Origin of the sequence: Siccibacter turicensis LMG 23730 (assembly GCF_000463155.2) — a bacterium.
Classification (GTDB): domain Bacteria; phylum Pseudomonadota; class Gammaproteobacteria; order Enterobacterales; family Enterobacteriaceae; genus Siccibacter; species Siccibacter turicensis.
Genome location: NZ_AWFZ01000042.1, coordinates 76,281 through 132,307, shown reverse-complemented (window position 1 = coordinate 132,307; position 56,027 = coordinate 76,281). Strand labels below are relative to the sequence as shown.

Sequence of the window (56,027 nt, the reverse complement as noted above, 5' to 3'; positions counted from 1 at the left end):
GCTGGTGCTGGCGGTGTTTGTTGGCAATCTGGTTATCAAACCCGCCACGACGCCGTTGATTCGACGGCTGGGGTTTAAACGCCTGCTGGTGGGGAACGGCATTCTGAACGTGATCGCGCTGGCGGCCTGCGCCTGGCTGACGCCCGGCACCCCGGTATGGATGGTGTTCCTGGTACTGGCGCTCGGCGGCGTGTTCCGCTCGGTGCAGTTTACCGGCATCAGCACCCTGGCCTTCGCCGACGTACCGGCCGCGCAGATGAGCTATGCCAATACGCTGTTCAGCACTGCGACACAGCTGGCCATCGGGCTGGGGATTACGCTCGGTACCCTCGGCATTCGGCTCGGCGAGGTGCTCAGCGGCTGGCTGGCGCTGGGGGAGATTCCCGGCATCAGCTTTCGCATCGCGTTTCTGTTTATCGCCGCGATAAGCCTGGTAGGCCTGATTGATACCCTGCGGCTGAGCCAGACGGCGGGCCAGAGCGTATCGCGCCGGCCTGGCGTCTGAAATGCAAAAGGCCCGCACGAGGCGGGCCTTTCAGGAACAGCACTTACTCAGGCAAGAATTTCGCGTACGAACGCTTCGATCTCTTTGTCCTGGTTATTTTCAAAGAAGCACTGCTGGAAACGCTCGCCCGATACCGCGGTTTTCACCAGTTCCGGATCGATGGCGCGCAGGGTATCCAGATAGTTGTCTTTCACCACCGCGGCTTTCACCTGGTTCAGGATGCCGGCGTTGCGGACCTGCGGCTCTTTACGCTCCGGCGGGTAGCCTTCGCCTTTGCGGCCGGTGAAGGCTTTTTCGAAGATGAAGCGCACGTTCAGCTCGGCACCCCAACCAAAACCTTTCGCGAACGGCAGTGCCAATGCGTTGCCGTTGTTAATCTGGGCGAACAGGAAGGCATCCGCCGGGTCGATGCAGTAGCCACAGTTTACGCCGGGGTGGATGTTCAGCGACATCAGCGCACCCTGCCCGGTACCGCACCCGGCAACCACGAAATCTACCGCGCGGGAGTTGAGCAGAATGCTGGCCATGATGCCCAGGTGAATGTAAGTCAGGTGGTGATCCTGCTCGTCTTTCATCCCCACGTTGAACACCGGGAACTCTTTTTCATCGGCGACGGCTTTCAGTTCGTTGAAAATGATGGCGTTTTTAGCGGCCTGGCTGTTTTCCATCATCAGTGCAATTTTCATCTGTCTCTCTCCGACATAGCGTGCGGGTTTCCCCGAGGTGGATAACGTACTGTGGATCAACCTTACTACTTAGCAAACGTTCTTTCAAATTTAGTAAAAAGCAGTTTTAAAAAGTTGAGATGGGCTCACAGTTTTCACCCGGTCGGCCAACGGGCAAAAAAAATCCCGCCGCTGAGCAGGCCAGCGGCAGGATTGGGTATTACGCGGTCAGTACCGCTGTATGTCAGGCGTCAACCGCATACGCCGGGGTCAGGGCCACCGCCGCTTCAAACGCCGGCACCAGCACATCGGCGGCGCGGAATACCGAGACAATCTCCGTCAGGCGGGTGGCCTGACGCGCCAGATCTTCGGCTGAACTTACTGATTTTTGCACCAGCGCTACGTTCGCCTGCGTTACCGTATCGAGTTCTCTCACAGCCACCCCCACCTGATTAATTCCGTCACTTTGTTCACCTGTCGCATTGGCAATCTCTTGCATAATGTCGTTTACCTGGCCTATTGCATGAAGGATGTTGTCCATTGCTTCCCCCGCTTTTTTAACCTGATCCGAACCGGTGGCCACATTGTTCACCGACTCATCAAGCAGGACTTCAATCTCTTTGGCGGCCTGAGCGCTACGGCTCGCCAGGCTGCGAACTTCGCTTGCCACGACTGCGAATCCACGTCCCTGCTCACCGGCACGCGCCGCTTCAACCGCCGCATTCAGCGCCAGAATATTGGTCTGGAACGCGATACTGTTGATGGTGGTCGTGATGTCGACGATCCGACGCGAGCTGTTGGAGATGAGATCCATGGTATTCATCACCCGGCGTACCGACTCGCCGCCCGTTTCAGCAATGCGCGTGGCGTTGTGCGCCAGGGTGCTGGCATGGCTGGTGCTTTCCGCATTGCGCTGCACCGCGCTGCCAAGCTGCTCCATACTGGCGCTGGTCTCTTCCAGCGCGGCGGCCTGCTGCCCGGCGCGGCTGGAGAGGTCATTGTTCACCCCGGCCAGTTCGCCAGCGTTTTGATGCAGGGCACGTGCGCTGGAACGGATCCCGACCACGGCGCGCGCCCAGTTCTCCTGCATCTGCTGTATGTGTGGCACAATCAGGCCCACACAGTTACGCCCCAAATCGGGCAGTGAGGTTTGCAGATTGCCCTTCGCCAGCACCTGCATATGTTCGCGTATTACGTTTACCGGTTTTACCAGACAGAAATAGAGGTAGCGTTCGGTAAGGACGGTAATTGCAACGCTGGCGAAGACCGAGCCGATGAGCATCGTTTGTAGCGAATCCACCCACGCTTGCTGGTCCGCATTTAGCGCGCCAGACTGTTCGAGATGGTGCAAAAATCCTAACGTCAACCCTGATACGCCAAGCCAGGCAAGCGTAGACAGAGCCAGTATCACTACCACCATGACGCGGATTTTGATATTGCGAATAAAGTTCATATGGTTTCCTGGTGTTTACTTTGCGTCCCTGCATGCGTTTTTTTGCACCGCCTCCGTTCTTTCCGCGTCAGGTTGAGTGACGCTAAGAAATTGTGCCTTAAGTCTGTTTTCGGCCTCATTAAGTAAAACTTAATACAAGGCGCACTAATTTTAGCTGCACTTAACATTTGTTCCATCCCGGAGGCATAAAAGATAAAAATTCGTTGTTATTCCGCGGATTGATTGTCAAACGCTCTGGCATGATGCTAAGACCTGAGAAAGCTGCGAGTCATATCATGTTGAAATTTCTGGCCCCTGCTCTGCTACTTCTGCTGAGCGGTTGCACTATTACCAAAACGCCAACCATCGTTGATGCCAATCAGACGACCGGGACGGTGCGCCTTGGCTATAACCTGGCGCCGCTGCAAAAAGGTAAAGTCGACAGCTATTCGGCTAACTCAACCGCAACGCGCCAGTGTCAGCAGTGGGGTTTCGCCACCGCGCTGGCCTATGGCAATCCGATTACCACTTGCAGCGTGGTCAGCGGTACGCAGTGCCTGGCGAAGAGCGTGGTGCTGGAGTATCAGTGCCGCGGTATCGCCATTAACACCACCACGGCTGCCGCGCCCTGGTATTGATTGCGGGTTCGCGGCCTGTGGCGGACGCGAGTCATCCGCCAGCCAGCGGCTGACCGGCAGGGTTAACTCCCCTGCGGACCTGAGGGAACGTATTCAGCCTTTCATGGCGTAAACGCGGTGTAACTGTGAAATCTATGAGCGAGAAACGCGAGCGACAGCAGCTTTACCGAAGCGAGAGCATTAAGCTTCTGTATAACAATGCCATTCCCGGCATCATTATTACGTTTATTGCCGCCACCACGCTGACGTTCACCTTTATTGATAACGGTCATCGTACCTGGAAGCTGATGTGGTGGGGTGTCCTCTGCGCCGTGCTGGCGCTCCGTCTGGTGGACTCCTGGTCATGGCGACGCTGCCGTGAAAAGCACCGACGCGTGCAGGCATTTCACCTGCGCTTCTCGTGCGGTTGTTTGATCACAGCCGCCTTGTGGAGCAGCTATTTCTGCCTGTTTGAACGCTTTTTTACCCTCGAAGAGTTCACCTCCACCGTGGTGATCCTCTCGGCCATGGTAGGCGGTGCGGCCAACGTGCTCTCAGGAAGCGTGATGCTGGCGTCGTACTATACGCTTATCGTGCTGATGCCGTGGTCGCTGATGCTGCTCGACTCACCGCTCGACTATAAGCGCAGCATCGGTTTTCTCGGGCTGTTCTTCACCGCCACCATGATTTTCTCCGCGATTCGCTCGGCAAAATACATCCGGCAGGCCATCGCGCTTAAGTACAAAAATCAGCGGCTGGTGGATCGGATGGAGGACACCATCCGCGAGCGCACGCAAAAAATCTATGAAATCTCCTATAAAGATGCGCTTACCGGCCTGTCGAACCGCGTGGCGTTTCAGAACGAAGCCGATGACATGGTCTATCGCTACAAGCGCGGCGAGATCCCGGGTTTCAGCCTGTTTTTTATCGATCTTGACGGTTTTAAATCGATCAACGATGCGCTCGGCCACGACGTTGGCGATCGGGTGCTGCTCTCCTTCAGCAACCGGCTGGCGGCCTTCCAGGACAGCGGGACGCTGATCTGCCGCTGGGGCGGGGATGAGTTTATCTACTGCACGCCGCAAACCGATCACGCCGCGCTGCGTAACCTCGCGGCCCAGATGGTGAAGAGCTTCAACCAGCCGTTCTATCTGCGTGAGCAGGAGATTACCCTCAGCGCCACCATCGGCATCGCCATCTGCCCGGAACACAGCACCAACCTGACCAGGCTGATTCAGATCGCTGATATTGCGATGTACGCCCAGAAGGGCAAGCAGCCGGAGCGCGTGCTGTTTTATAACCACCAGCTTGAAGAGAACCTGCGCAGCAAAGTGCTGCTTCAAGAGGCGTTGAATAACGCCCTTGCCCGCCACGAGCTGCGGCTGGTGTTCCAGCCTATTGTCGATTCCCGAACCCGTGAGATCCGCAGCTTCGAGGCGTTGCTGCGCTGGAAGCGCGGCACCCAGATTATCGACCCCTCGGTGTTTATTCCTATCGCCGAACGCAGCGGGCAGATTGTCAACATCGGCTATTGGGTGCTGGAAGAGGCGTGCAAAACGCTGGCGCACCTGCCGGCCGAGGAGACGGCGATTTCGGTGAACGTCTCGGTTATTCAGTTTCAGGATCAGCAGTTCCTGGCGAAGGTAAACCGCCTGCTTGAGACCTACCATATTAATCCTGCCCGGCTGCATATTGAGGTGACGGAATCGCTGTTCCACTCCGGGCAGAGCGATCTCACCGACAAAATACTCTGGCTCCAGCGTCAGGGAATTAAAATATCCATTGACGACTTCGGCACCGGCTACTCCAGTCTGTCGGTTATCCAGAATTTAAATATCGACTTTGTGAAAATTGACCGCAGCTTTATTCATAAAATCGAGGATAAAGGACTGGCCATCGTCGAAGCGGTAATGAACATGTCGCACTCGCTTAATTTCCGCATCATTGCCGAAGGCGTAGAGAGCGAGGAGCAGGCCCAGCTGCTGCGCCGCTGCGGCATCCACTACATGCAGGGCTTTCTGTTCAGCCAGCCGGTGGAGATGGTTGACGTCTTCCGGCTGTCGGGCAGTCGCCTTCTTCATCCTGCACCCGAAAGCGTTCTGTGACGGTCTGCGCGGCTAATTAAATACGAATCACTGTTATTCAACTCGTTTATTTAATTAGCCGCAATACGAGTTATTTCCATTCGCATTATTAATAATAAATTATTTTATTTAACCTTTTGCAAATATAAATTCGACAACTTATAGTGGCGCGAAACATCGACACGACTTCGGAGTAATAATGCTTAAAGCAGACATGATCGAAAAATTAAATGCGCAGATGAATCTGGAATTATTCTCATCTCTGCTTTATCAGCAAATGAGCGCCTGGTGCAGCTACCACAGCTTTGAAGGCGCCGCGGCCTTTTTACGCCGCCACGCTCAGGAAGAGATGACGCACATGCAGCGCCTGTTCGATTACCTGACCGACACCGGCAGCCTGCCGCGTATCAATGCGATTCCGTCTCCCTTTGCGGAATATGCCTCGCTGGACGCGCTGTTCACCGCAACCTATGAACACGAGCAGCTGATCACCGGTAAGATTAACGAGCTGGCCCACGCCGCGATGGTCTCTCAGGACTACCCGACCTTTAACTTCCTGCAGTGGTATGTGGCCGAGCAGCACGAAGAAGAGAAGCTGTTCAAGTCCGTGCTCGATAAGCTGAGCCTGGTCGGTAAAAGCGGCGAAGCGCTGTACTTTATCGACAAAGAGCTGGCGACCCTCGACGCCCAGCCGTAAGCGCCTCTATGCCACCCCGCACTGCCCCGGCGGTGCGGGTGTGAACTGCTCGCTATCACCCCTGCTTCCCACGTTACCCCGGCTGAGCACGACGCCGTGAATCACTTCTGTAAATACTGCCGCCAGTCCACACAGATTCGCGCTGGTTGAGCCTTCTTTATCTTCCCGGCGTTCGTCTGCACACCGTTATCGCTCTCTACTTTTCCTTATGAAGCCGGTGCCAGCAGCCGTCCGGTGGCATCGCGTTTTTACGGCTTCGTAGCGATCGCCCTGAAAGCGCATCGTCATTGTAAACAATAATGTACACCTCTGTACCTGATGTTTGACGGAATGCGTTTTTTGCCTTACCCTGCGCCGCAGAAATGTTTACTGACCGGCTCGAATCCAGAGGAAAGCGTGAAGAACAGAACGTTGGGGAGTATTTTTATCGTCGCAGGGACCACGATTGGGGCGGGCATGCTGGCAATGCCGCTTGCCGCGGCGGGGGTAGGCTTTGGGGTGATGCTTCTGCTGCTCATCGGGCTGTGGGCGGTAATGTGCTACACCGCGCTGCTGCTGGTGGAGGTCTACCAGCACGAACCGGCGGATATGGGGCTTGCCACGCTGTCGCGCCGTTATCTGGGGCGACCGGGTCAGTGGCTCGCGGGAATGAGTATGCTGTTTCTGATGTACGCCCTCACGGCGGCCTATATCAGCGGCGCCGGTGAGCTGCTCTCGGCCAGCCTGCGCAGCGGGCTGGGGCTGGAGCTGCCCTCCTCCGCCGGCGTACTGCTGTTCACCCTGGTGGGCGGCGGCATCGTCTGCGTCGGCACCCACAGCGTCGATTTCTTCAACCGCATTCTGTTCAGCGCCAAAATCATCCTGCTGATCGTTATGCTGGCGCTGATGATGCCGCACATTCACAGCGCCAACCTGCTGACGATGCCGGTGGAAAAAGGCCTGGCGCTCTCTGCTATTCCGGTTATCTTCACCTCGTTTGGTTTTCACGGCAGCGTGCCGAGCATCGTCAGCTACATGAATGGCGATGTGAAAAAACTGCGCGCTATCTTCATTACCGGCAGCGCCATTCCGCTGCTGGCTTATATCTTCTGGCAGCTTGCCACGCTGGGGGCGATCCCCGCCGACACCTTCGTCGGGCTGATTGCCAGCCACAGCGGCCTGAACGGCCTGCTGCAGGCGGTACGGGACGTGGTGGCCACGCCGCACGTGGAACTGGCGGTGCATCTGTTTGCCGATGTCGCGCTGGCCACCTCGTTTCTCGGGGTGACACTGGGGCTTTTCGATTACCTGAGCGATCTGGCTGGACGCAAGGACAATCTCAGCGGCCGCTTGCAAACCGGTATCCTCACCTTCCTGCCGCCGCTGGTGTTCGCTCTGTTCTATACGCAGGGGTTTGTGATGGCGCTGGGCTATGCGGGCGTCGCGCTGGCCGTCCTGGCCCTGATGCTGCCGTCCATGCTGGTGTGGCAGAGCCGTAAACGTCACCCAAGCGCTGCCTGGCAGGTGGCGGGTGGCCGACCGATGCTGATAGTCATCTTTGCCTGCGGAGTGGGGATTGTGCTGATCCAGGGGCTGATTAGCAGCGGGGTGCTTGGCCAGCCCGGATAACACGCCGGCCTGCGGGCCGGTTTTTTTATACTCACACCGCCCTGCCTCTACGCCTTCTCATGGCCTGTGATTTTTTTACCTGCCGCTGACAAAACTCTAAATTTCGCCCGGTATGGTTTAGCTCCCGTTTTAACTGGTCAGACAAGGCCATGAACAGAAAGTACAAGGAAATTGACGCGCTGTTGGAGGACCTCAACCGCGCTAATGACGCCCACTTCAGCTGGCTGATAAAAATCGTTCGTCTCGCTGCAAACCCCCGCCTCAACACCGATGACCTCACCCGCCCCGATGCGTACACGCACTGCCGAGTAAACCACTGGCTTACCCCAATGCTCGCCCGGAATCGCACCGACCAGCGCTATCTGCTGGATATTCAGGCGAGCCACCGGGAGATGCATGTCCGCTGCGGAGAGCTCGTCGCCGCACTTCATACCGCGTCCGACGCGACGCAGGAGTTTGAGGCGTTCGAGGGTGCCGTGCTGGGCTTTACACACTCCATGAGGAACTATCGAAATTACCTGCTCGCCCGGCGCTCCAGCTATGACCTGCTCACCGGCCTGCCGATGCGGCGCACGCTCTACGAGGCCTTTGAGCATGTCCGTTCGGATAGCCGCCACGCAAAGCGTTATCTGATGCTGATGGATATCGTTCGGTTTAAGCAGGTCAATGACACTTTTGGCCATCTGTTCGGCGATGCCGTGCTGAGCACCTTCGCACAGCGGCTCGAACGCGCGATACGGTCATGCGATTTTGTCTGTCGCTACGGTGGGGAGGAGTTTATCGTGCTGTATTGCGCCGATTCGGATACCGCCGCGACGCAGGCCGCAGAGCGTATCAGGAACACGTTTGCCGACAGCTGTTTTCAGATTGACGGGAAATCTCTGCCGGTGACCGCCACGCTGGGCGTCACCCAGATCTATCAGCAGGACACGCTACGCAGCGCCCTGGCCCGGGCGGACGCCGCGCTTTATTACGGTAAAAATGTCAACCGGAACTGCACGGTGTTCAGTAATCAACAGGGTGAACTGAGAAAAATAGAAGGTGATACGGCGATGAAGTCGGAGTGAGTTTTTCAGGGCGTCAGGGTGTCGCAGCGTGACGCGACGTTCTGGCGTCCTGCGTTTCATTTCCTGGCCGTGACGATGTTAGAACGGCGTGATTTGAGGAAAATTGAGAAATAGTGGGATGTAAAAACCCTAAAAATTTTCACGGGGTGGAAGGGTAAAACAGGATCATGTCAGGAAAGATGTTAGGAAAACGGGGTTTTTGCATTAAAAAACCACCCGAAGGTGGTTTGCACGACACTGCTTATTGCTTTGATTATTCTGTACTTTTCCCATGGTGCCCGGAGTGGGACTTGAACCCACACAGCGCGAACGCCGAGGGATTTTAAATCCCTTGTGTCTACCGATTCCACCATCCGGGCTCGGGAAGAAAAGTGGAGGCGCGTTCCGGAGTCGAACCGGACTAGGCGGATTTGCAATCCGCTACATAACCGCTTTGTTAACGCGCCGAATACTTTTGCCTTTCGAGGCGATACCAGCCTGAGCTGATATCTGAATTTGGAGCGGGAAACGAGACTCGAACTCGCGACCCCGACCTTGGCAAGGTCGTGCTCTACCAACTGAGCTATTCCCGCATTATCAAACTGTTTGTTAATTGTTTGATTTTGCTATCTTACCGCAAACTGTGCTGCCGTTCGATGCGTTGCATTCTACTTACCTGCCGCAGTGAGTCAACGATATTTTTCACCGCCCTCGCTCGTTTGCTGAATTTTACGGCGATGTGATCATTGATCGAGCAAGTCCCCACGCGCCGCATTGAGATACTGCAGCATAGACCAGAGCGTCAGCACGGCGGCGACGAAGAACAGCGCGATACCGGCGTACTCGATGATGTCGTTAGGACGCCACAGCATACCAATCAGCGCCAGCATCTGCGCAGTCGTCTTCACTTTACCAATCCACGAGACCGCCACGCTACTGCGCTTGCCGAGTTCGGCCATCCACTCGCGCAGCGCGGAAATGATAATCTCACGGGCAATCATGGTGGCGGCAGGCAGCGTCACCCACCAGCTGTGGTAGTGCTCGGCCACCAGCACCATGGCAATCGCAACCATCACTTTATCGGCCACCGGGTCGAGAAACGCGCCAAAGCGCGTGCTCTGGTTCCAGCGGCGGGCGAGATAACCATCAAACCAGTCGGTAATGGCCGCGAGACAGAAAATAAAGGCACACACGAACGGTGCCCAGACGAACGGCAGGTAAAATGCCAGCACAAAAAACGGAATCATAACTACACGAAAGATCGTAAGCAGCGTTGGGATATTAAATTGCATAGTGCTGGTAACTGTCTGTGATCGATAAAATTTGCCCAGTATGTTGCTACATAGGCCCTAATGTTTCAACGAATAGAAGATCTTTTCTGCAAGGGCATGTGAGATGCCCGGAACTTTCGCAATCTCTTCCACCGTGGCGTTCTTAAGCGGTTGTAATCCGCCCATATATTTTAACAGCATCTGGCGTCGTTTCGGCCCCACACCCTCGATGGTTTCCAGCGAGCTGGTGTTTTTCACTTTGGCACGTTTCTTACGGTGCCCGGCAATGGCGTGGTCGTGCGATTCGTCGCGAATGTGCTGGATCACGTGCAGCGCCGGGGAGTCCGGCGGCAGGTGAAAGCCCTCACCTTGCGGCTCGAAGAACAGCGTCTCCAGCCCGGCCTTACGGTCGCTGCCTTTGGCTACGCCCAGCAGCAGCGGATGCTGTTTATCCCAGGCGACGTCGAGTTCAGCGAACACCGTTTTCGCCTGCGCCAGCTGCCCTTTACCGCCATCAATCAGGATGACATCGGGGATTTTGCTCTCCTCAATCTCTTTCCCGTAACGACGGCGCAGTACCTGGTTCATGGCGGCGTAGTCATCGCCTGGGGTAATGCCGGTAATATTATAGCGCCGATATTCGGCTCTTACCGGTCCGTTTGCATCAAACACCACGCAGGAGGCTACGGTTTGTTCACCCATGGTGTGACTGATATCGAAACACTCCATGCGCTTCACGGCCGGCAGCTCAAGCTCCTGCGCCAGCGCCGCGAGACGCTGGTGTACGGTAGACTGCTGGGAGAGCCGCGTCACCAGCGCCGTCGCCGCGTTCGTGCGCGCCAGCTTCAGGTAACGCGCCCTGTCGCCGCGCGGACGGGTCTGGACGTGAATCCGCCGCCCCGCCAGCTCCGAGAGGGAATCGGCAAGGATGGTCTGGTCGGAGAGCGTAAAGTCGAGCAGGATCTCGCCGGGGAGCGTGCGCATCTGGCTGCCCTGAAGATAGAACTGACCGACGAAAGTCTCCACCACTTCGGTAAGATCGGTACCGCCCGGCACTTTCGGGAAGTAGCTGCGGCTGCCGAGCACTTTCCCCTGGCGGATAAACAGCACGTGCACGCACGCCATCCCGGCATCGAACGCAACGCCGATAACGTCCAGATCGTCGCCGGTGTTGGAGACGAACTGTTTCTCGGTAACGCGTCGCACCGCCTGGATCTGATCCCGGATGCGTCCGGCCTCTTCAAACTCAAGCTGCTGGCTCGCCTTCTCCATGCGCGTCACGAGCTGGGTCAGCACCTGGTCATCTTTGCCCGCGAGGAACAGCCGCACGTATTCAACCTGCTGGGCATAGTCCTCTTCGCTCACCAGCCCTTCCACGCAGGGCCCGAGGCAGCGGCCAATCTGGTATTGCAGACAGGGCCGCGAGCGGTTGCGATAGACGCTGTTTTCGCACTGGCGTATGGGGAAGATTTTTTGCAGCAGCGCCAGGGTTTCACGGACCGCGTAGCCGTTGGGGAACGGCCCGAAGTATTCGCCTTTGGCGTGCTTGGCACCACGGTGCGTCGCCAGACGCGGATGCGCATCGGCGCTCAGGAAAATGTAGGGGTAGGACTTATCATCGCGCAGCAACACGTTATAGCGTGGCTGATAGAGCTTAATGTAGTTGTGCTCAAGCAGCAGGGCTTCGGTTTCGGTGTGCGTAACGGTGACGTCGATCTGTGCAATCTGCGCCACCAGCGCTTCGGTTTTGCGGCTGGCGAGGTTAGACCGAAAATAGCTGGTCAGGCGCTTCTTAAGATCCTTGGCCTTACCGACATAGATGACCGTGCCAGCGGCGTCATACATTCTGTAGACGCCTGGCTGGCTGGTGACGGTTTGTAAAAACCCTTTGGAATTGAAAACTTCACTCACTGACTTGTTAACGTCTCCGCACTACACAGGCCATGTCGAATTGCGAGGTGCGTCAGTTCCACATCGCCGTGTATGTTTAGTTTGCTGAACATCCGGTAGCGATAGCTGTTTACCGTTTTCGGACTCAGATTAAGCTGCTCAGAGATCTCGTTGACCTTCTGGCCCTTGGTTATCATGAGCATAATCTGCAATTCGCGTTCAGACAAACTGGCAAACGGCGATTGTGTCTTTTCCGGCTCAATTTGACTGAGCGCCATCTGCTGAGCGATGTCGGAAGCGATGTAGCGCTGCCCGGAATGCACGCAGCGGATGGCGTTAACCACATCCTGCGGTGCGGCACCTTTGCTGAGGTAGCCAGCGGCCCCTGCCTGCATCACCTTCGCAGGAAGCGGGTTTTCCGTATGGATGGTTAACATAATGACTTTGATGTCCGAAGATGAGCGGGCGATTTTACGCGTGGCCTCAAGACCACCGATGCCGGGCATGTTCATGTCCATGAGTACAACGTCAACCGGATTGGCTCTGCACCATTTTACGGCGTCTTCACCGCAGCAGGCTTCTCCGATCACTTTTATGCCTTTTATATCTTCAAGAATGCGTCGTATCCCTGCGCGCACCAGTTCGTGGTCATCAACAAGAAGAACGTTGATCAAAGGAACAATCTCCTCAAAAAAGGGATAACGCGGCTGATATTTAATTCGCCACATATTAGCGGGTTTCAGGCTAATTTTAAAATCTACAGCGCTGGTTTTTGTCTCTATTTTTGGAAATCGGATTTTACATCGAATAGAAACAATCGCTTAGCGCTACAGGAGGTCCGGCGTAACCCGCTCGTTTATTGTTCTGGCTTAACAACCGGCCACGCTGTGACGCACAACTGCCGCCACCGTTCCGTAAGTCAAACCATTATTTAACGCCTTTTAAACTTTTTAGATACAGATATTTTGAGCCGTCACCGAAAAAGCGTGCCGGGTATCTTTTTGCGGCGTTGAGCCATCGCGTTGCGCGCTTGATGTAAAACCAGCGGCCCGTTAATTGATTTACCCTGGGCTGTGTTATACTCCGCCGCCATAGATTTCACCCTGCGCGCAAGCAACGCGCAGCACACCTGACTGAGAGGAATTATAAATGAGCACTCCCGACTTTTTCACTGCGGAAAATAACCAGAACCTGGCCGTTGAAGTCGCCTGTCTCAAAACCCTGCTGACCCTGATGCTGCAGGCCATGGGCCAGGCGGACGCCGGACGCGTGATCGTTAAGCTTGAGCGCCAGATTGCCGAGATGGAAGATGCCTCTCAGGCGGCGGTATTTGCCAATACCGTTCAGCAGATTAAACAGGCCTACCGCCAGTAATCTTTTCCCGGCCAGAAAAAATACCGCCTGGCCGGGATTATTTCCCACGTTATTGTTTCTCAGATAATCCCCGTCGCCGCCGCGTAGCAGGCAATCTGCGTTTTATTCGGCGCGTTGAATTTCTTCTGCATATTCTTCTGATGGAAATTAACCGTATTTTCCGAAATGGACAGGATCATGGCTATTTCCGCCGAGGTCTTCCCTTCCGCCGTCCACTGCAATATTTCAAGCTCGCGCTTGCTTAATTTCATTTCCAGCGGCAGTACCGACGGATCCCCCAGTCGCAGCAGGGTAAACATACTTAATTCGCCCAACAGTTGAAGCCGCATTGACAGCTCGTCGGCGTCGGGAATACGTCCTCGCGTACTGGTACGAGAGACCGACAGAAATGATGTGACGCGCTCCGGGCTTATTACGCACTGGGTAAAGCCCTGACGCAGCCCGTGATCCCGCGCGGCATCCCAGAATGTCAGGGTCTCCGGCGTAAACAGCTGGGCGTCCCATACCACATGCCCCCGCTCGTAATTACGCGGTTTTAATACCGGGTCGAGGCGGAAATAGTTCTCAGAGAGATAGTGCTGCCACCACACAGTTGGGTAGGTCGTTTCGACGCTTATTTTGGGGCGCGTAAAAGGAACAGGATGGCGAATACAGAACGAGTAGAAGTCAAATTCCAGCTGCTGCGTTTGCTGGAGTAATACCGCGTATATTTCACTGCTATCCTGAATATGTTGAAACCTGGTCAGCATCTCCCGCCGCCAGCTAAAGAAATCACTATCCCTCATTGTTTGTGGTAATTCTCCGGGTTGGTTTTTATTTGTATTGTTGATATATCAAAATACCACATTCATGCGGCTAATTAATTAATAACTATCGGCGCTCTGCCTGAATTCTTGAGAACAATATGCGCGTTGCCCGTATTCCGCGGCCTGAAAGGGAATTCAACCAACATGAAAATTTTTCCGCTGCCGGCGTGGCAGCGGAAGTTGCCATTACTGCATCAGGAATTTCTCGAGGAACTGCCGGGTGCGTGGATGCTGCGGATTGGCAAACAGCGCCTTCGCCGGCCCCTGCTCAACGATGCGCCCCTCGTCCATGAAGATGGCGCGGTCGGCAACGTCTCGGGCAAAGCTCATCTCATGGGTGACAATCACCATGGTGCGCCGCTCCTGGGCGAGCTGACGAATGGCGTTGAGCACTTCTCCTACCAGTTCCGGGTCAAGGGCGGAGGTCGGCTCATCAAACAGGATCACATCCGGCCGCATCGCCAGCGCGCGGGCGATGGCCACACGCTGCTGCTGACCGCCAGACAGGCGCTTCGGGTAGCTGGTTTCTCTGCCGCTCAGCCCCACCTTCGCCAGCAGCTCCCGCGCCAGCGCGCTGGCCTCTTCCTTGCTCTCGCCCTTCACGATAACCGGCCCTTCGATAATATTTTCCAGCACGGTGCGGTGTGGGAACAGGTTAAAGCTCTGGAACACAAAGCCCACGTGCTGGCGCAGCTCGCGGATCTGCGCTTTTTGCTGGCTGAACGAGCGGGCGGCATCGATGGTGATATCGCCGACGCGCACCGTGCCGCCGTCGGGCTGCTCAAGCAGGTTGATGCTGCGCAGCAGCGTGGTTTTCCCGGAGCCGCTGGGGCCAATGATCGCCACCACTTCGCCCTGCTCTACCTCCAGGTCGATACCGTGCAGCACCGGCTGGCCGTGGAATTTTTTTAGCAGCTGTTTAACTTCAATCGCACTCATTTGGGATCGCGCTCCTGCCGGTTAAGCTGGTTTTCGAAATAGTTTTGCAGCGCGGAGAGCACCGTCGCCATCACCCAGTAAATCAGCGACGCCGCCAGATACATGGTGAACACCTCCAGGGTACGGGAGGTGATTAGCTGCGCCTGACGGAACAGCTCCGGTACCTGAATGGTGGCGGCAAGCGAGGTGTCCTTCACCAGGCTGATAAAGCTGTTGCTGAGCGGCGGCAGCGCCACGCGGGCTGCCTGGGGCAGAATGGCGCGTCGCAGGGTCTGCCAGGGCGTCATACCGATACTGGCTGCGGCTTCCCACTGCCCTTTGTCGATGGAGGAGATTGCCGCACGCAGGGTTTCGGCCGCGTAGGCTGCCGTGTTGAGCGACAGGCCAATCATCGCCGAGGGGATGGGGTCCAGCTCTATGCCAAACTGCGGTAGCCCGTAGTAGATCATGAACAGCTGGGCGATAAGCGGCGTGCCGCGGAAAATCGAGATATAGAAACGCGCCAGCCAGCGCACCGGCAGCAGCGGCGACATGCGCATCAGGGCCAGCAGGAACCCCAGTATCAGCCCGAAGAACATCCCGCCGATACTGAGTTGCAGGGTGAAGACTGCCCCTTTGAGTAAGTAAGGTGCCGAATCGAGCACCAGTTGGATACTTTCTTGCATTATCGGATTTTCACTCAGCTAGCGTCAGACATGGGGATGATAGGCGAACAGCGCAGGCGCCCCGCCGGTATGAACAAACAGAATTGGGCCCTCATCCCTGAAGCGCTTCTGGCTGATGCCGTCGATAAGCCCGGCCATGGCCTTGCCGGTGTAAACCGGGTCGAGCAGAATGCCTTCCAGCCGCGCCAGCAGCTTCACCGCCTCCATGCCTTCGTCATTCGGCACGCCGTAGCCCGGCGTGTAGTACTCATCCCACAGCACAATGTCCGCATGGGCCGTCACCTCCAGCTCGCGGGCTACCGCCTGCTGAAGCGCCACCACTTTCGGCTGCTGGGCGGCAACGCTGCGCGATACCGTGACGCCAATTAGCTCCACGTCAGGCATCAGCTGCTCAAGACCAACCGCCAGCCCGGCGTGGGTTCCGGCGCTGCCGGAGGCCACCACCACCGACGAGAGCGCCACAGCGCCCTCGCACTGCTGGGCAATCTCCAGCGCGCTCTCCACGTAGCCCATCGCCCCCAGCGCGTTTGAGCCCCCTACCGGGATCACATACGGACGAAAGCCCTGGGCTTCGACGCGGGTTGCCAGTGCCTGAAGCTGCGAGTCCGGATTGTCGAGGGCGTCGCACATCTCAATGCGGGCATCAAACAGGTCAAGCAGCAGACGGTTGCCGTTGGTGAGATAGTTTTCCGCGCGGGTACCGATAGGGTTTTCCAGCAGCGCAATACACTGCAAGCCCAGCTTCGCGGCCACCGCCGCGGTCTGGCGTACGTGGTTGGACTGAATGGCGCCGGCGGTAATCAGGGTGTCCGCCCCTTCCTGCAACGCCTGGGCGGCGAGGAACTCCAGCTTGCGCAGCTTGTTGCCGCCCATCGCCAGCGGCGTCACATCGTCGCGTTTGATGAAGATGTCGCGACCCAGATGATCGGAGAGGCGCGGCAGGTATTCCAGCGGCGTCGGCGCGCCAATGAGTTCGAGACGCGCGAAGCGGGTCAGATTGTGCAGGGACATGCAGCCTCCGGGTTTACGTTACGCAATGATGTCATTATGCACGACGCGTGCAGGGTTTCCGCGCCGGGAAATAAAAAAAGGCGCTGATATCAGCACCTTTTTTTGTCAGGGCGTCGCTTACTTCGTGACGTCGGCCCCGAACCACTTCTCAGAAATTTTGCTCAGCGTACCGTCTTTCTGCATCTCGGCAATGGCAGCATCAATCGCTTTCAGCAGGTCTTCGTTGTCTTTGCGTACCGCAACACCGGCTTCCTGACGGGAGAACGGCTTGCCCGCTGCGGCCAGGGTGTCTTTGGTTTTGTTCACCAGATCCAGCGCCGCCAGACGGTCAACGAGGATGGCGTCGATACGGCCTACGCGCAGATCCTGGTATTTGGTCGGATCATCGTCATAGGTACGGATGTCCACGCCCTGCACGTTGGCGCGCAGCCACTCTTCATAGTTGGTGCCGAGGCCGACACCGACTTTCTTGCCTTTCAGGTCGGCAGCGGTCTTGATGGTGTTAGCGTTCTCTTTCTTCACCAGCGCCTGAATACCGGACACGGTATACGGGGTGGAGAAGTCATACTTTTTCTTACGCTCGTCGGAGATGGTGACCTGGTTTATCACCACGTCGATACGCTTAGAGTCAAGCGACGCCAGCATGCCGTCCCACTTGGTCGGCTTCAGCGCGGCTTTTACGCCAAGATGCTGGGCCAGCGCCTCGGCAAACTCCACTTCGAAGCCGGTCAGCTTGCCATCATCACCCTGAAAACTAAACGGCGGATAGGTGCCTTCCAGCCCCACCAACAGCGTTCCGCGCTCTTTCACTTTATTGAGCAGGTTCTCTTGCGCCATGGCATTAACACTAACTCCGGCGACCAGCGCCACCGCCATCACGCCCATCAGCGCCTGGCGACCCAGTTTTGCTAGCTTCATAATTACCCCGAATAGTAAAATTTTGATTGTAGTGTAATGAGTTAATGCCAGATGGCAAAAACCGCTGCGCTACAACTTATGCTTTTTTAATATATATCAGAAGTCGCTTTGTGCTCGTCTTTGTGCACTACGGCCAGGGTTTGCTGCTGAATAAACTGCGCGTATTTGCGCAGGGCAATACGGTAGTTGTTGGTGCTGGTCAGCGGAAGCCAGGGTTCCAGCCGCTCATCAAGCAGGCCGCCCTTCAGCTGCGACAGGGGAATATTGTGTTCGCCAAGGTGATTACCGAGGCGGCGCAGGCGCACCACGTATTCGCGGATGGTGCCGTGGCTCATCTCGGTTTGTTCGAAGAGATACTGTTTGAAGCCGATAATATCAAAGTAGTCGCTCTGCTCTTTGCAGTGCAGATCGCCACAGAAACGGCACAGCGCGACCCACTCCTTCTGTTCGAGTTGCCAGGTGGCTTCGTCGATCAGGGTGTCGAGCTGGGCAATCGCCAGTTTGTTGACGATCGCCCCGCGGTGTACCAGCGTAATGCGATCGAGCAGCTTATGGCAGTGTGCGCAATGGGTTTGCGTGTGCTTAAAGTCCTTCAGGTAGCGGCTTAGCGGCCGTCTTTTTTGTTGCAGCACAGTCATGATAACTCCTGGTTGTCAATGCGATGTGCGGCATTCTTCAGGCGGCGAGAAAAGCTCGCCTCCCTATAACTTACCCAGCTTGGTACGAAGCCGTTTAATGGCCTGGCTGTGCAACTGACTGACCCTCGACTCCCCTACTTCCAGAACAGCCCCAATCTCTTTGAGATTGAGCTCTTCCTGATAGTAGAGCGTCAACACCAGCTGTTCGCGCTCCGGCAGTGCCTCAATGGCATCCATCACGCGCTGGCGTAAATTGCTTTCCAGCAATTGTTGCAGCGGGTTTTCTTGTTGATGCTCGTCCGTTACCAGTTCGATGCTATCGCCGTGCTCTTCGCGCCACTCGTCATACGAGAAAAGCTGACTGTTGTTCGTGTCGAGCAACATCTGGCGATACTCTTCGATAGCGATCCCTAAGCGCTGCGCCACTTCGGTTTCCGAGGCGTTGCGACCCAGTTCCTGCTCCAGTTGGCTTAGCGCCATGGCCACTTCGCGGGCGTTACGTCGGACGCTGCGCGGCACCCAATCGCGGCTGCGCAACTCGTCCAGCATCGCTCCACGAATACGCTGTACTGCGTAAGTCGTAAATGCCGTTCCTTGCAGAGCATCGTAGCGTTCAACTGCATTCAATAACCCGATGCCGCCCGCCTGTAGCAGATCGTCCAGTTCCACGCTCGCCGGCAATCGCACCTGTAGGCGCAATGCTTCGTGACGCACCAGTGGTACATAACGCTGCCACAGCGAGTGTTTATCCATTACACCTTCAGCGGTATACAGTGAATTCACGATAAACAGCCCTGCGTTAGTTGAGTTATCGGCTTGATTATCCGTTTCTGGAGGGCTTTTAATTGGATGAATAGTGGGTAAAAGAGGGGGTTATTTTGGATGTTAAGCTAAATTTCGTTAAAAAAGCGTCAGATAGCGAAACGGGCACGCAGTAATCACTGCCTTACCGCGCGCGGAAACGAACCGGGTCGCTGCCGCGCGCTATTTTAACCGGCGGGTCTGATGACCCGCAGGCAATATCAGACCGCGACGTACTTATATTTTTCGAGCACTTTATCGAGCAGCGCCGGATTAATATTGGCCTTCAACCGGAACAGCCCCGCGCTTTCGGCGACGTGTTCGGTATCCAGAAACTCCAGCACAACATGATAATCGGCACGATCCCAGAAATCATGAATATAAATAAGCGTGTCGGCGATATTTTCCTGTCGGGCAAGGGTGTGCTTAATGGCATTCAGCGTACAGGCCACGCGGAAACGGCCATCGACCAGAATAAAGTCAAAGGCGGTGTCATAGCGCATGATGGCTTCGCTGTAGTCGGTGAACTTCTCCTGGTGGGTATTATCCACCGGGTAGCCCCAGGCTTTGGTCGGCCCGATATCCACATACTCCACTTTACACAGCGGGCCTGCCTCTTTGTGCAGCGTGTCGACCCAGAACTTATCGCTCTCCACGCCGTACACTTCGACGTTATTGCGCGTGGCAAGCTTGGTCGAGCCGCCGCTGCCGAACTCGAAGTACTTCACCGCTTTTTTCAGATGGCGCTCAAACAGCTCGGTTTCACGCAGCGACATGCGCGGCATCTCCGGGATGATCGCTTTGTTCGCCGGCTCTGCGGAAGTGGTGCTCGCCTGCCCCTGCATGCTGCCCAGGTAGTCGTCGGCGCGTTCCACGGAACCCGCTTTAAACACGCTGTAGGCCACGTCTTTCAGGCCGTAAGCGGCATGCATGATAAACGCCAGTCGCTCGCGCTGCTGATCGTCGAGCTCAGGGAGACGCTGCGCCGCGGGAATAAACAGCGCGGTTGCCGCCACCGCTTTTGACGACGCCAGCTCACCGTACTGCGCGCTGGTCAGCGGTTCACCCTGCTCGGTATGGGTGAACGCATGGAACGCCAGCCCGAACCCGCTGAGCGCCCGCTTAATCTCCTCGAAGGACATCTGGTTTTCGTGGGTGTCGTCAAAGCTCACGCGCACTTCCAGGGCCAGGCAGCCAGAGAGAATGCGCTGACCGTGGGCCAGCACTGCGCGCAGATCGAACCGGTTGTCCAGCACGAACCACTCCAGCGTATCGAGGCCATGGATCTCATCGAGGCGCGAGCTCTGGGCCTGCACTTCGGTGATGATCTGCGCCCCGGTACCGTTCAGCGGCTTCAGGTTTGAGCTCTGGGCATTATCAAGACAGATGTAGACCGGCTGCATCTCGCCGTCGCCGAGGGCGTGCAGCTTGATATGCTGGATAGCTTTCTTACGCAGCGGCAGATGGTCATCCTGCACGGCGCCTACGGTATCCATGAGGATGAACCAGAACGCCTCCAGCCCGGACAGAGTGATGAACTTGTCACCGGTCGCGAAGTTGCCACCGTAGTCCATCATGAAAATCTTGCCGCCGGTTTTGAACTCGAAATCGCTGCTTTCCGCTTTGGTGGCCTGCACCGCACTGCCCGCCGGCATCGCCAGGGTCATCGGCGCTGCTTCACCGTCAAACTGTGGCGCGTGGTCGTTGCTGAGCGTCAGCGCGGCGGGTGCTTTGCCCTCGCAGTAGCGCTGCCACACGGCGCGCATCGCCTCGGAGAAGTGTTTCGCGAAGCGCTGGCCGTCACAGACCGGGGAGGACAGCAGAATATCGCGCAGGTTGCTGCGGATAATCGCCAGGCTCTCCAGGTCGTGCGTCAGCCCGACGGTGATGTCGATATAGTTCTGCCAGTCGCTGGCCACCAGCTCCTGCAGGCCGGCGTTCACCAGGTGCGACGCAGAGTGACGCCCGGCAAAGGTCGGGCCAGGCAGGGTCACTACCGGCACGCCCATCGCCATTGCTTCGCAGGTGGTCAACCCGCCGGAGTACGGCCAGGGGTCGAGGGCGATATCAACATCGTGGTAGCTGGCCAGCAGCGCCTGGTGCGGCGACGCGCCTTCAATACGCACGCGCTCGCGGGCAATACCCAGGCTTTCCAGGGTGCTCAGCACGTGCTCTGTCAGCGAGTCGTTATCGAAGTTGAAGCTTTTCAGGAACAGACGCGAATCCGGCACGCTGTGCAGCAGCGTCGCCCACTGAGCCAGCAGTGGATCGTTGATTTTTGAGGCGTTGTTGAAGCAGCCAAAGGTGATATAGCCGTTGGTTTTGACCGGATTCTCATTCACCGCCGGCAGATAGAACGGCGGATCGTAGCAGATGTAGTCGTCCGGCATGCGGATCAGCTTTTCGGTATAGAGTGCATCGCTCCCTTCCGGGGTTTCCACCCGATCGCTGAGAAGATAGTCCATGGTCTCAAGGCCGGTACTGCTGATGAGCCCGCCCACCCACTTAATCTGCACCGGTGCCGGCGCCAGCTGCAGGGTCTGCATGCGGCTGTTGGCGTTATAGCCGCTGAGATCGAAAAGGATATCAATCTCGTCGTCGCGGATAATTTTATCCAGTTCGAACGGCGAAATATGCTCAATGACCATCCACTTGGCGCACATGCGCTTGATGCGGTGGGTCAGGTGATCTTCTTTATAGTTGGTGCTGTAGGCGTAGAACTCGATCTGCGACTCGGGAATATTGCCGAGGCCCATGGTGATCATCTGCCCTACCGGGTGCGAGCGCAGCCCGTCGGAAATCAGCCCGATGCGCAGGCGTTTATCGGCGGTCTTGTTCTTCGCCACCGCGCGCGCCACGCGTTTCGGCTTAAACGCCTGCTGCCACTCTTTGCACATCGCCAGAATGTCTTCCGCGCTGCGCGCCGGATCGTAGTGCGCACCGACGATGCGGTTGAAGTACGGCGTGGGGTTATCTTTGCTTACTGCGCAGCTTTTTACGTAGGCGGCATCCATTGCCGCGAACTGGCTGAGATCCTGTCCGACCATGCCAAGGTTGTTCCAGAACAGCCAGTTGTCCGGCGCCTCGTCGGTCAGCTCTTTGTAGATAGCCTGGGCCTGCTCATATTTTTTCTGTTTTTGCAGCACCGTGGCATACAGCGAACGCAGCGGGCGAGAATCGTTTTTACCGATACGGGTTACCGCCTCGGTAAGGTACACCTCTGCTTCTGGCAGGCGATCGCTGCGATAAAGCAGGTCGGATTTCGCGTAAATGGCTTCGATATAGTCCGGGGCGATTTTCAGCGCTTTATCCACGCATTCGTCAGCCTGGAAAAACTGCCCGAGCCGCTGATTAGCTTTGGTGGCAATCACCCACAGCAGCGGGTTACCGGCGTCTTTTGCCAGCAGCTCGTCAACCAGCGCGAGGGTATTTTCGGGTTGGGTAGAAAGCCAGTCGAGTGCGAGATGAATCTTTTTATTAACGGCGGGATCGGCCGCTTTCTGTGCGTGTGGGGCAGATTTAGCGAGTGACTTTTTCATGTGCGCGCTTTATTCCAGGTTAAAGACCAGACTCCTCAGAAACGATCTTCTGAAACGCCAGGCAGATATCGACCCAGTATAAAAAACGCAAAAAAAAATAACGGGTATAATACCCGCTATTTTTTATGCTAATTACTGTGATTGCTGATGCGATATTAACGCAGCAGGGACAGTACGGTCTGCGGAACCTGGTTAGCCTGGGACAGTACAGAAGTACCAGCCTGCTGCAGGATCTGCGCGCGGCTCATGTTGGACACTTCGGTCGCGTAGTCGGCGTCTTCGATACGGCTCTTCGCAGCGGTCAGGTTGTTAACGGTGCTGTTCAGGTTGTTAACAGTAGACTCGAAACGGTTCTGGCTGGCACCCAGGCTTGAACGCAGGGAGTCAACGTCAGAGATTGCTTTGTCGATTTCGCCCAGCAGCTTGGTGTTAACAGTTGCAACGGTAGCAGTAGTACCGGTAGCAGCAGTGTAGGTAGCCAGGATGCCGTTAGCAGAAGCACCGGTAGAAGCTTCAGAAATACCAGTCAGGCCAGCGGTGCTGAACAGAGTGGTAGAATCGATTTTCTTCAGGGAGATGCCGATGGTTTCGTCGTCGTTCGCGCCAACCTGGATGTTCAGGGTCTGAGCGGTAGCCAGTACTTTCACGCCGTTGAAGCTGGTCTGAGCAGCAACACGGTTGATTTCTTTGATACGGTCAACAACTTCGTTGTTGATGGAAACCAGGTCGTCACCGGAGTTGGTGCCGTTGTTCGCCTGAACAGTCAGCTCACGGATACGCTGTAAGTTGGTGTTGATTTCGTTCAGTGCGCCTTCAGTAGTCTGAGCAACAGAGATACCGTCGTTAGCGTTACGTGCAGCCTGAGTCAGGCCTTTAACCTGGGCAGTCATACGGTTGGCGATAGCCTGGCCAGCAGCGTCATCTTTCGCGCTGTTGATGCGCAGACCAGAGGACAGACGCTCGATTGCAGTACCCAGTGCAGACTGAGATTTGTTCAGGTTGTTCTGAGTAGTCAGGGACAACAGGTTAGTATTGATAACTGCCATGATTTTATTTCCTTCAAATAATGGGTTTTAGATTCGGTGCCTAACACTCACGGCGTCTCTCACCGTCAACAAGGTTATCGACGGGCCTTAAAAAGACTTTAGAATCAATTTTAAAAAATTAGTAACACCATGTATTTAAAGATAATTTAATTACTACAGTGCGTTTGCGATTATTATTTAATTCAAATCCTGCCGCCCTTTTACATTACGCGTGCACGTGGGTCTGAGGGTGACATTTTTTCCTTATTATTAGATCGTACTCGCCGCCAGGCGGCATCTCAGCATTTTTGCTTCTGCCCGCGTTTCATTTCTATGGCGCTAATTGCCCGTCAATCTCCTGGCTGTTCCTGGGATTATTTTTTTCGTCTGGCCGTAAACTTTCGTCATCCGTCGCCGATATAGAGTCCTGAACTACCATCGTATTTAAGGAAAACATGCATGGCTACTATCAGTAATCTCGGGATAGGCTCTGCCGGGCTCGGGGATCTTTACGATCAGTTAGAAACGGCTGAAAGGACTAAGCTGACGACCATCACGACCCAGCAGTCGACGTATAACGCACAGCTTAGCGCCTACGGCAAGCTGCAGAGCGCCATGACAAGTCTGCAGACTGCCACGGCTACGTTAGGTAAAACCGCGACCTGGAACTCGACCGCAGTCAGCAGCACCAACACCGCTTTCAGCGCCACGACAACCTCTGATGCATCCGTTGGCAGCTTTACCGTTAACGTAAGCCAGGTTGCTAAAGCACAGGTGCTGACCACCGGCTCCATTGCCAGCAACACCGAAAAACTCGGCGATATTACCGGGGCGAAGCGCACTATCTCCATCAGCCAGCCGGGCACCGAAAAGCCGCTGGAAGTGGATCTGACCGATGCGGATACCTCGCTGTCCGGTATCGCCAGCGCGATCAACAAAGCCAACGGCAACGTGACCGCCAGCATCATTAAAGCAAACGATGGCGATTACCGCCTGATGCTGACCTCGAAGACCACCGGCACCGAGAGCGCGATGACGGTCACCGTAACCGGTGATGCCAAACTGCAGAGCGCCATTGGTTACGACTCTGCGACCGGCACCGGCGCCCTGTCCGAGCAGACCGCGGCGAAGAACGCCATCGTAGTGGTGAACGACGTCGAGATCGAACGCCAGAGCAACACCATCTCTGATGCGCTGCCGGGTGTCACCTTCACCGTTAAAGCGCAGAGTAAAGCCGACGAATCGCTGGACATCACCCGCGCTACCGACGCCAACAAGAAAGCGATCACCGACTGGGTGAGCGCCTATAACTCCCTGCAGGCCACCATCAGTTCCCTGACCAAGTACGTGGCGGTAGATAAAGGCACCGACGCCCAGTCCAGCAGCAACGGCGCGCTGGTCGGCGACGGCAACGTGCGCGGTATTCAATCGCAGCTGCGTGGCATGCTGACGGATATCCAGGCCGGTTCGGTACAGATCATGGCGCAGTTGGGTATTTCCCAGGACCCTAACAAGGGTAGCGAAGGGACGCTGGGCACGCTGAAGATCGACTCCGACAAACTGAACAAGCAGCTGTCAGAAAACCCGGCGGCGGTGCAGGCCTACTTTATCGGCGACGGCAAGACCACCGGTCTGGCAACCAAAATGAATAACACCCTTACCGATATGCTGAGCACCAGCGCGGGTAAAACCGGTGTCATTCAGAACGCCAAAGACGGTATCAACAAGACGCTGAAAACCTTGAGCCAACGCTACGACGCCATGGAAGCCTCTATTGATGCAACTATGGCGCGCTACAAAACGCAGTTCACCAATCTGGATGTGATGATGACCAAGATGACCAACACAGCCAATTACCTGACGCAGCAGTTCACCAAAAGCAGTAGTTAAGGACTAGATATGTACAACAACTCTGGTGTTCAGTCCTATCAGAAGATAGGGGTGGAAAGTGCGGTAATGAGTGCGAGCCCACACCAGTTAATCGTGATGTTGTTCGACGGGGCACACAGTGCCCTTGTTCGCGCGCGCCTGTTTCTGGAAGCAGGACAAATGGCGGAGAAAGGCGAAGCCCTGTCAAAAGCCATCAACATTATTGATAACGGGTTAAAAGCCGGGCTCGATATGGAAGCCGGTGGGGAGCTGTCGCAGAATCTTGCCTCGCTGTATGAATACATGGTGCGACGGTTGTTACAGGCCAATTTGCGCAATGATGTGGATGCCATCAGCGAAGTGGAAGGCCTGCTTGTTAATATTGCTGATGCGTGGAAACAGATCGGCGCAGGTTCACCCACTTTCCAGGATTCGCTCTGATGAATGACCTCCTCTCATCCCTGAACAACTGGCAGGCACTCTACGCACTCAGTAACAGCATGCTCAACCTGGCTCACTCCGGGGAATGGGATGAGCTTATTGAACAGGAAGTCAAATACGTCACCCTTGTGGAAACCATTGCCAGACACCCCGTGTCCCCCGGCAATATTGTTCATCAGGAACAGGCGCGTCAGCTGCTGACGAAGGTATTGGCCAACGAAGCCGAGCTGCGTACGCTGTTGCAACAGCGTATGGATGAGCTGCGTGAGCTTATCGATCAGACCGGCCGACAGAAATCGGTCTCTACCACCTATGGCAAGCTGTCGGGCAATATTCTCTATCCCCACGATTTCAACTAATACACTCCCACTGATGATGTTTTACGCCATACTCCAGAAGTCACACTGACTGACTTCTGGAGCAAGGACGATGCAAAACCCCACCCTGTTGCAATGCTTTCACTGGTACTACCCCGACGGCGGAAAGCTATGGCCGGAAGTCGCGGCGCGCGCTGATACCTTCAGCGAATACGGCATCAACATGGTCTGGCTCCCGCCCGCCTGCAAAGGCGCCTCAGGCGGTTACTCGGTCGGCTACGACACCTACGATCTGTTTGATCTGGGCGAGTTCGATCAAAAAGGCTCGGTCGCCACCAAATACGGGGATAAAGCCCAGCTGCTCCACGCGATCGCCCGTCTGCAGGAAAACGGCATCGCCGTGCTGCTCGACGTGGTGGTCAACCATAAGATGGGCGCCGATGAGAAAGAGCCGCTGCGGGTCAATCGCGTCAACCCCGACGACCGCAACCACATCGACCCGGAGGTCATCGAGTGCGAGGCCTGGACGCGCTACACCTTCCCCGGCCGCGCCGGTAAATACTCTCGCTTCGTCTGGGACTATCACTGCTTTAGCGGCGTCGACCATATCGAGAACCCTGACGAAGAAGGGATCTTCAAAATCGTCAACGACTACACGCGCGACGGCTGGAACGACGAGGTGGATGGCGAGAACGGCAACTACGATTTCCTGATGGGCAGCAACATCGACTTTCGCAACCATGCCGTGACCGAGGAGATCAAATACTGGGCGCGCTGGGTGATGGAACAAACGGGCTGCGACGGCTTTCGTCTCGATGCGGTGAAGCACATTCCCACCTGGTTCTACCGGCAGTGGATCGACCATGTGCAGGACGTGGCGACGAAGCCGCTGTTTATCGTGGCGGAGTACTGGTCCTACGAAGTGGATAAGCTGATGCAGTACATCGAGGACGTCGACGGGAAAACCATGCTGTTCGACGCCCCGCTGCTGAAAAACTTCCATACCGCGTCGCTGCAGGGCCGGGACTACGACATGCGCGACATCTTTACCGGCACGCTGGTGGAGGCCGACCCGTTTCATGCCGTGACCCTGGTGGCGAATCACGACACCCAGCCGCTGCAGGCGCTGGAAGCCCCGGTGGAAACCTGGTTCAAACCGCTGGCCTATGCGCTTATCCTGCTGCGCGAGAACGGCGTGCCGTCGGTGTTCTACCCGGATATGTACGGCGCGAGCTATGAGGATACCGGCAGCGACGGGGAAACCTACCCCATTGAGATGGCGGTGATTCATCAGCTGGACCAGATGCTGATCGCCCGCCAGCGTTACGCCCACGGTGTGCAGACGCTGTGGTTCGATCACCCGAACTGCATCGCCTTCAGCCGCAGCGGCACGGAAGAGAGTCCCGGCTGCGTGGTGGTGTTGTCCAACGGCGAGGACGGCGAGAAGACAATGACGCTGGGGGAAAACTACGCGGCGAAAACCTGGCGCGACTTTCTCGGCAACCGCCCGGAGGTCATTACTACCGATGAGACCGGCGCCGCCACCTTCACCTGCAACGGCGGCAGCGTCAGCGTGTGGACGATCGCGGAAGACGACTAGCTCTGGTCGAGCCGGCGTGCGGTTTAGCGGCTCACTGCTTCGGGCTAACCCGCGCGCCTGTATCGATGGCGCTTATCCCCCGATCCGCGCGCAGAACGCGAGTCGGGGCAAGCACTACGGCGCTACGCCGTTAAGCGGATGTGTAGCCAGGTAATCGGCGCACTCCTGGGTGGGGCGATCGACCTTCTCAAGCGTCATACCGTCATACTCAAGCGTGCTGCCGGCGCGCTCCACCTCGTAGATCTCCCGCTTCGCGGTGACGTTATAGAGCGTCCCGGAACGCAGCATCAGTTTGCCCGGTACGGCAATCACCCGCTGCCACTGGCGACAATCCAGGGTATCCCCCTCCGGGGTAATCACCAGCGAACCGATCGCCTCCGGGCTGACCAGCGAACTTTGAGGGCCTTTTGACTGCCAGTTGCCTGCCAGATCCGCCGGGGCCGGGGCTTTCACCACCGCAGAATAGTCATCCACCTGCACGCAGCCGCTCAGGGCGACCAGCGCCGCTACCATTGCCAACGTTTTCATCTTTAATCCTGTCAGGAAGCGAAAAAACCTATTCTGGCATCAAAGCCGCGGCCGTGCCAGCCGGGATAAGGGCGAAGGATTAACGACTTACCGCTGTACCCTCCTCCGGCCCCCTGCTATCGTCATGCTTTTCCCATGGCCGTTACAGGAGGCCTTATGATCGACTTTACCCCGATGACCGACGCGGCGTTTCCCGCATGGCAGCGCTATTTCGTCGCCGAATACGCTCAGGAAATTGTAGAGAACTATCGCCTGAGTGAAGAGAAGGCCCTGCGCCAGGCCGCGCTGGACGTCGAACACAGCTTTCCCGACGGGGCACACACCCGCACGCAGGTGCTGGTGAACCTCATGCACCGTGCAGACGGCGGCGAGCAGCACATTGGCTACCTCTGGTACACGCCCAACGAGGCGATGCGCTCGGTCTATATCTGTGATTTTTACCTGTTTCCCGACTGTCGCGGTCAGGGTTTTGGCAAGGCGGCCATGCGCGCGCTGGAGCAGCGTCTGGCGCAGCAGGGTTTCAGTGAGATCAAACTGCGGGTGGCGGCGCACAACGATCGGGCACGGCGCGTCTATGACGCCTGCGGCTTCGAAGTGACGGGGATCAATATGAATAAAGTGCTGGATGCGACGCACAGCGATGGACTGGAAAACAACGCTTAACCGCCGTGGACGCTGAATGCCAGCTTCCTGAGAAGCTGCCCTTCAGTTGCCTGCCGGACGCCCTGAGCATACGGAACCACCCCCTGCTCTGCACATCCCGCCTGCGGCCCACGCCGTGCTAAACCCTGACGTAGTGACGTCGGTACTGCGTTTTTATGACTAGACCTGCATGCTCATGATGTCCTGGTACGCCGTAATCAGCTTATTACGTACCTGGATACCCATCTGCAGCGAGACGGACGATTTTTGCAGATCGACCATCACATCATTCAGCGCCACACCCGGTTTACCCATCGCGAAGTTTTCCGCCTGAGTACGCGCCGTGGTGGAGGCTTCACTGATTCGGCCCAGTGCGGCCTGTAACTCACCGGCAAAGCTGACGGCGGGCTGTGCTTCCGGCGCCACATTACGGGCTACGCCTGCGGTTGCCTGTAACTGCTGAAGTACGCCTTCAATACCCTGTATTGCCATGGTCATCCCCTGGATATTTTTTTACCGCGATGAGAATAACAGCTTGTCAATGAGATAATGGCGGTAATTAGCTGCAAAAAATCAGGCTATTTGAGCCATAGAAAATCCTGAATCATCAAATAATGGCACGGCCATCATTATGGAACTTTTGTCGTGTTTTCCGACCCGGGAGTCCGTTTTGCTTCAACACACGAAACATTCAGTTAACGCCGAGCCGCGAGGTACGCAATGAACGCCGCTGCTACAGCTCAACCCTCACAAAATAAATCTGTCGAGTGGCTGAACCGCTTACGCGCTAACCCTAAAATCCCGTTAATGGTGGCGGGTGCTGCTGCCGTCGCGATTGTCGTGGCGCTGGTGTTATGGGCAAAGACCCCGGACTACCGCACCCTCTATAGCAACCTGACGGATCAGGACGGGGGCGCTATCGTCACCCAGCTTACCCAGATGAACATCCCCTACCGCTTCTCTGACAACGGCAGCGCCCTGATGGTGCCTGCCGATAAAGTGCATGAGCTGCGTCTGCGCCTTGCCGGCCAGGGACTGCCGAAAGGCGGTGCGGTAGGCTTTGAGCTGCTCGATCAGGAGAAGTTCGGCATTAGCCAGTTCAGCGAGCAGGTTAACTACCAGCGCGCGCTGGAAGGCGAACTGGCCCGCACCATCGAGACCCTCGGCCCGGTGAAAAGCGCGCGTGTGCATCTCGCGATGCCGAAACCGTCGCTGTTCGTGCGCGAGCAGAAAGCGCCGTCCGCTTCCGTGACCCTGAACCTCGAACCTGGCCGCGCGCTGGACGAAGGGCAAATCAGCGCCGTGGTGCACATGGTTTCCAGCGCGGTGGCCGGTCTGCCGCCGGGCAACGTCACCCTGGTCGATCAGGGCGGTCATCTGCTCACTAAATCCGAAACCAACGGGCGTGACCTGAACGACGCGCAGCTGAAATACGCCAGCGATGTGGAAAGCCGCATTCAGCGCCGTATCGAATCTATCCTCGGTCCGATTGTCGGCAACGGCAACGTGCATGCGCAGGTTACCGCGCAGATCGACTTCGCCAGCAAAGAGCAGACCGAAGAGCAGTATCGTCCGAACGGCGACCCGTCGCAGGCGGCCGTACGCTCACGTCAGCTTAATACCAGCGAACAGGTTGGCGGCCCGTACCCGGGCGGCGTGCCAGGCGCCCTCTCCAACCAGCCGGCACCGGCAAATAACGCACCGATCGACGCACCGGCGGCGAATCAGAACAACCAGAACGGACAAAACGGCCAGAACAACCAGAATGGTCAGCAGACCACGACGGCTGCTAACAGCGCGCCGCGTAACTCCTCTAACGATTCGACCACCAACTACGAGCTGGACCGCACCATCCGTCACACCAAACAGAACGTGGGCGATATTCAGCGCCTGTCGGTCGCCGTGGTGGTGAACTACCGTGCGCTGCAGGACGGCAAACCGCTGCCGCTGACCGCCGAACAGCTCAAGCAGATTGAAGACCTGACCCGCGAAGCGATGGGCTATACCGAGAAGCGCGGCGATACCCTGAACGTGGTCAACTCACCGTTCACCGCAACGGATGACAACGGTGGCGAACTGCCGTTCTGGCAGCAGCAGGCCTTCATCGATCAGCTGATGTCTGCCGGTCGCTGGCTGATTGTTCTGCTGGTTGCGTGGCTGATGTGGCGTAAGGGCATCCGTCCGATGATCAAGCGCCGCGAAGAGCAGACGCGTATGGCCATCGAAGCGGAGCGCGAGCGTAAAGAAGTGGAAGAGTCCGTCGAGGTCAGCCTCAGCAAAGACGAACAGACCCAGCAGCGCCGCAATAACCAGCGCCTGAGCGCCGAAGTGATGAGTCAACGTATTCGTGACATGTCTGATAACGATCCGCGCGTCGTCGCGCTGGTCATTCGCCAGTGGATGAGTAACGAACTATGAGTAGCACCAGCACCCTGACAGGAACCGATAAAAGCGCCATCCTGCTGATGACCATCGGTGAAGACCGCGCGGCGGAGGTGTTCAAGCACCTCGCCCCGCGCGAAGTGCAGCACCTGAGTGCTGCCATGGCCAACGTACGCCAGATCTCTAACAAACAGCTGACCGAGGTTCTGGCCGAGTTTGAACAGGAAGCAGAACAGTTCGCGGCGCTGAGCATCAACGCCAACGACTACCTGCGTTCGGTGCTGGTAAAAGCGCTGGGCGAAGAGCGTGCCTCCAGCCTGCTGGAAGATATCCTCGAATCGAAAGAGACGACGACCGGCATGGAAACGCTCAACTTTATGGAGCCGCAGAGCGCTGCCGACCTTATCCGCGACGAACACCCGCAGATTATCGCGACCATCCTGGTCCACCTCAAACGTGGTCAGGCCGCCGATATCCTGGCGCTGTTCGACGAGCGTCTGCGTAACGACGTGATGCTGCGTATCGCCACCTTCGGCGGGGTACAGCCGGCCGCACTGGCAGAGCTGACCGAAGTGCTGAACAACCTGCTCGACGGTCAGAACCTCAAGCGCAGCAAAATGGGCGGCGTAAGAACCGCAGCGGAAATCATCAACCTGATGAAGACCCAGCAGGAAGAAGCGGTTATTACCGCGGTGCGCGAATTCGACGGCGAGCTGGCGCAGAAAATTATCGACGAGATGTTCCTGTTCGAAAACCTGGTGGAAGTCGACGACCGCAGCATCCAGCGCCTGCTCCAGGAAGTGGAGTCCGAATCGCTGCTGGTGGCACTGAAAGGCGCCGAAGCGCCGCTGCGCGAGAAGTTCCTGCGCAACATGTCCCAGCGTGCGGCGGATATCCTGCGCGACGACCTGGCCAACCGTGGTCCGGTGCGTCTGTCTCAGGTGGAAAACGAACAGAAAGCCATCCTGCTTATCGTCCGTCGTCTGGCGGAGACCGGCGAGATGGTGATCGGCAGCGGCGAGGATACCTATGTCTAATCAACTGCCGTGGCAGCCGTGGTCACCGGAAGATCTCTCCCCTGCTCCCAGTTTTGAACTGCCGGAGCCGGTGGAAGTCAGCGGTCTGGACGACGGCGAGATCCCCGAGCCGGATCTGCAGCAGACCCTGGCCCTGATGCAGGCCCAGGCCCGTGAACAGGGTTTTGCCGCCGGTCATGAAGATGGCCGGGTGCAGGGCGTTGAGCAGGGCCGCAAAGAGGGCTTTGCCCAGGGGCTGGAGCAGGGTCTGAACGAAGCGCGCCAGCAGCAGGCGCCGGTTCATGCCCGCATGCAGCAGCTGGTCAGCGAGTTTCAGTACACCCTCGATGCGCTGGACAGCGTTATCGCCTCGCGCCTGATGCAGATGGCGCTGGAAGCCGCGCGTCAGGTAATTGGTCATACCCCGAGCGTGGACAACAACGCGCTCATCAAACAGATTCAGCTGCTGCTTCAGCAGGAGCCGCTGTTCAGCGGCAAACCGATTCTGCGCGTCCATCCGGACGATCTGCAGCGCGTGGAAGAGATGCTGGGCGCGACCCTCAGCCTGCACGGCTGGCGTCTGCGCGGTGACCCGACGCTGCATCAGGGCGGCTGCAAAGTCTCCGCCGATGAAGGCGATCTGGATGCGAGCGTGGCGACGCGCTGGCAGGAACTGTGCCGCCTCGCCGCACCGGGAGTGGTGTAATGACCGCCCGTCTGACCCGCTGGCTCAACACGCTCGACAGCTTTGAGTCACGCATGTCGCAGCTCCCTGCCCTGCGCCGCTACGGCAGACTGACGCGTGCCACCGGCCTGGTGCTGGAAGCCACCGGCCTGCAGCTCCCTCTCGGCGCGACCTGCATTATTGAGCGCCAGGACGGCGGCCAGCTTAAAGAAGTGGAAACCGAAGTGGTCGGCTTTAACGGCCACAAGCTGTTTTTGATGCCGCTGGAAGAAGTGGAAGGCATTCTGCCCGGCGCGCGCGTCTATGCCCGCGGCGGTAACGGCGACGGGATGCAGAGCGGTAAACAGCTGCCGCTTGGCCCGGCCCTGCTCGGTCGCGTGCTGGACGGTGCCGGAAAGCCGCTCGATGGCCTGCCTGCCCCGGATACCAAAGATACCGGCGCGCTGGTCAGCGTCCCGGTTAACCCGCTGCAGCGTACCGAAATCACCGACGTGCTCGATGTCGGCGTGCGCCCGATCAACGCCCTGCTGACGGTAGGTCGCGGCCAGCGTATGGGCCTGTTCGCAGGTTCCGGCGTCGGTAAATCGGTGCTGCTCGGCATGATGGCGCGCTACACCAAAGCCGACGTGATTGTAGTCGGGCTTATCGGCGAGCGTGGCCGCGAAGTAAAAGACTTTATTGAGAATATCCTCGGTGCCGACGGGCGCGCCCGCTCGGTGGTGATCGCCGCCCCGGCCGACGTCTCGCCGCTGCTGCGTATGCAGGGTGCGGCCTACGCCACCCGCATCGCCGAAGATTTCCGCGATCGCGGCCAGCACGTGCTGCTGATCATGGACTCCCTGACCCGTTACGCGATGGCGCAGCGTGAGATTGCGTTGGCCATCGGCGAACCGCCGGCCACCAAAGGCTATCCGCCTTCCGTATTCGCCAAGCTGCCTGCGCTGGTGGAACGTGCCGGTAACGGCGTGCATGGCGGCGGTTCGGTGACCGCGTTCTATACCGTATTGACCGAAGGCGACGACCAGCAGGACCCGATTGCCGACTCGGCGCGCGCCATTCTGGATGGTCACATCGTGCTGTCGCGCAGCCTGGCGGAAGCCGGTCACTATCCGGCTATCGATATCGAAGCCTCTATCAGCCGCGTGATGACGGCCATTATTCCGGAGCAGCAGTATGCCCGGGTACGCAACTTTAAACAGCTGCTCTCCAGCTTCCAGCGCAACCGCGATCTGGTCAGCGTGGGAGCCTATGCCAAAGGCAGCGACCCGATGCTCGACCGCGCCATCGCCCTGTGGCCGGAACTGGAAGCGTTTTTACAGCAGGGCATTTTCGAACGTTCAGGCTGGGAAGACTCGGTGCAGGCACTGGATCGCATCTTCCCGTCGGTGTGATGAAGTGGAGGTAACAGGCCATGGCGAAAAATAGCGCACTCAACACGCTGAAGGATATGGCAGAGAAAGAGGTAGACGATGCCGCGCAGCGTCTCGGCGATATGCGCCGCTGCTGCCAGCAGGCTGAAGAGCAGCTCAATATGCTGATCAACTATCAGTCGGAATATCGCGATAACCTGAACAACGACATGAGTCAGGGGATCGGCAGCCAGCGCTGGCAGAACTACCAACAGTTTATTACCACGCTGGAGAAGGCTATCGAACAGCACCGTCTCCAGCTGGCACAGTGGTCGGTCAAAGTGGATCAGGCGCTCGACTTCTGGAAAGAGAAAAAAATACGTCTTCAGGCCTGGCAAACCCTGCAGGATCGGCGCTCATCCGCCGCGCTGCTTGCAGAGAACCGGCTCGATCAGAAAAAAATGGATGAATTTGCCCAGCGGGCATCACTGAGGAAAAGCGAATGATTACGTTGCCCAACATTGTGCTGACAGACGCCGACGCGGCCACCCCAGGCGTGGGCGGCAAAGCAGCAGCCAGCAGCGGCGATTTTCTGGCGCTGTTAAGTCAGGCTCTGCCCGGTGGGATCAAAGGCGCGGACGGTAAAGCGCTGAACCTGGCCGCCCTCACTGCCGATGCGGCGACGGGCAAAACCGCACCGCAGCAAGACCTGGCCGCGCTGGTTGCCGCCGGCGACGACGCAACCGCAGAAAATCCGCTTGCTGCCCTGCTGGCTACGGTAGGTCAGGATGATGATGCCCTCGCCTCGCTGGGTAAGCTTATCGGTACCGTCAAACCGGGTGATGCAAAAGACGACGCCCCGGCACTGGAGAGCGATAAGAAGCTCTCCAGCGAAGATATGGCCGCCCTGAGCGCCCTGTTCGCCATGCTGCCGCAGCAGACGCCGCTGGCGCAGGCCACCACCCTGAGCACCACCGCGGGTGGGCAGAATATTGCCGCCGTGAGCGCCTCTGCGCAGCGCCCCTCTTTGGGCGAGACGCTGAGCAGCCGTACCGCCCCGACCGCGCAGCCCGCTGACGGCAAAGGCAATGCCGCCGCCGCCGTGACGCCGGCCACCACTGCCCAGCAGCTGGCCGACACTCAGGTTGTGCAGCCCGCTGGTCTGAGCGAGAAAGTGCAGGCCGATGCCAGCCCGACTGCCGGCCAGAGCCCCCATAACCTGACGCCGCTGGCGGCCAGCATTGCCAGCGTCAACACCACCACAGCGCAGGTCGCCACCCCGGTGGTGCCGCACATCAACGCCCAGCTCGGTACGCCGGAGTGGCAGAGCTCCGTCAGCCAGCACATCACGCTGTTTACCCGTCAGGGCCAGCAGACGGCCGAGCTGCGTCTTAACCCGGAAAATCTGGGCAGCGTGCACATCAGCCTTAAAATTGATGATAACCAGGCACAGCTCCAGATGGTCTCCCCGCACAGCCACGTGCGTTCCGCGCTGGAAGCCGCACTTCCGGTTCTGCGCACGCAGCTGGCGGAGAACGGCATTCAGCTGGGACAGAGCAGTATCAGCAGTGAAAGCTCGGCTGGCGGCCAGCAGACTGACCAGCAACAGCAGCAGGCAAACCGCGGTGGCGGCTTTACTTTTGCCGGAGCAGATGACGAGGTGCTGAGTGTGCCAGCCTCGCTTCAGTCCGCGGCGCGCGGTAACAATGCGGTAGACATCTTTGCCTAAACGCCAGAGGTAGCGCGAATATACGCGTCTTTTCCGCGCTTTGACCGCTCGCAGACACGGGATAATCAGCCCATGTGCAGTACCGATACAGGAAGCCCGCTCTAGATGACTGACACCGCTATCAACAAAGGCCGCAAACGCTCCATCTGGATGCCACTGCTGGTGCTTATCACTCTCGCAGCCTGCGCTACCGCAGGCTACAGCTACTGGCGGATGCAGCAGCACCCGGCCGGGGCCGCTGCATCCGCCGCCGCCGCGGAGCCGACCCCGCCGCCAGCGCCGGTCTTTTTCGCACTCGATACCTTTACCGTTAACCTCGGTGATGCGGATCGCGTGCTCTATATCGGCATCACGCTGCGCCTGAAAGATGACGCCACGCGTATGCGCATCAGCGAATACCTGCCGGAAGTGCGCAGCCGTCTGCTGCTGCTCTTCTCCCGTCAGGACGCGAGCGCGCTGGCGACCGATGAAGGAAAACAGAAGCTGGTCGAGGCCATTAAATCGACGCTTGAGGCGCCGCTGGTTTCCGGGCAACCGAAACAGGTGGTGACCGACGTGCTGTACACTGCCTTCATTTTGCGGTAATCCCATGGGCGACAGTATTCTTTCTCAGGCCGAAATCGACGCGCTGTTAAACGGCGACAGCGAGCAGAGCGACGCCGCCAAAACCGGTGGCGCAGGCGACAGCGACATTCGTCCCTATGATCCCAATACCCAGCGTCGCGTGGTGCGCGAGCGCCTGCAGGCGCTGGAGATCATCAACGAACGTTTCGCCCGTCAGTTCCGTATGGGGCTGTTCAACCTGCTGCGTAGAAGCCCCGATATTACGGTAGGCGCGATCCGTATCCAGCCTTACCACGAATATGCACGCAACCTGCCGGTGCCGACCAACCTGAACCTTATCCATCTGAAGCCGCTGCGCGGAACCGGTCTGTTCGTGTTCTCGCCAAGCCTGGTGTTTATCGCCGTGGATAACCTGTTTGGTGGCGACGGTCGTTTTCCGACCAAAGTGGAAGGACGCGAGTTCACCCATACCGAGCAGCGCGTTATCAACCGTATGCTGAAGCTGGCGCTCGAAGCGTACAGCGATGCCTGGAAGGCCATTCATCCGCTTGACGTGGAGTATGTGCGTTCCGAGATGCAGGTGAAGTTTACCAACATCACCACCTCGCCTAACGACATCGTGGTTAACACTCCGTTCCACGTTGAAATTGGCAACCTGACCGGCGAGTTCACTATCTGCCTGCCGTTCAGCATGATTGAACCGCTGCGTGAAGTCCTGGTTAACCCGCCGCTGGAGAACTCCCGCCACGAAGACCAGAACTGGCGCGATAACCTGGTTCGCCAGGTGCAGCACTCCGAACTGGAGCTGATCGCCCACTTTGCGGATATACCGCTGCGCCTGTCGCAGATCCTGAAGCTCCAGCCCGGTGACGTACTGCCGGTTGAGAAGCCGGACCGCATCATCGCGCACGTCGATGGCGTCCCGGTACTGACCAGCCAGTATGGCACGGTGAATGGTCAATACGCCCTGCGCGTCGAACACTTGATCAACCCGATTTTGAATTCGCTGAATGAGGAACAGCCCAAATGAGTGACATTAACAATCCGTCCGACGACAACGCAGGCTCAGTGGACGATCTGTGGGCTGACGCGTTAGGTGAACAGAAAGCGGCCGGTAAAAGCAGCGCCGACAATATTTTCCGTCAGATGGACGGTGGCGACGTTGCGGGTTCACTCCAGGATATCGATCTGATTATGGATATCCCGGTCAAGCTGACCGTTGAACTGGGCCGTACCCGTATGACCATCAAAGAGCTGCTGCGTCTGACCCAGGGGTCAGTGGTGGCGCTGGACGGTCTGGCCGGTGAACCGCTGGATATTCTGATCAACGGCTACCTCATCGCCCAGGGCGAAGTGGTGGTAGTGGCAGATAAATACGGCGTGCGCATTACCGATATCATCACCCCTTCTGAGCGCATGCGTCGCCTGAGCCGTTAATTGATGAAAACCCAGGCAAGCGTGACACAGCCGGACAGCACCGCCTCGTCCGGATCGCCACTGATTCAGGTGAGCGGTGCGCTGACCGTCATTATTCTGTTTATTCTTCTCGCGGCCTGGGTCGCTAAACGCGTCGGCTTTGCCCCTAAACGGGGCAGCAGTCGCGATCTGAACATCAGCGCCAGCATCAGCGTCGGTCCCCGGGAACGTATTGTTATCGTTGACGTTCAGGATGCGCGGCTGGTGCTGGGCGTGACCCCAACACAGATCACCGCCCTGCATACGCTGCCCCCGCTGGCCGTCGATGAGACGCAGCCCGCCGAGCCTGCCGGCCCGGAATTCCAGACCCTGTTAAAAAATCTGCTTAAGCGTAACGGGAGATCCTGATGCGTCGCTTGCTTTCCCTCTCGTTGCTCGCGCTGCTGGGCATCGCGCCTGCGGCTTTCGCTCAGCTGCCGGGGCTTATCAGCCAACCGCTGGCGGGCGGCGGTCAGAGCTGGTCGCTGCCGGTGCAGACGCTGGTGTTTATCACCTCGCTGACCTTTATCCCGGCGATTCTGCTGATGATGACCAGCTTTACGCGCATCATTATCGTCTTTGGCCTGCTGCGAAACGCGCTCGGTACGCCTTCTGCGCCGCCGAACCAGGTGATGGTTGGGCTGTCGCTGTTTCTGACCTTCTTCATCATGGCCCCGGTGTTCGACAAAATTTATACCGATGCCTACCAGCCGTTTGCCGAAGACAAAATCTCCATGGACGTGGCGCTGGAGCGCGGCGCACAGCCGCTGCGTGAGTTTATGATGCGTCAGACCCGCGAAGCCGATCTGGCGCTGTTTGCCCGTCTGGCCAATACCGGCCCGCTGGCCGGCCCGGAAGCGGTGCCGATGCGCATTCTGCTCCCGGCCTACGTCACCAGCGAGCTGAAAACCGCGTTCCAGATTGGTTTTACCGTGTTTATCCCGTTCCTCATCATCGACCTGGTCATCGCCAGCGTACTGATGGCGCTGGGTATGATGATGGTACCTCCGGCCACCATCGCCCTGCCCTTTAAGCTCATGCTATTTGTACTGGTGGACGGCTGGCAGCTGCTGGTCGGGTCGCTTGCGCAAAGTTTCTACAGTTAATCGAGGTGCGCAATGACGCCTGAATCGGTAATGATGATGGGAACCGAGGCGATGAAAGTCGCCCTGTCGCTGGCCGCACCGCTGCTGCTGGTGTCGCTGATAACCGGTCTTATCATCAGCATTTTGCAGGCCGCCACCCAGATAAACGAAATGACGCTCTCGTTCATTCCGAAAATTCTGGCTGTGGTCTGCGCGATTATCGTCGCCGGCCCGTGGATGCTCAACCTGCTGCTCGACTACGTGCGCACGCTGTTTACCCGTCTGCCGTACATCATCGGATAACCCCTCAGGCATGTTTCAGGTTACCAGCGATCAATGGCTCCACTGGCTGAGCCTCTACTTCTGGCCGCTGCTGCGCGTGCTGGCGCTGATCTCCACCGCGCCTATCCTGAGTGAACGTATGATCCCCAAGCGCGTCAAGATTGGGCTTGGGATCATGATTACCGTGATTATCGCCCCTAACCTTCCTGCCACCGGCGTCACCATTTTCTCGCCTCAGGGCTTCTGGCTTGCGATTCAGCAGATTTTAATCGGCATTGCGCTGGGCTTTACCATGCAGTTTGCGTTTGCGGCGGTCAGGATGGCAGGCGAAGTGATCGGCCTGCAAATGGGGCTGTCGTTCGCCACCTTCGTGGACCCGGCGTCCAAGCTGAACATGCCGGTGCTGGCGCGCTTCATGGATATGCTGGCGATGCTGCTGTTTTTGACCTTCAACGGGCATTTATGGCTGATTTCGCTGCTGGTCGACACCTTTCACACCCTGCCGATTGGCGGTGAGCCGATGAACAGCAATGCGTTTCTGGCGCTGACGCGCGCTGGCGGGATGATCTTCATTAATGGTCTGATGCTGGCGCTGCCGCTGATTACCCTGCTGCTAACGCTCAACCTGGCCCTCGGAATGCTAAACCGTATGGCGCCCCAGCTCTCCGTATTTGTGATCGGCTTCCCGATTACGTTAACGGTCGGCATTCTGGTAATGGCGGCGATGATGCCGTTAATTGCCCCCTTCTGCGAACATCTTTTCAGCGAAATCTTTGATTTACTGGCCAGTCTGGTGAGTGAAATTCCCTCTACGCCAATTCCACAATAATCGTATTGTCATCGTGAGGATAATCCTAAAATTTTTATTAAGGACATCCCACCAGCTTATACAGACCGGGGCTGAATACTTTTTAGCGAACTCACATAACTAAACATTTACTTTACTTTGAGAACATTCCTGGCAAATTATACGTAACTTTACGGGATAGTGAGTTCGCCTGATTGTCTTCACCCTGTTTTTAACATGCCTTGCAATGGTCGAGGTTTGTATTGTCTTCTGCATAAGAAACAGCTTATGTACTGATGGCGCGTGTTTAATGATTACCGAAGCGCTTCCCGTTAATCGGTAATAATTAATAGCGAAGCGGTATATATGTCGATCGCGTGCAGAGAATTCGTGGTTGTCCCGTACTGCCGTTCAGGTGAAAAGCCAGACTAACTCAGGTGAGCGCTCAGGGTAGATATCGTTGTGCTTTAATGGATAACGCGTTTAGTGAGGGTTTGCTATGTCAACGATTATTATGGATTTATGCAGCTATACCAGACTTGGACTGACCGGTTACTTAGCCAGTCGGGGGGTTAAGAAGCGGCAAATATGTGACGTAGAAAGTGTGGACGGACTGGCTGAGGAGTGCCGGGTACGACAACCCCATGTAGTGTTTATTAATGAGGACTGTTTCATTCATTGTCCGGAAAGCAGCGAGCGGATTAAGCAGGTGATCACCCGCCATCCCGATACGCTGTTTATCGTCTTTATGGCGATTGCCAATATCCATTTCGACGAATATTTGTTAGTTCGTAAGAACTTACTTATTAGCTCGAAATCGATAAAACCGGAATCGCTGGATAATATATTGGGCGATTATCTCGCCAAAGATATGCAATGTACCGGAAACATTAATCTCCCTACACTCTCGTTAAGCCGTACTGAATCCAGTATGTTAAAAATGTGGATGTCGGGGCAGGATACGATTCAGATTTCCGATCAGATGAATATTAAGGCCAAAACGGTATCGTCACACAAAGGTAATATTAAAAGAAAAATTAAAACGCATAATAAGCAAGTCATATATCACGTGGTAAGGCTTACGGATAATGTGACCAACGGAATTTTTGTGAATATGCGGTAATTTACGCCTGTACCCTACACGCTCTACGCTATGCCGATCTCTGACGTGCCGTCAGAGATTCATACTGAATACCTATTATTATGACGCTTATATCGGCGTTGGCCTGCCTTTCCCCCCGGCATGCGCGAGGGGGCGGCGGTTACGCTTTCTCGACAAAGATGCCGTCAGGGTGGCCATACTCGTTGAAGAACCAGATACCCAGCGGATAATCCTCCAGCGAGACCAGATACATCGTCCCTTCACTGAACTCCTCTACCGCCAGAACAACGCCCGGACGACGCGGTCCGCCATCCGTTTTGACTGTTACCCGATCGTTAACCTTCATGTTCCACTCCTTTTCATGCATTTGTGCCAGTGTAGAACAAAAGCGCTGCCGTGGCATCGCCCTGGCCCGCTGTAGCGCGGTATTAACGGTCTATACTTACAGGCAGGCTTATTACGCGAGGTGTCGCAGATGAAAACAGCCAATGATCAGGGCGGTGTGAACGTTGACGTTGACGCGCTGCTTGCCGCCATCAATGAAATTAGCGAAAGCGAAGTACGTCGGGCCGACAGCCCGGACGAGCCGGCGCGCGTCAGCATCGACGGCAGGGACTATCACACCTGGACCGAGCTGGCGGATGCATTCGAGCTGGATATTCGCGATTTCAGCGCCTCAGAAGTGAATCGCTAATGGCGGCGCAGGCGAATTTCAGGCAAAAAAAACCCGGCCGGGGAGGCCGGGAATGAAACTTGCTTTTGCAAGAAGCACTTGAAAATTCGTTACACCAGGAAATCCGATGTGGGCATCAACATATCCGGAATTTTTTTTAATAACAAGGATATATTGTTTTGGGAAATATGACTTATGGAAGCATATATTTTATCAATAGAACTACAGCCCGCGTCCTCTGCCGCCTGAGCGGTAACGATCCCAATTTTTCACCTTTCCGTAACGCCATTTTTTGAGATTTATCCTAAGTCACCGCCGCCCTGCCCTTTTACACCCGTATGATTAAGGAGCTTACGTCATGCCTGTGTCAGTTGCTTCCCTTGTTGTTATTACCGATGTCGACGGTACGCTTATCGATCACAATACCCATGAGTGGGACGCAGCGCGCGCGTGGCTGACCCGCCTGGAGGCACACCAGGTGCCGGTGGTGCTGTGCAGCAGTAAAACCGCCGCCGAGCTTACCGGCCTGCAAAAAGTGCTGGGGCTCGACGGCCAGCCGTTTATCGCCGAAAACGGGGCCGTCATCTCGCTGGACGCCAGCTGGAGCGATCATCCGGATTATCCGCGCCTGCTTACCGGGGCGCGTCATGAGGAGATCCGCACCCTGCTTGAGCAGCTGCGTGACACTCACGGCTACAAATTCACGACCGTCAGCGATGTGGATGAGCAAACGCTCAGCGAATGGAGTGGCCTGACACCGAAAATGGCGGCGCTGGCAAAGCTTCAGGAGGCTTCCGAAACCCTGATCTGGCGAGACTCCGACCCGCAGCTTGCCGCCTTCACGGCCGCGCTCAGCGAGAATGGCCTGATGATGATTGAGGGCGGGCGCTTCTGGCACGTGTTGGATCAGCAGGGTGGCAAAGATCAGGCGATCGCCTGGCTAATGAAGCAGTACCGGCAGCGACGCGGAAACGACCTGGTCACCCTCGGTCTGGGGGATGCGCCAGGGGATGCGCCGCTGCTTGACGCGACGGATTATGCCGTGGTGGTAAAAGGCTACAGCCGCAATGCGGTGACGCTCAAGCAGGATACGCCCGAACGCGTCTACCGCACCGCGGAGTATGGCCCGGCCGGCTGGAGCGAAGGCCTGACGCATTTCCTGGGTGAGCAGTAGATCTCAGTCGGCGCGCACCTGATTGCGTCCACCCTGTTTCGCTTTATAGAGGCGGTCGTCGGCGATGGCCTGAAGTTTCTCAAAGGCATAGATGCCCGCCTCGGCGCTGCTGCTCACGCCAAACGAGGCGCTAAAGCGCAGAGAGGTCGTCGGGCTAAGCAAAATTTCACGGGCGTTAAGACGGGCGCGGACGCGCTCGGCAAACTGCGTCGCCTCGCTGAGTTCGGTATTTGGCAGCAGTACGCAAAACTCCTCCCCGCCGACGCGCCCGGCAATATCCCCCTCACGCAGCAGTGCCGCCAGCAGCGTGCCCGCATGGCGCAGCACCCTGTCCCCCGCCTGATGCCCGTAACGATCGTTAATGCTCTTGAAGTGGTCCAGGTCAAACTGGATCAGCGAATAGGGGGCGTGGTGCTTTTCCGCCGTCTCGACCAGCACCTGCGCGCGCTCGAAAAACGCACCGCGGTTGTACAGCCGGGTTAAGGGATCGTACCAGGCCTGCCAGGTCAGCTTGTTCTGAAGCTGGGTCATTTTGTCGACCATACGCCGGATCATCAGCCACGAGACCAGCAGCATGGCAAGAAACAGCGTCCAGAACGCCATCAGAACCACGGTAATGGTGCCGAATTCGGCCTGCATACTCTGCTCGATGGAGTGGACGCTAATCAGCACGCCGCTGAAGTTGTTGAGTTTTTGCCAGCTGACGTAGCGCGTATCAAACCGCATTCCGCCCTGGCTGGACTTCTCTACTTCCCCGGCCAGACGCGCCATATCGACCGAGTCAAACAGCGTGTCCGCCGCCGGGGCGTCCTGCGAGGACGCGATCGCCCTGAAGCGGCTGTCGAACAGGTAGACTTCGCCCTTGTCCGCGTCGTCAACGATCTGCTGCAGATAGCGGTTAATGGTGGCGACCGGGAAATCCATCGCCACCACGCCGTACCAGTAGTGCTGATAATCGAGCGGTACGCTGGCGGTAAGGGTCTGCACGTTGCGAACCGGATCGTACAGATAGAACCAGACCACGTCGCGCGTCCGATTGTTTTCCGGTGACTGCTCAAAGAACCACGGGCGGGTGACCTGATGATAATAGGCGGGAAGCAGCGCTGGTGCGCCGGGTGCGATATCGCTGGCGATGAAGAACCCGGCGCGAGAGGTATACCAGCTGCTCTGCTGCAGCTCGCCGTTTCCGCCGCCGCCGCCGCCGGAGAGGTGCATCAGATAGCCAAACTCCAGCGCAGCGCTCAGCTCGCCGGCCAGGCGCGACTCATCGCGGTGCAGCAGTTTGCTCTGGTTAACAAAGGCATCCGATACACCGTTCATCGGCATCGAGCGGTGGTTATTGCCCAGCAGCTGCCAGGTATGTTCATCACGCTGTGCCTCAAAGTCGGCGAGCATTTGACGCGAAATATCGGTATTGAGCGGCTGGGCCAGCGCGAGCTGCATCGCGTTGCGGTAGAACAGCAGCTTATCGAGGCTGAACTGCAGATGGCGATCGAGGCCAATCGCCACGTTCTCCAGACCATTGCGCTGGGAAGTGGCGTAGGCGTGCTGCAGCACTATCAGTTCGCGCCAGGTAAAGAGCGCAGAGCAAATCAGCACCACCAGAAAGCAGAGATTGACAACCCTTTTCGGGCTCTGCCCCCAGAACATTCTCCGGGTGAGCGTAGCAGCATGCATGAAAGACTCCCTGAACAGGCTCGGTTACATCCCTTAATCTGCCAGGCGGCAGACGGCGGAAGTCACAGTATATCCGTGAGCGTAACGCGGCGGGAGCGGGTACACCGCGTATGTTATGGGTAAACTGTAGACATGGCGGCTTGCCTTTACCACCGTTCAATGGCCGTGGCAGGCCTGCAAGGGTAAAGTAATTTGCGCCGGACGGCGAGCGGGCCGGAAAGCGTAATGCGGGGAATGGCGGAAGGGGCGGAAAAAAACTCCCCTCGCCATGCGGGAGGGGAGTGTCGGGCGTCAGGCAGTCTGAGGTTGACGGTGCTGCTGGGCAACCAGTTCATCCTCGCGAAACGCTTCGCGCTGGACGCCGTAGCCGTCGTACCAGCGACATTCAACCATGCCGCTGGCGTAGCCCGTCACTACCATGCGCTGCCCGCCGCTTTTATGCTTAACTTCATCGCTGACCACAAAGCTCATTGTGTTGCCTCCTGAATCATCGGTGAAAACCTCTTCAGAATAGTCATAAGGAATGATTTTTGCCTGGTCAGCGGTGGTCACTATTAGATTAATCCTGGTGTGCCGGCTTGCCACGCAGCCGTCCAATCAGGTTTACGGCCAGCAGCACCACGCCACCGATGATGAACCCCAGCACCAGATTAAGCAGGGTCGGTACCACTGCCGCGCCGATGCCGCCCAGCGACTGGGCCATGTGCTCAATCGCATGGTGCAGCGGGGTGATCCCGTGAACCACTATGCCGCCGCCAACCAGGAACATCGCCAGGGTGCCGAGCACCGACAGCGCTTTCATCAACCACGGCGCGGTAAACAGCAGCCCCCTGCCGATCCCCCTGGCGATCGCCGAGCCGCGCTCCACCAGCCAGTAACCGATATCGTCCAGCTTGACGATAAGCCCCACCAGTCCGTACACCCCTATGGTGACCAGAATGGCAATCCCCGACAGCACCAGCACCTGATTCAGCAGCGGCGCCTCGGCCACGATGCCGAGCGTAATGGCGACGATCTCCGCGGACAGAATAAAATCGGTGCGAATAGCGCCTTTGATTTTGTCGCGCTCCATCACCTTCGGGTCCTGCTTCGCCAGCTCGTCCAGCCGCGCTTTGCGCTGCTCCGGCGTCTCTTTATGCTTGCGGGCGTGCAGGGTATGCACCACCTTTTCTACCCCTTCGTAGCACAGGAACGCCCCGCCGAGCATCAGCAGCGGCGTAATTGCCCAGGGCGCAAAGGCGCTAATCACCAGCGCCAGCGGCACCAGGATCAGCTTATTTAAAAACGACCCCATCGCCACCCGCCAGACCACCGGTAGCTCACGGTTGGCACGTACCCCGCTCACCTGCTGCGCGTTGAGTGACAGGTCGTCCCCCAGCACCCCGGCGGTTTTCTTCGCCGCCAGTTTCCCCATCATTGAAATATCATCCAGCAGCGTGGCGATATCATCCAGCAAGGTTAATAAGCTACTTCCAGCCACAGTTTCTTCCTTTGTTTTGGTGACAGAGATCATAGTATGGAGTAAAAGCGGACTTCGGGAAATGTAAACGCTTTGTCAACAAATATTTAACAAGGAACAGCAGGTAAAGCGCTCGCCGCGAGATAGTTTTGATGATTACTATAAGGTCACTTTGTTTTGTGTCGTGAGGGAGTATGCGTTTCGCAAAATTTTTACCGCTCTTTGGATCGCTCTTTGCGCTCTATATTATCTGGGGTTCCACCTATTTCGTTATTCGCATCGGCGTCGAGAGCTGGCCGCCGTTTATGATGGCCGGGGTGCGCTTCTTATCCGCCGGCGTGCTGCTGATGGCCTTCCTGCTGCTGACCGGCCACCGGCTTCCGCCCCTGCGTCCTTTGCTGAACGCGGCGCTGATCGGCGTGCTGCTGCTGGCGGTGGGCAACGGCTTTGTTACCGTGGCGGAACACCAGAACGTTCCCTCAGGCATTGCCGCGGTGATCGTGGCCACCGTGCCGCTGTTCACGCTCTGCTTCAGCTACTTCTTCGGTATCAACACGCGCAAAATTGAGTGGGTGGGCATCGCCATTGGTCTGGCGGGCATTGTGCTGCTCAACAGCGGGGGCAACCTCAGCGGGAATCCGTGGGGCGCGCTGCTGATCATGGTCGGCTCGCTGAGCTGGGCGTTTGGTTCGGTCTACGGTTCGCGCATCACGCTGCCGCAAGGCATGATGGCCGGCGCCATCGAGATGCTGACCGCCGGTATTGTGCTGCTGATCGCCTCGCTCATCTCCGGTGAAAAGCTGACCGCGATGCCGCCGCTCTCGGGCTTTCTCGCGGTGGGCTATCTGGCGATTTTCGGCTCGATCATTGCCATCAACGCCTATATGTACCTGATCCGCAACGTCTCACCGGCTATCGCTACCAGCTACGCCTACGTTAACCCGGTGGTGGCGGTGCTGCTAGGCACCGGATTTGCCGGCGAAGTGCTTTCTACGGTGGAATGGGTGGCGCTCGGGGTGATTATTTTTGCCGTGGTGCTGGTGACGGTGGGGAAATACTTCTGGCCGGCCAAACCGGTGATTGTTCCCTGCGACGTAGAAAAATCCTGAACCTAATCAGTCGCTGCGATGAATGCCGCGGATATCAATGTCCGCGCGTCCCTCGCCGCTACAGATCCACTCTTCAAGGCGCTCGCTGAGCGCCTCATCACTGAGCTTCGCCCGCCCACGCAGCGCACACTCCCACACCACCAGCACCCGCCAGCCCTGCTCGCGTAACAGCGCAATGTCCCGCCGGTCGCGCGCGACGTTTTTACCGATCTTCTCCAGCCAGAACTCGGTGCGGGTTGCCGGAACCTTAAACAGGTAGCAGTCGTGATGATGCCAGAAACAGCCGTGGGTAAAGATGACGCAGCGGTAGTCGTCGACCACAAAGTCGGGCCGACCGGCCAGCGCCGCGTCCTGTGTGCGAAAGGCGATGCCGAGCGTCTCAAGCAGCCCGGCGAGCCGTTTTTCGATAGCGGTATCGCGCGTGGCGATAGCGCGCATGTTTTTACTGCGGGTCGCTTTGTCGTGTACGTCGGCCATCAGCATGCTCTCCCCGCGTCAGGGCCACCGCCTGCCGGATACGATCCGACAGCAGACGCGCCACCGCCGCGAACGCCGGCACCACCACCGAGTTACCAAACTGGCGGTAGGCCTGGGTATCCGACACCGGAATGCGGAACCGGCTCTGACCCGGCGCTTCAAACCCCATCAGCCGGGCGCACTCGCGCGGCGTCAGGCGTCGTGGACGACGGCTCTGGTTGGCTTCATCGTTGAAATCCTGCTCGCCGAGGGCTTTATCCCAGCCGCGATCTACCAGGATTTCCGCCCCGTCTTTGTAGTAACGCGCCGACAGCGTGCGGGCGATGCTGGCCGGGTTGCGCGGATCCACCAGCCCGTAGCCAAAGCCGTTGCCCTTCGCCTGATGCTTCAGGGCATAGCGATAGAGGTAGTCCCACAGGGTGGGGCTGAGGATATACCGGGCGTCCACCGTCGGGTCGAGCAGCTCGCCAAACGCCGGGCGCTGCGCCGGGTAACAGGTGGGGAGATCCCGCAGGGTGAAGCCCTGATGCAGATTGAGATCGCGCCGGAACCCCACCAGCACGATGCGCTCCCGGTGCTGCGGCAGGAAGTGTTTTCCGTCGATAACCTTGGGGTCGTCGCGGCCGGTCTCGGCCGCATCAGCCACTTCATACCCCAGCTCGTCCAGGGTCTGCATGATGATGCGGAAGGTGTTGCCTTTGTCGTGGCTCTTGAGGTTTTTGACGTTCTCCAGCACAAACATCGCCGGGCGATGGGCGTCAATCACCCGCACCACGTCGAAGAACAGCGTCCCTTGGGTTTCGCAGGCGAAGCCGTGGGCGCGCCCCAGCGCATTTTTCTTCGAGACGCCGGCCAGGGAAAACGGCTGACAGGGGAAGCCCGCCAGCAGCACATCGTGTTGCGGCACCACGGCGCGGATATGCTCCGCCGCCGCCTGGTCGGACACCTCTTTCCGGTGGCTCAGGGTCACATCGCGGATGTCTTCATTAAACTGATGTACCGCCGGATCGCAGTACCAGTTCGCTTTATAGGTGCGCACCGCGTGCTTGTTCCACTCACTGGTGAACACGCACTGGCCGCCGATGGCCTCGAACCCGCTGCGGATGCCGCCGATACCGGCAAACAGATCGATAAAGCGAAAGGCGTAATCGGGATGGTGGGCCGGGGGCGACGGCAGCAGCGGTGCCAGCGCGGCGCACTCGGCGTCGCGCAGCGGCAGCGCTTCGGGGGTGAGCAGCGCTTTTTTCAGACGGGCGACGCTCCAGCTGCGCTCGCCTGCGGCATTGAGCGTCGCCAGCACGTGACGGGTGGAGTAAATCGCGGCCACCTGCGCCAGCAGGCCAGCGGCATGTCCGGCTGCGGCGTCGTTAGCCGGCAGCGCAAGCGTATCGTCCAGTATGGCGTGTTTGTCGTGCATCAATCACTCTGATCGGAAAAAGCAAAATATCAGACAGCGTAACACAAAACCGCGGTCGGTATGGGCGCGCCGTTAACCCGCGAGCCGTGCCGCAACGGTTGGGTCGCTGGCGGCAAACTCACCGTTAAGCTCGGCGCACAGCTTCGCCAGATAGCCAATCAGGAAGTCGGCGTTATGGCGCGCCAGTTCGCGGCCGGTGCAGGTTTGCATGGTGGCAGGCAGCTTCAGCAGCTTGCTGCGAAAGTGATCCACGGCGTAGCGGCTGTCGTCCAGCGGACGGCGCTCCGCCAGCGGATCCTCGCTGTCGAACAGCCCGCGTCCCAGCTGGCCTGAGACGTAAAACACCCGCGCCAGTCCGATGGCACCCAGCGACTCCAGCCGGTCGGCATCCTGGACGACTTTCGCCTCCAGGGTCAGCGGGGTTACCGCGGCGCTGAAGCTGTGGGCGTGTATGGCATGGGCCACGTCGTCGTGCAGCGCAGCGGGAAAGTCAGGGAAGTCTTCAGTCAGAATGGCACGGGCGCGTTCGGCGGCCTGCGCTGAGGCGAGATGGCGTTGGGGGTGGTTTTTCGGCAGATTGACAATGTCGTGGAAGTAACAGGCAGCCAGCACCACTCCCGCACTGGCCGGCTCCTGTTGCATAATATGCTGCGCGGTCGCCCAGACGCGTCTGAAATGTGACAGATCGTGCGCGGCGTCATCTGAGGCGGGCTGGCGGGCAAACCAGCTCTCGAAGCGCTGCTGCCAGTGTGGTATATCCATGTTTCTCCTCATTGCCCGCCCCGACGCACCGCTTTCAGCGTCGTGTTCGCGCCAGGATGAAGCCGAAAAGGCACGGGGCGGCCTGTGGTCTGGTCGATGTTAACGTAGACTGAAGTACAGATTATGGCCGGGATGCAGGTTAGCGCGAGTCGCTCAACGGGATGTTTGTCACTGAAAAGTAACGAAATAACTGTTTGAATAAGTGGCGGAGAGAGGGGGATTTGAACCCCCGGTAGGGTTGCCCCTACTCCGGTTTTCGAGACCGGTCCGTTCAGCCGCTCCGGCATCTCTCCACGCGTGTAGCCAGTATGATGCCAGGGAATGCGGCGTTTTAACAGACCTGGCATGACCCATTTTGTTTGAGTGACGACGTTGTGAGCAAATACGATGATTAAGTGGCCCTGGAAAATAACCGAATCTTCACCGCGCCTTGAGTTGCCCTGGGAGCAGGCGATTGCTATCCCTGTTCTGGCAAGCCTGACCCCGGAAGAGCAGGAGAAACTGATCCGGCTGGCTACCCGCTTCGTGGAGCAAAAACGTCTCGTTCCGCTGCAAAACTTCGAGCTGGACGAGTTAAAAACCGCACGCATCGCGTTGCTGTTCTGTCTGCCGGTGATGGAGCTGGGGCTGGAGTGGCTTGACGGCTTCCATGAGGTGCTGATCTACCCTGCCCCGTTTATGGTGGACGATGAGTGGGAAGACGACATTGGGCTGGTGCACAGCCAGCGCGTGGTGCACTCCGGGCAGAGCTGGCAGCAGGGCCCCATCGTGCTGAACTGGCTCGACATCCAGGACTCCTTCGACGCCTCCGGCTTCAACCTGATTTTCCATGAGGTCGCCCATAAGCTGGACGCACGCAACGGCGATCGCGCCAGCGGCATCCCCTTTATTCCCCTGCGCGAAGTGGCCGCCTGGGAGCACGATCTGCATGCTGCGATGGACAACATTCAGGATGAGATCGATCTGGTGGGCGAAAACGCGGCCAGCATCGATGCCTATGCGGCCTCCGATCCCGCCGAGTGCTTTGCCGTCCTGTCAGAGTATTTCTTTAGCGCGCCGGAGCTGTTCGCGCCGCGCTTCCCTGCCCTCTGGCAGCGTTTTTGCCAGTTCTACCGTCAGGATCCACTCAAACGGCTGCGTGACAGCACGCAAAACGATGAAAATGCCGCCGGACAGCTGCATTAACTGGTCAGGCTGATTTTAAAATCGCCAGTTGAATCAAAAACCTGATTCACCAATTGACAGAGAATAACGGGGCCAGTACTATGCGCCCCGTTCACACGATTCCTCTGTAGTTCAGTCGGTAGAACGGCGGACTGTTAATCCGTATGTCACTGGTTCGAGTCCAGTCAGAGGAGCCATATTTTAGAAGCCCGCTTACCACAAGGTAAGCGGGCTTTTTCATGCCTGTATTCCCGCGTTGCGCCAGACCTGCTCCTACAGACATACGTCGAGCTTATTACGGCACAACGGCCGGTCCAGCCAGCAGCGTATAGCGGTTTAACAGCGCGTTAAGGGCGGTTTCTGCCTCACGCTTCTGCGCCGCGCCCGCTGGGTCCAGCGTGAGCTGACGCAGCTGCTCCTCTGCCGGAACCGCACTGTTAAACGACTGCATAATGGAAAACACCATGGTTTTCAGCTCGCTGCCGGTGATATAGCGCCCCCGACGTTCATCCAGCGCGTTCAGGCGATCGGTCAGATGCTGTAGCTGCGTCATGCCCTGATGCCAGCCGTTTAGCTTTTCCTGAGTCAGCGCAGTGGCGTTGAGCTGGTTCTGCCACTGCTGAGCGAGCGGTTTCGCCTGTATCGGCCATAGCGTTTGCGCCTGTTGGACCAGATCGCTACCGTAGCGCAAAGGCCAGTCCGGCGGCAGGCTGCTCAGCCGGACGAGCTGCTGCCGCGTGCGGTGCAGACCCGCCTCCGCCAGGTGCGCATCCGCTGGTAATGCCCGGCGCTGCGCGGCGGTAAGCGGTTCCGGCAGGGTCAGCGAGGCCGTAAGGGCGCCCAATGGGTCAGGCTGATGCAGAGAGCGCCAGCCACACAGTGCGGCGCTACTCAGCACCAGCATGATCAGCATCCCTGCGGCAAACGGCTTGCAGAGCAGCCGCGTCGGTTGGCGGGCGCTAATGACCGTCACCTTCGGCTTCGGCTCGGGCTGTGCCACGAAGATCCACGGAGTTGTCGTCATCTCCGGCTCGTCTGACGCACGCTCAGGTCCCGATATCGTGTGAACAGGCAGCGTAATGTCCGTTGTCTCCCCGTCCACGCCGCGACCCGCCTCAAGCCGCACCGCCGCGTTATGCAGCTGCGTGCGCAGGCCATCAAGCTGGCTGGCATGCCTCAGCTCCAGCCGTTGCAGGGCATCGCCGATGGCCGTGAGGTAGTGCTCTGCCTGATAGAGGGCTTTCAGGTCGGCATAATGCAGCGTAAGGGTACGCATCCGCTGCTGCAGGCGCGGGCTCAGACCAGCGAGGATCTCTATGCGCGCATGTACCGGCTGCGGCCACATCGCCCCCCACTGATGGATAATCAACGCTTCCAGCACCGCCAGCCCTTCGTTCAGACCGGGCAACCCGGCCGTGTGAGTACGCGCCAGGGTATACCAGGCCGCGGTGCGTAGCTCCACGCCGTTATGCTCAAACAGCGACATGCAGAGCCTTTCGGCATATGCCCAATCCACATCCGGACGGGCCGGATGGGATAGTTTAGCGAGCTCATCGCGTAATGCTGAATAATCGGACAATGTGCGGGGATCGCCCCCGGTCTTGAGGTGGCGTGCGGTTGTGTGGAGCATCGTGAATTCCGTATCGAAAAGAGAATGGGTGGATTAGATAGAGTGACGGTTTTCGAGGTACTGCTGTTGTTTCAGGTGTCTGATCAACACTTTCCCCTCTGGCATAAACTCAGTGCCATACCGTACAAGTCCGATACCTCTCAGTTCCGCATCGATGGCGTAACGCAGCTCACCTGGCACCTGTTGTTCGAGTAAAGTGACATTGAGTGACTGCAATCGAGGTTCATATTTGAGCAGGACACCGGCCAATGTATCTATCAGCTCGTGGGCTGTCCCGGGCATGCCTTGCAGAATTTTGGTCATATCCGGCAAACCATAATCTGGTAGATGGGATATAGCCCCGGCCCGGGCGTTCAAAATACTTTGGATGTTATCCAGCACGGATAAAATAACCTGGTCTTCTTCGTTTACAACTTCAAGGGGAAGTTCCCCTGTAAAGTTGCCAGTAAGAATTTCGTATAGAGATGGGGATTTTCTATCTGGCATTTTGACCTCACCAATCAGCTTGAGAGTTTTTAAAAAGCGGGAGGCCTTGGGTCTTTCTCCAGTTCAAAACTGTCTCAAGCAATCCTTCCGGAGTACATTTTGAATTATCCTCTGGGTAAAATATTAAATCGCTCTTTTCAGCATACTCCGTTATTTTGTCAAAGTGATTCGATAATTTTGTCAAATAATCACTAAGTGCACCCCCCTTTAAATTCACTTTTCGAGATCCCTTAAAAAATTCATTCAAAAAAAAATAGAAATTCTTGCTGTGTATATTCTGAAAATGAGTCTTTAAGTTCCATAAAACGCCTTCTTAAATAGAATTTGAATTTTCTTGTTTAACTATCTTTGAAAAGTGGAAGCCCTTGAGATTTTCTCCATGCTTTCACGACCTTAGTTATCCCCTCCGGATTGCAGTCTTCCTTATCAACGGTGTGGTATATCAAATCTGAACCATCTGGATGACTAGTGATTTTTTCAAAATGCTCAAGCAACTCGTCTAGCTTATCATCATCAGGCGCAGTGTTTTCTCTGAAAATATCCTCCATGAAACTTTCAAACTCATTTTCCGTATAATCTTCAAAGCGCGGTTTTAATTCCATCATTTACTTCCCCTTGTGAATGTCTATGTGTCTTTTAGGTGTTGTCGCTCTAACATTATCGCAATCCATCACAGCGCCGCCATCTGAAATATTATCCACATGATGTAACTCGAAACTTTTACGTTTACCAACATGTTCAACCCGGACACTGCGAGGAGCTTTACCAACACGCATCCTGTATAAGTTTGAAGGTTTAAATTGTAATGATCACTCTGGATCAGCCGCAACGGCCTTCCAGAAAGCTGCTCTGAATACATCAAAATTACTGAACTCTTGTCCTCTTAGCTTATCAGCGATTTGAGATGGCACTGGAGCACCCAGACCAGTACTTGCGGCCCCAAGCCATTTTTCAGTGCCTGATAGCGTCTCACCCTTCCCTGTTACCACACCTGGCTCATCCCTGGCGGTTTTGAGATAAACATAGATCGGCTTAATCCCGGAGTCCGCAGGGAAGACCAGTATGTAATCGTTAAGATCGCGTTCTTCCGGCACCGGGAAAGGTGGTGTCGTGTATTCATCTTTGCCGTCAGGAATTGGCGTGACGAGTATTGTAGCCTGGTCTATTGGCTTGATGTCGCTGCCGGTATGTGAGGGAAGATCACTGCCTGCTGGTCTCTCAGGCGTCCAGGTAATCAGCGGACCATCGGCACCGTGAGCTGGAGTGAACTCATATTGATTATGTTCACTATTCCACACCATGTTTGCCGTACGGACACCTTCATACGGAGTACCTTCACCCGTATGGACACCATAGACCCGCATGTTGCCCTGCTCATCCTGGCGCCAGAAGAACCTCACCCAAGTTGTCGCTTTTGCCCCGGCGATGGCTTTCTGCCGTAGCTCTTCCTCGTACCAGAATTCGTCCCGGCCAGGAACCCTGTCACTCCCCTCGCCCGCAGATGGAACGTAGAGCGCGGACATCATCGCTCCTACATACGGAATCCCCCGGGCCGCACCCAATACGCCGGTCAGGGACCATTCCCCCCAGACCTGGGTCATCTCGCCCGTAGCAGCACCCAGAGCAAGCGGTGCAGCCGTTGCCTGAGCAGGTGCATTTGCGCCCCCGGCGTCAGGCTTACGTTTTTTGGCTGACTGGGCATGCTGAACGACTTCATCATCTGCATGCTCATGCTCATGCTCATGCTGATGACCATAGCCGCAGCAGTCGTCCTCGACAGGCTGGGCAAAAATTGTCATCTGTCCAAAGTTATCAACGGGCTCTTCGGCAGTACCGGCATCCGTGCAACCTTTCTCCTTCAGGCAGGATTTTGCATACACCGGCGTCACCCACGGGGTGAGCGTTTCGGGATTGAATTCTCGCATGGTCGCCGGAGGCGGCAAGGATACGGCCTCCGGAGGTTCCGTCCCCTCCCGGTCGAAGTCCGGCTTCACCCGGTAGCGCCCCTGCTCGTCCAGGTGAGCGTAGATATCATTCTTCTCCCGGCTCTCAACCCGGGCCGGAAGCGTGCCCGTGATGACCGGACGCGGGACTTCTACCGAACGGAAACAGTACCGTTCGGTATAGGGCATTCCCCAGACCGACACATGCAGACGGGAATCGCGCGCTCCCCGGTAGGTCACCAGGGTGAGGATAACGCCCTCTTTCAGGGCTGCAATGACATCGCCCTGCGGCTCCAGCACCTGCCCGGGGGTGAGGTGTGCCGCATTGCTGAACAGGTGGATGCGGGCTGATTTATTCAGTTCCCGCTCATGATGAAGCCGGGCATAAAACGCGCCAGATTCGGTTTCCGGCTCCGGGCTGGCGTCGTCACCCGCTGCACGATAAGGCGCGGCGTAGCGGTAATGCTCCCCGGTGGTAACCACATCGTTACGCACGCTGACCGTCGCATCCATCGGCGTGGAGGCTGTCCGGTAGTTGTAATCACGCGTGGTGACGGCGCCGGGGGGCAATGTTGAACCAGGTCCGCACATCCCACACCGATTCTGCCGCGCCGGCGAACAGACCCGATGGCTCGCTGTAGGGCAGGCGCACATCAAACTGGTAGTTAAGCTGGCTGTCGGCAAGGATGTAG

The 56,027-nt window shown here is 57.3% G+C and carries 56 protein-coding genes, 5 tRNA genes and 3 pseudogenes (1 of these 64 only partly in view); 31 read left to right on the top strand and 33 right to left on the bottom strand.

Going from position 1 to position 56,027, the window contains the following annotated elements; translation table 11 throughout:
- A protein-coding gene (locus DW58_RS12635; RefSeq protein WP_024549075.1) for an MFS transporter crosses the window boundary here: on the top strand, positions 1–505 show its 3' portion. Its footprint begins 920 nt before the window's first position; 505 of the gene's 1,425 nt are visible here — the last part of the coding sequence; the start codon falls outside the window, past its left edge; the stop codon is at positions 503–505.
- A gap of 47 nt (positions 506–552) precedes the next feature.
- Here the strand turns inward: DW58_RS12635 and DW58_RS12630 are convergent, their stop codons facing one another.
- Positions 553–1,191: an RpiB/LacA/LacB family sugar-phosphate isomerase gene (locus DW58_RS12630; protein ID WP_024549076.1), complete on the bottom strand. Its 639-nt coding sequence runs from the start codon at positions 1,189–1,191 to the stop codon at positions 553–555.
- 223 nt (positions 1,192–1,414) lie between these two features.
- Positions 1,415–2,623, bottom strand: a complete 1,209-nt coding sequence (locus DW58_RS12625; protein ID WP_024549077.1) for a methyl-accepting chemotaxis protein — start codon at positions 2,621–2,623, stop codon at positions 1,415–1,417.
- Between the two features lie 275 nt (positions 2,624–2,898).
- On the opposite strand from DW58_RS12625, the gene yecR reads away from it, so the two are divergent.
- From yecR to DW58_RS12600, 5 genes are all read left to right on the top strand, one after another.
- Positions 2,899–3,240 carry a YecR family lipoprotein gene (gene yecR / locus DW58_RS12620; RefSeq protein WP_024549078.1) on the top strand — a complete coding sequence of 114 codons (342 nt, stop codon included), beginning with the start codon at positions 2,899–2,901 and terminating at the stop codon, positions 3,238–3,240.
- Positions 3,241–3,374: 134 nt separating this feature from the next.
- Entirely contained in the window at positions 3,375–5,324 is a 1,950-nt protein-coding gene (locus tag DW58_RS12615) for a putative bifunctional diguanylate cyclase/phosphodiesterase (RefSeq protein ID WP_024549079.1), read from the top strand.
- Between the two features lie 178 nt (positions 5,325–5,502).
- Positions 5,503–6,000 (top strand): non-heme ferritin, encoded by a 498-nt coding sequence (ftnA, locus tag DW58_RS12610; protein ID WP_024549080.1) that lies wholly within the window; start codon positions 5,503–5,505, stop codon positions 5,998–6,000.
- 396 nt (positions 6,001–6,396) lie between these two features.
- Entirely contained in the window at positions 6,397–7,608 is a 1,212-nt protein-coding gene (gene tyrP, locus DW58_RS12605) for a tyrosine transporter TyrP (RefSeq protein ID WP_024549081.1), read from the top strand.
- 149 nt (positions 7,609–7,757) lie between these two features.
- Positions 7,758–8,675 (top strand): diguanylate cyclase, encoded by a 918-nt coding sequence (locus DW58_RS12600; protein ID WP_024549082.1) that lies wholly within the window; start codon positions 7,758–7,760, stop codon positions 8,673–8,675.
- Positions 8,676–8,947: 272 nt separating this feature from the next.
- On the opposite strand, the gene DW58_RS12595 is transcribed toward DW58_RS12600, so the two are convergent.
- The 6 genes from DW58_RS12595 to uvrY form a co-directional block, all read right to left on the bottom strand.
- Positions 8,948–9,034: transfer RNA gene (locus DW58_RS12595), tRNA-Leu, on the bottom strand.
- A gap of 13 nt (positions 9,035–9,047) precedes the next feature.
- Positions 9,048–9,121: transfer RNA gene (locus tag DW58_RS12590), tRNA-Cys, on the bottom strand.
- A gap of 50 nt (positions 9,122–9,171) precedes the next feature.
- Positions 9,172–9,247: transfer RNA gene (locus DW58_RS12585), tRNA-Gly, on the bottom strand.
- 150 nt (positions 9,248–9,397) lie between these two features.
- Positions 9,398–9,946 carry a CDP-diacylglycerol--glycerol-3-phosphate 3-phosphatidyltransferase gene (pgsA, locus tag DW58_RS12580; RefSeq protein ID WP_024549083.1) on the bottom strand — a complete coding sequence of 183 codons (549 nt, stop codon included), beginning with the start codon at positions 9,944–9,946 and terminating at the stop codon, positions 9,398–9,400.
- A 57-nt stretch (positions 9,947–10,003) separates the two neighbouring features.
- Positions 10,004–11,836 carry an excinuclease ABC subunit UvrC gene (uvrC, locus tag DW58_RS12575; RefSeq protein ID WP_024549084.1) on the bottom strand — a complete coding sequence of 611 codons (1,833 nt, stop codon included), beginning with the start codon at positions 11,834–11,836 and terminating at the stop codon, positions 10,004–10,006.
- On the bottom strand, positions 11,833–12,489 hold the full coding sequence (gene uvrY, locus DW58_RS12570; RefSeq protein WP_024549085.1) for a UvrY/SirA/GacA family response regulator transcription factor: 657 nt from the start codon (positions 12,487–12,489) through the stop codon (positions 11,833–11,835). The genes uvrC and uvrY overlap by 4 nt, the downstream gene beginning before the upstream one ends.
- 475 nt (positions 12,490–12,964) lie before the next feature.
- Between uvrY and DW58_RS12565 the strand changes: the two genes are divergently transcribed.
- On the top strand, positions 12,965–13,189 hold the full coding sequence (locus tag DW58_RS12565; RefSeq protein ID WP_024549086.1) for a DUF2594 family protein: 225 nt from the start codon (positions 12,965–12,967) through the stop codon (positions 13,187–13,189).
- Between the two features lie 59 nt (positions 13,190–13,248).
- Here the strand turns inward: DW58_RS12565 and sdiA are convergent, their stop codons facing one another.
- From sdiA to DW58_RS12520, 9 genes are all read right to left on the bottom strand, one after another.
- Positions 13,249–13,974, bottom strand: a complete 726-nt coding sequence (sdiA, locus tag DW58_RS12560) for a transcriptional regulator SdiA (RefSeq protein WP_024549087.1) — start codon at positions 13,972–13,974, stop codon at positions 13,249–13,251.
- Between the two features lie 207 nt (positions 13,975–14,181).
- A complete protein-coding gene (gene tcyN / locus DW58_RS12555) occupies positions 14,182–14,934 on the bottom strand; it encodes an L-cystine ABC transporter ATP-binding protein TcyN (protein WP_024549088.1) in 753 nt (250 codons plus the stop codon).
- Entirely contained in the window at positions 14,931–15,599 is a 669-nt protein-coding gene (gene tcyL, locus DW58_RS12550; RefSeq protein WP_024549089.1) for a cystine ABC transporter permease, read from the bottom strand. Before tcyL ends, tcyN begins: the two co-directional genes overlap by 4 nt.
- 24 nt (positions 15,600–15,623) lie before the next feature.
- Positions 15,624–16,610 (bottom strand): D-cysteine desulfhydrase, encoded by a 987-nt coding sequence (dcyD, locus tag DW58_RS12545; RefSeq protein ID WP_024562446.1) that lies wholly within the window; start codon positions 16,608–16,610, stop codon positions 15,624–15,626.
- 117 nt (positions 16,611–16,727) lie between these two features.
- Positions 16,728–17,528, bottom strand: coding sequence for a cystine ABC transporter substrate-binding protein (gene tcyJ, locus DW58_RS12540; protein WP_024550598.1), 801 nt, complete (start codon positions 17,526–17,528; stop codon positions 16,728–16,730).
- Positions 17,529–17,614: 86 nt separating this feature from the next.
- The gene (fliZ, locus tag DW58_RS12535) at positions 17,615–18,166 is read right to left on the bottom strand and encodes a flagella biosynthesis regulatory protein FliZ (RefSeq protein ID WP_024550597.1); all 552 of its coding nucleotides are present in this window, start codon (positions 18,164–18,166) and stop codon (positions 17,615–17,617) included.
- A 63-nt stretch (positions 18,167–18,229) separates the two neighbouring features.
- Complete coding sequence (fliA, locus tag DW58_RS12530) at positions 18,230–18,949, bottom strand: RNA polymerase sigma factor FliA (protein ID WP_024550596.1); 720 nt, start codon at positions 18,947–18,949, stop codon at positions 18,230–18,232.
- A gap of 239 nt (positions 18,950–19,188) precedes the next feature.
- Positions 19,189–22,506 (bottom strand): O-linked N-acetylglucosamine transferase, SPINDLY family protein, encoded by a 3,318-nt coding sequence (locus DW58_RS12525; RefSeq protein ID WP_024550595.1) that lies wholly within the window; start codon positions 22,504–22,506, stop codon positions 19,189–19,191.
- A gap of 155 nt (positions 22,507–22,661) precedes the next feature.
- Entirely contained in the window at positions 22,662–23,552 is an 891-nt protein-coding gene (locus tag DW58_RS12520) for a flagellin N-terminal helical domain-containing protein (protein ID WP_024550594.1), read from the bottom strand.
- 438 nt (positions 23,553–23,990) lie between these two features.
- Between DW58_RS12520 and fliD the strand changes: the two genes are divergently transcribed.
- From fliD to amyA, 4 genes are all read left to right on the top strand, one after another.
- A complete protein-coding gene (fliD, locus tag DW58_RS12515; RefSeq protein ID WP_024550593.1) occupies positions 23,991–25,421 on the top strand; it encodes a flagellar filament capping protein FliD in 1,431 nt (476 codons plus the stop codon).
- 9 nt (positions 25,422–25,430) lie between these two features.
- Positions 25,431–25,841 carry a flagellar export chaperone FliS gene (gene fliS, locus DW58_RS12510; protein ID WP_024550592.1) on the top strand — a complete coding sequence of 137 codons (411 nt, stop codon included), beginning with the start codon at positions 25,431–25,433 and terminating at the stop codon, positions 25,839–25,841.
- Entirely contained in the window at positions 25,841–26,200 is a 360-nt protein-coding gene (gene fliT, locus DW58_RS12505; protein WP_024562447.1) for a flagella biosynthesis regulatory protein FliT, read from the top strand. The genes fliS and fliT overlap by 1 nt, the downstream gene beginning before the upstream one ends.
- A 70-nt stretch (positions 26,201–26,270) precedes the next feature.
- The gene (gene amyA, locus DW58_RS12500; protein WP_024549594.1) at positions 26,271–27,758 is read left to right on the top strand and encodes an alpha-amylase; all 1,488 of its coding nucleotides are present in this window, start codon (positions 26,271–26,273) and stop codon (positions 27,756–27,758) included.
- 114 nt (positions 27,759–27,872) lie between these two features.
- On the opposite strand, the gene yedD is transcribed toward amyA, so the two are convergent.
- Positions 27,873–28,286, bottom strand: a complete 414-nt coding sequence (gene yedD, locus DW58_RS12495) for a lipoprotein YedD (RefSeq protein ID WP_024549593.1) — start codon at positions 28,284–28,286, stop codon at positions 27,873–27,875.
- A gap of 156 nt (positions 28,287–28,442) precedes the next feature.
- On the opposite strand from yedD, the gene DW58_RS12490 reads away from it, so the two are divergent.
- Complete coding sequence (locus DW58_RS12490; protein WP_024549592.1) at positions 28,443–28,949, top strand: GNAT family N-acetyltransferase; 507 nt, start codon at positions 28,443–28,445, stop codon at positions 28,947–28,949.
- A 159-nt stretch (positions 28,950–29,108) separates the two neighbouring features.
- Here the strand turns inward: DW58_RS12490 and fliE are convergent, their stop codons facing one another.
- Complete coding sequence (gene fliE, locus DW58_RS12485; RefSeq protein ID WP_024549591.1) at positions 29,109–29,420, bottom strand: flagellar hook-basal body complex protein FliE; 312 nt, start codon at positions 29,418–29,420, stop codon at positions 29,109–29,111.
- 228 nt (positions 29,421–29,648) lie between these two features.
- On the opposite strand from fliE, the gene fliF reads away from it, so the two are divergent.
- From fliF to rcsA, 14 genes are all read left to right on the top strand, one after another.
- Entirely contained in the window at positions 29,649–31,346 is a 1,698-nt protein-coding gene (gene fliF / locus DW58_RS12480) for a flagellar basal-body MS-ring/collar protein FliF (RefSeq protein WP_024549590.1), read from the top strand.
- The gene (fliG, locus tag DW58_RS12475; protein ID WP_024549589.1) at positions 31,343–32,347 is read left to right on the top strand and encodes a flagellar motor switch protein FliG; all 1,005 of its coding nucleotides are present in this window, start codon (positions 31,343–31,345) and stop codon (positions 32,345–32,347) included. Before fliF ends, fliG begins: the two co-directional genes overlap by 4 nt.
- Positions 32,340–33,032, top strand: coding sequence for a flagellar assembly protein FliH (fliH, locus tag DW58_RS12470; RefSeq protein ID WP_024549588.1), 693 nt, complete (start codon positions 32,340–32,342; stop codon positions 33,030–33,032). The genes fliG and fliH overlap by 8 nt, the downstream gene beginning before the upstream one ends.
- Positions 33,032–34,402 carry a flagellar protein export ATPase FliI gene (gene fliI / locus DW58_RS12465; RefSeq protein WP_024549587.1) on the top strand — a complete coding sequence of 457 codons (1,371 nt, stop codon included), beginning with the start codon at positions 33,032–33,034 and terminating at the stop codon, positions 34,400–34,402. Before fliH ends, fliI begins: the two co-directional genes overlap by 1 nt.
- 20 nt (positions 34,403–34,422) lie before the next feature.
- Positions 34,423–34,866, top strand: a complete 444-nt coding sequence (fliJ, locus tag DW58_RS12460; RefSeq protein ID WP_024549586.1) for a flagellar export protein FliJ — start codon at positions 34,423–34,425, stop codon at positions 34,864–34,866.
- A complete protein-coding gene (locus tag DW58_RS12455; RefSeq protein ID WP_024549585.1) occupies positions 34,863–36,089 on the top strand; it encodes a flagellar hook-length control protein FliK in 1,227 nt (408 codons plus the stop codon). The genes fliJ and DW58_RS12455 overlap by 4 nt, the downstream gene beginning before the upstream one ends.
- 105 nt (positions 36,090–36,194) lie before the next feature.
- A complete protein-coding gene (gene fliL / locus DW58_RS12450) occupies positions 36,195–36,674 on the top strand; it encodes a flagellar basal body-associated protein FliL (protein WP_024549584.1) in 480 nt (159 codons plus the stop codon).
- A gap of 4 nt (positions 36,675–36,678) precedes the next feature.
- Positions 36,679–37,683: a flagellar motor switch protein FliM gene (gene fliM, locus DW58_RS12445; protein ID WP_029592988.1), complete on the top strand. Its 1,005-nt coding sequence runs from the start codon at positions 36,679–36,681 to the stop codon at positions 37,681–37,683.
- Entirely contained in the window at positions 37,680–38,090 is a 411-nt protein-coding gene (gene fliN / locus DW58_RS12440; protein WP_024549627.1) for a flagellar motor switch protein FliN, read from the top strand. Before fliM ends, fliN begins: the two co-directional genes overlap by 4 nt.
- 3 nt (positions 38,091–38,093) lie before the next feature.
- Complete coding sequence (gene fliO / locus DW58_RS12435; RefSeq protein ID WP_029696731.1) at positions 38,094–38,477, top strand: flagellar biosynthetic protein FliO; 384 nt, start codon at positions 38,094–38,096, stop codon at positions 38,475–38,477.
- Positions 38,477–39,214, top strand: a complete 738-nt coding sequence (fliP, locus tag DW58_RS12430) for a flagellar type III secretion system pore protein FliP (protein WP_024549625.1) — start codon at positions 38,477–38,479, stop codon at positions 39,212–39,214. Before fliO ends, fliP begins: the two co-directional genes overlap by 1 nt.
- Before the next feature lie 12 nt (positions 39,215–39,226).
- Complete coding sequence (fliQ, locus tag DW58_RS12425; RefSeq protein ID WP_024549624.1) at positions 39,227–39,496, top strand: flagellar biosynthesis protein FliQ; 270 nt, start codon at positions 39,227–39,229, stop codon at positions 39,494–39,496.
- A 10-nt stretch (positions 39,497–39,506) separates the two neighbouring features.
- The gene (gene fliR, locus DW58_RS12420) at positions 39,507–40,304 is read left to right on the top strand and encodes a flagellar biosynthetic protein FliR (RefSeq protein WP_024549623.1); all 798 of its coding nucleotides are present in this window, start codon (positions 39,507–39,509) and stop codon (positions 40,302–40,304) included.
- Between the two features lie 457 nt (positions 40,305–40,761).
- Positions 40,762–41,385, top strand: coding sequence for a transcriptional regulator RcsA (gene rcsA / locus DW58_RS12415; RefSeq protein ID WP_024549622.1), 624 nt, complete (start codon positions 40,762–40,764; stop codon positions 41,383–41,385).
- Between the two features lie 139 nt (positions 41,386–41,524).
- On the opposite strand, the gene dsrB is transcribed toward rcsA, so the two are convergent.
- Complete coding sequence (gene dsrB, locus DW58_RS12410) at positions 41,525–41,710, bottom strand: protein DsrB (protein ID WP_024549621.1); 186 nt, start codon at positions 41,708–41,710, stop codon at positions 41,525–41,527.
- A gap of 129 nt (positions 41,711–41,839) precedes the next feature.
- Here dsrB and yodD point away from each other — a divergent pair, with 129 nt between their 5' ends.
- Together yodD and DW58_RS12400 are read left to right on the top strand one after the other, a co-directional pair.
- Positions 41,840–42,058, top strand: coding sequence for a YodD family peroxide/acid resistance protein (yodD, locus tag DW58_RS12405; protein ID WP_024549620.1), 219 nt, complete (start codon positions 41,840–41,842; stop codon positions 42,056–42,058).
- A 337-nt stretch (positions 42,059–42,395) separates the two neighbouring features.
- The gene (locus DW58_RS12400) at positions 42,396–43,211 is read left to right on the top strand and encodes a mannosyl-3-phosphoglycerate phosphatase-related protein (protein WP_024549619.1); all 816 of its coding nucleotides are present in this window, start codon (positions 42,396–42,398) and stop codon (positions 43,209–43,211) included.
- 3 nt (positions 43,212–43,214) lie between these two features.
- Here the strand turns inward: DW58_RS12400 and dgcQ are convergent, their stop codons facing one another.
- The 3 genes from dgcQ to DW58_RS12385 all read right to left on the bottom strand — a co-directional run bounded on the left by dgcQ (position 43,215) and on the right by DW58_RS12385 (position 46,368).
- Positions 43,215–44,888 (bottom strand): cellulose biosynthesis regulator diguanylate cyclase DgcQ, encoded by a 1,674-nt coding sequence (gene dgcQ, locus DW58_RS12395; protein WP_035885698.1) that lies wholly within the window; start codon positions 44,886–44,888, stop codon positions 43,215–43,217.
- 291 nt (positions 44,889–45,179) lie between these two features.
- A complete protein-coding gene (locus DW58_RS12390) occupies positions 45,180–45,359 on the bottom strand; it encodes a YodC family protein (RefSeq protein WP_024549617.1) in 180 nt (59 codons plus the stop codon).
- 88 nt (positions 45,360–45,447) lie between these two features.
- Positions 45,448–46,368 carry a DUF808 domain-containing protein gene (locus tag DW58_RS12385; protein ID WP_024549616.1) on the bottom strand — a complete coding sequence of 307 codons (921 nt, stop codon included), beginning with the start codon at positions 46,366–46,368 and terminating at the stop codon, positions 45,448–45,450.
- Positions 46,369–46,541: 173 nt separating this feature from the next.
- On the opposite strand from DW58_RS12385, the gene yedA reads away from it, so the two are divergent.
- The gene (gene yedA, locus DW58_RS12380; protein WP_024549615.1) at positions 46,542–47,456 is read left to right on the top strand and encodes a drug/metabolite exporter YedA; all 915 of its coding nucleotides are present in this window, start codon (positions 46,542–46,544) and stop codon (positions 47,454–47,456) included.
- A 6-nt stretch (positions 47,457–47,462) separates the two neighbouring features.
- On the opposite strand, the gene DW58_RS12375 is transcribed toward yedA, so the two are convergent.
- The 4 genes from DW58_RS12375 to DW58_RS12360 all read right to left on the bottom strand — a co-directional run bounded on the left by DW58_RS12375 (position 47,463) and on the right by DW58_RS12360 (position 50,405).
- A complete protein-coding gene (locus DW58_RS12375) occupies positions 47,463–47,933 on the bottom strand; it encodes a very short patch repair endonuclease (RefSeq protein WP_024549614.1) in 471 nt (156 codons plus the stop codon).
- The gene (locus tag DW58_RS12370) at positions 47,899–49,350 is read right to left on the bottom strand and encodes a DNA cytosine methyltransferase (RefSeq protein WP_024549613.1); all 1,452 of its coding nucleotides are present in this window, start codon (positions 49,348–49,350) and stop codon (positions 47,899–47,901) included. The genes DW58_RS12375 and DW58_RS12370 overlap by 35 nt, the downstream gene beginning before the upstream one ends.
- A gap of 72 nt (positions 49,351–49,422) precedes the next feature.
- Positions 49,423–50,112: a phosphohydrolase gene (locus DW58_RS12365; RefSeq protein WP_024549612.1), complete on the bottom strand. Its 690-nt coding sequence runs from the start codon at positions 50,110–50,112 to the stop codon at positions 49,423–49,425.
- Positions 50,113–50,315: 203 nt separating this feature from the next.
- Positions 50,316–50,405, bottom strand: a tRNA-Ser gene (locus DW58_RS12360).
- Positions 50,406–50,499: 94 nt separating this feature from the next.
- On the opposite strand from DW58_RS12360, the gene mtfA reads away from it, so the two are divergent.
- Positions 50,500–51,297 carry a DgsA anti-repressor MtfA gene (gene mtfA, locus DW58_RS12355; RefSeq protein ID WP_024549611.1) on the top strand — a complete coding sequence of 266 codons (798 nt, stop codon included), beginning with the start codon at positions 50,500–50,502 and terminating at the stop codon, positions 51,295–51,297.
- A gap of 100 nt (positions 51,298–51,397) precedes the next feature.
- Positions 51,398–51,473 (top strand) — tRNA-Asn (locus DW58_RS12350).
- Between the two features lie 98 nt (positions 51,474–51,571).
- Here DW58_RS12350 and DW58_RS12345 read toward each other — a convergent pair.
- The 6 genes and pseudogenes from DW58_RS12345 to DW58_RS21585 form a co-directional block, all read right to left on the bottom strand.
- On the bottom strand, positions 51,572–52,906 hold the full coding sequence (locus tag DW58_RS12345) for a VasL domain-containing protein (RefSeq protein ID WP_024549610.1): 1,335 nt from the start codon (positions 52,904–52,906) through the stop codon (positions 51,572–51,574).
- A 33-nt stretch (positions 52,907–52,939) separates the two neighbouring features.
- A complete protein-coding gene (gene tssE, locus DW58_RS12340) occupies positions 52,940–53,392 on the bottom strand; it encodes a type VI secretion system baseplate subunit TssE (protein WP_024549609.1) in 453 nt (150 codons plus the stop codon).
- Positions 53,393–53,399: 7 nt separating this feature from the next.
- Positions 53,400–53,672 (bottom strand): annotated as a pseudogene (locus DW58_RS20225) (bacteriocin immunity protein); the annotation flags it as partial.
- Positions 53,673–53,730: 58 nt separating this feature from the next.
- On the bottom strand, positions 53,731–53,997 hold the full coding sequence (locus DW58_RS12335; protein ID WP_409371870.1) for a bacteriocin immunity protein: 267 nt from the start codon (positions 53,995–53,997) through the stop codon (positions 53,731–53,733).
- Positions 53,998–55,350: pseudogene (locus tag DW58_RS21405) on the bottom strand (S-type pyocin domain-containing protein); the annotation flags it as partial.
- Positions 55,351–56,027, bottom strand: a pseudogene (locus tag DW58_RS21585) (contractile injection system protein, VgrG/Pvc8 family); the annotation flags it as partial.

Bases quoted from the DNA above. Each gene is read 5' to 3' on its own strand.
- yedA (WP_024549615.1), top strand. From the start codon at position 46,542: ATGCGTTTCGCAAAATTTTTACCGCTCTTTGGATCGCTCTTTGCGCTC.
- fliI (WP_024549587.1), top strand. From the start codon at position 33,032: ATGACCGCCCGTCTGACCCGCTGGCTCAACACGCTCGACAGCTTTGAG.
- yodD (WP_024549620.1), top strand. From the start codon at position 41,840: ATGAAAACAGCCAATGATCAGGGCGGTGTGAACGTTGACGTTGACGCG.
- fliN (WP_024549627.1), top strand. From the start codon at position 37,680: ATGAGTGACATTAACAATCCGTCCGACGACAACGCAGGCTCAGTGGAC.
- DW58_RS12370 (WP_024549613.1), bottom strand. From the start codon at position 49,350: ATGCACGACAAACACGCCATACTGGACGATACGCTTGCGCTGCCGGCT.
- DW58_RS12565 (WP_024549086.1), top strand. From the start codon at position 12,965: ATGAGCACTCCCGACTTTTTCACTGCGGAAAATAACCAGAACCTGGCC.
- DW58_RS12365 (WP_024549612.1), bottom strand. From the start codon at position 50,112: ATGGATATACCACACTGGCAGCAGCGCTTCGAGAGCTGGTTTGCCCGC.
- DW58_RS12630 (WP_024549076.1), bottom strand. From the start codon at position 1,191: ATGAAAATTGCACTGATGATGGAAAACAGCCAGGCCGCTAAAAACGCC.
- fliL (WP_024549584.1), top strand. From the start codon at position 36,195: ATGACTGACACCGCTATCAACAAAGGCCGCAAACGCTCCATCTGGATG.
- tcyJ (WP_024550598.1), bottom strand. From the start codon at position 17,528: ATGAAGCTAGCAAAACTGGGTCGCCAGGCGCTGATGGGCGTGATGGCG.
- DW58_RS12625 (WP_024549077.1), bottom strand. From the start codon at position 2,623: ATGAACTTTATTCGCAATATCAAAATCCGCGTCATGGTGGTAGTGATA.
- mtfA (WP_024549611.1), top strand. From the start codon at position 50,500: ATGATTAAGTGGCCCTGGAAAATAACCGAATCTTCACCGCGCCTTGAG.
- rcsA (WP_024549622.1), top strand. From the start codon at position 40,762: ATGTCAACGATTATTATGGATTTATGCAGCTATACCAGACTTGGACTG.
- fliD (WP_024550593.1), top strand. From the start codon at position 23,991: ATGGCTACTATCAGTAATCTCGGGATAGGCTCTGCCGGGCTCGGGGAT.
- fliR (WP_024549623.1), top strand. From the start codon at position 39,507: ATGTTTCAGGTTACCAGCGATCAATGGCTCCACTGGCTGAGCCTCTAC.
- fliS (WP_024550592.1), top strand. From the start codon at position 25,431: ATGTACAACAACTCTGGTGTTCAGTCCTATCAGAAGATAGGGGTGGAA.
- fliE (WP_024549591.1), bottom strand. From the start codon at position 29,420: ATGGCAATACAGGGTATTGAAGGCGTACTTCAGCAGTTACAGGCAACC.
- sdiA (WP_024549087.1), bottom strand. From the start codon at position 13,974: ATGAGGGATAGTGATTTCTTTAGCTGGCGGCGGGAGATGCTGACCAGG.
- DW58_RS12455 (WP_024549585.1), top strand. From the start codon at position 34,863: ATGATTACGTTGCCCAACATTGTGCTGACAGACGCCGACGCGGCCACC.
- fliO (WP_029696731.1), top strand. From the start codon at position 38,094: ATGAAAACCCAGGCAAGCGTGACACAGCCGGACAGCACCGCCTCGTCC.
- fliH (WP_024549588.1), top strand. From the start codon at position 32,340: ATGTCTAATCAACTGCCGTGGCAGCCGTGGTCACCGGAAGATCTCTCC.
- pgsA (WP_024549083.1), bottom strand. From the start codon at position 9,946: ATGCAATTTAATATCCCAACGCTGCTTACGATCTTTCGTGTAGTTATG.
- amyA (WP_024549594.1), top strand. From the start codon at position 26,271: ATGCAAAACCCCACCCTGTTGCAATGCTTTCACTGGTACTACCCCGAC.
- DW58_RS12490 (WP_024549592.1), top strand. From the start codon at position 28,443: ATGATCGACTTTACCCCGATGACCGACGCGGCGTTTCCCGCATGGCAG.
- DW58_RS12525 (WP_024550595.1), bottom strand. From the start codon at position 22,506: ATGAAAAAGTCACTCGCTAAATCTGCCCCACACGCACAGAAAGCGGCC.
- fliJ (WP_024549586.1), top strand. From the start codon at position 34,423: ATGGCGAAAAATAGCGCACTCAACACGCTGAAGGATATGGCAGAGAAA.
- DW58_RS12335 (WP_409371870.1), bottom strand. From the start codon at position 53,997: ATGATGGAATTAAAACCGCGCTTTGAAGATTATACGGAAAATGAGTTT.
- fliG (WP_024549589.1), top strand. From the start codon at position 31,343: ATGAGTAGCACCAGCACCCTGACAGGAACCGATAAAAGCGCCATCCTG.
- fliT (WP_024562447.1), top strand. From the start codon at position 25,841: ATGAATGACCTCCTCTCATCCCTGAACAACTGGCAGGCACTCTACGCA.
- ftnA (WP_024549080.1), top strand. From the start codon at position 5,503: ATGCTTAAAGCAGACATGATCGAAAAATTAAATGCGCAGATGAATCTG.
- fliF (WP_024549590.1), top strand. From the start codon at position 29,649: ATGAACGCCGCTGCTACAGCTCAACCCTCACAAAATAAATCTGTCGAG.
- DW58_RS12600 (WP_024549082.1), top strand. From the start codon at position 7,758: ATGAACAGAAAGTACAAGGAAATTGACGCGCTGTTGGAGGACCTCAAC.
- dcyD (WP_024562446.1), bottom strand. From the start codon at position 16,610: ATGTCCCTGCACAATCTGACCCGCTTCGCGCGTCTCGAACTCATTGGC.
- tssE (WP_024549609.1), bottom strand. From the start codon at position 53,392: ATGCCAGATAGAAAATCCCCATCTCTATACGAAATTCTTACTGGCAAC.
- fliP (WP_024549625.1), top strand. From the start codon at position 38,477: ATGCGTCGCTTGCTTTCCCTCTCGTTGCTCGCGCTGCTGGGCATCGCG.
- DW58_RS12375 (WP_024549614.1), bottom strand. From the start codon at position 47,933: ATGGCCGACGTACACGACAAAGCGACCCGCAGTAAAAACATGCGCGCT.
- DW58_RS12400 (WP_024549619.1), top strand. From the start codon at position 42,396: ATGCCTGTGTCAGTTGCTTCCCTTGTTGTTATTACCGATGTCGACGGT.
- fliM (WP_029592988.1), top strand. From the start codon at position 36,679: ATGGGCGACAGTATTCTTTCTCAGGCCGAAATCGACGCGCTGTTAAAC.
- tcyN (WP_024549088.1), bottom strand. From the start codon at position 14,934: ATGAGTGCGATTGAAGTTAAACAGCTGCTAAAAAAATTCCACGGCCAG.
- dsrB (WP_024549621.1), bottom strand. From the start codon at position 41,710: ATGAAGGTTAACGATCGGGTAACAGTCAAAACGGATGGCGGACCGCGT.
- fliZ (WP_024550597.1), bottom strand. From the start codon at position 18,166: ATGACTGTGCTGCAACAAAAAAGACGGCCGCTAAGCCGCTACCTGAAG.
- tcyL (WP_024549089.1), bottom strand. From the start codon at position 15,599: ATGCAAGAAAGTATCCAACTGGTGCTCGATTCGGCACCTTACTTACTC.
- DW58_RS12390 (WP_024549617.1), bottom strand. From the start codon at position 45,359: ATGAGCTTTGTGGTCAGCGATGAAGTTAAGCATAAAAGCGGCGGGCAG.
- DW58_RS12345 (WP_024549610.1), bottom strand. From the start codon at position 52,906: ATGCTCCACACAACCGCACGCCACCTCAAGACCGGGGGCGATCCCCGC.
- DW58_RS12520 (WP_024550594.1), bottom strand. From the start codon at position 23,552: ATGGCAGTTATCAATACTAACCTGTTGTCCCTGACTACTCAGAACAAC.
- fliQ (WP_024549624.1), top strand. From the start codon at position 39,227: ATGACGCCTGAATCGGTAATGATGATGGGAACCGAGGCGATGAAAGTC.
- DW58_RS12615 (WP_024549079.1), top strand. From the start codon at position 3,375: ATGAGCGAGAAACGCGAGCGACAGCAGCTTTACCGAAGCGAGAGCATT.
- yecR (WP_024549078.1), top strand. From the start codon at position 2,899: ATGTTGAAATTTCTGGCCCCTGCTCTGCTACTTCTGCTGAGCGGTTGC.
- yedD (WP_024549593.1), bottom strand. From the start codon at position 28,286: ATGAAAACGTTGGCAATGGTAGCGGCGCTGGTCGCCCTGAGCGGCTGC.
- dgcQ (WP_035885698.1), bottom strand. From the start codon at position 44,888: ATGCATGCTGCTACGCTCACCCGGAGAATGTTCTGGGGGCAGAGCCCG.